This window comes from Mucilaginibacter gossypii (genome assembly GCF_900100945.1).
GTDB lineage: Bacteria > Bacteroidota > Bacteroidia > Sphingobacteriales > Sphingobacteriaceae > Mucilaginibacter > Mucilaginibacter gossypii.
In genome coordinates this window covers 57,672-115,342 of record NZ_FNCG01000004.1, presented here as the reverse complement: position 1 = coordinate 115,342, position 57,671 = coordinate 57,672, and the positions used below count along the sequence as shown (strand labels likewise).

Annotated in this window: 40 protein-coding genes and 1 tRNA gene (2 of these 41 cut by a window edge); 14 read left to right on the top strand and 27 right to left on the bottom strand. The window is 42.8% G+C overall.

Annotated elements, in window-relative coordinates; all coding sequences use genetic code 11:
• The 3 genes in view from BLS28_RS09375 to BLS28_RS09365 are tightly spaced (at most 15 nt apart) and all read right to left on the bottom strand, a layout consistent with a single transcriptional unit that may run on beyond the window.
• Window positions 1–472, bottom strand: partial view of a DUF5683 domain-containing protein gene (locus BLS28_RS09375; protein WP_091165243.1) — the 5' portion only. The gene continues 206 nt to the left of window position 1, outside the view; the window shows 472 of its 678 coding nt (coding positions 1–472); it begins with the start codon at window positions 470–472; its stop codon lies off the left edge, out of view.
• A 15-nt stretch (window positions 473–487) separates the two neighbouring features.
• Window positions 488–1,399, bottom strand: a complete 912-nt coding sequence (locus BLS28_RS09370) for a ParB/RepB/Spo0J family partition protein (RefSeq protein WP_091165240.1) — start codon at window positions 1,397–1,399, stop codon at window positions 488–490.
• Between the two features lie 3 nt (window positions 1,400–1,402).
• Window positions 1,403–2,206 (bottom strand): ParA family protein, encoded by an 804-nt coding sequence (locus tag BLS28_RS09365; protein ID WP_090529444.1) that lies wholly within the window; start codon window positions 2,204–2,206, stop codon window positions 1,403–1,405.
• A 298-nt stretch (window positions 2,207–2,504) separates the two neighbouring features.
• Here BLS28_RS09365 and BLS28_RS09360 point away from each other — a divergent pair, with 298 nt between their 5' ends.
• Complete coding sequence (locus BLS28_RS09360; RefSeq protein ID WP_091165234.1) at window positions 2,505–3,026, top strand: NADPH-dependent FMN reductase; 522 nt, start codon at window positions 2,505–2,507, stop codon at window positions 3,024–3,026.
• A gap of 170 nt (window positions 3,027–3,196) precedes the next feature.
• On the opposite strand, the gene BLS28_RS09355 is transcribed toward BLS28_RS09360, so the two are convergent.
• The 9 genes from BLS28_RS09355 to BLS28_RS09315 form a co-directional block, all read right to left on the bottom strand.
• Window positions 3,197–5,098, bottom strand: a complete 1,902-nt coding sequence (locus BLS28_RS09355; RefSeq protein WP_218134394.1) for a T9SS type B sorting domain-containing protein — start codon at window positions 5,096–5,098, stop codon at window positions 3,197–3,199.
• A gap of 382 nt (window positions 5,099–5,480) precedes the next feature.
• The gene (locus BLS28_RS09350; protein ID WP_091166919.1) at window positions 5,481–6,407 is read right to left on the bottom strand and encodes a hypothetical protein; all 927 of its coding nucleotides are present in this window, start codon (window positions 6,405–6,407) and stop codon (window positions 5,481–5,483) included.
• A gap of 109 nt (window positions 6,408–6,516) precedes the next feature.
• Window positions 6,517–7,707, bottom strand: a complete 1,191-nt coding sequence (locus tag BLS28_RS09345; RefSeq protein ID WP_090529452.1) for a M20 metallopeptidase family protein — start codon at window positions 7,705–7,707, stop codon at window positions 6,517–6,519.
• The gene (locus BLS28_RS09340; protein ID WP_091165225.1) at window positions 7,700–8,164 is read right to left on the bottom strand and encodes an SPOR domain-containing protein; all 465 of its coding nucleotides are present in this window, start codon (window positions 8,162–8,164) and stop codon (window positions 7,700–7,702) included. The genes BLS28_RS09345 and BLS28_RS09340 overlap by 8 nt, the downstream gene beginning before the upstream one ends.
• Window positions 8,165–8,427: 263 nt before the next feature.
• Window positions 8,428–11,739 carry a preprotein translocase subunit SecA gene (secA, locus tag BLS28_RS09335; protein ID WP_091165222.1) on the bottom strand — a complete coding sequence of 1,104 codons (3,312 nt, stop codon included), beginning with the start codon at window positions 11,737–11,739 and terminating at the stop codon, window positions 8,428–8,430.
• A 333-nt stretch (window positions 11,740–12,072) separates the two neighbouring features.
• A complete protein-coding gene (locus tag BLS28_RS09330) occupies window positions 12,073–14,466 on the bottom strand; it encodes an ABC transporter permease (protein ID WP_091165220.1) in 2,394 nt (797 codons plus the stop codon).
• Between the two features lie 90 nt (window positions 14,467–14,556).
• Window positions 14,557–16,917 carry an ABC transporter permease gene (locus BLS28_RS09325; RefSeq protein ID WP_091165218.1) on the bottom strand — a complete coding sequence of 787 codons (2,361 nt, stop codon included), beginning with the start codon at window positions 16,915–16,917 and terminating at the stop codon, window positions 14,557–14,559.
• Window positions 16,918–17,170: 253 nt separating this feature from the next.
• Window positions 17,171–19,564 (bottom strand): ABC transporter permease, encoded by a 2,394-nt coding sequence (locus BLS28_RS09320; protein ID WP_218134393.1) that lies wholly within the window; start codon window positions 19,562–19,564, stop codon window positions 17,171–17,173.
• Window positions 19,565–19,768: 204 nt separating this feature from the next.
• Complete coding sequence (locus BLS28_RS09315) at window positions 19,769–22,543, bottom strand: ABC transporter permease (protein ID WP_256337382.1); 2,775 nt, start codon at window positions 22,541–22,543, stop codon at window positions 19,769–19,771.
• 544 nt (window positions 22,544–23,087) lie between these two features.
• Between BLS28_RS09315 and BLS28_RS09310 the strand changes: the two genes are divergently transcribed.
• Entirely contained in the window at window positions 23,088–25,556 is a 2,469-nt protein-coding gene (locus tag BLS28_RS09310; protein ID WP_091166912.1) for a M1 family metallopeptidase, read from the top strand.
• Between the two features lie 175 nt (window positions 25,557–25,731).
• Here the strand turns inward: BLS28_RS09310 and pyrH are convergent, their stop codons facing one another.
• The 7 genes from pyrH to BLS28_RS09275 all read right to left on the bottom strand — a co-directional run bounded on the left by pyrH (window position 25,732) and on the right by BLS28_RS09275 (window position 32,378).
• Entirely contained in the window at window positions 25,732–26,436 is a 705-nt protein-coding gene (gene pyrH, locus BLS28_RS09305; RefSeq protein ID WP_090529473.1) for a UMP kinase, read from the bottom strand.
• A 125-nt stretch (window positions 26,437–26,561) separates the two neighbouring features.
• Window positions 26,562–27,686: an N-acetylglucosamine-6-phosphate deacetylase gene (nagA, locus tag BLS28_RS09300; protein ID WP_091165210.1), complete on the bottom strand. Its 1,125-nt coding sequence runs from the start codon at window positions 27,684–27,686 to the stop codon at window positions 26,562–26,564.
• A gap of 224 nt (window positions 27,687–27,910) precedes the next feature.
• Window positions 27,911–28,762 carry a translation elongation factor Ts gene (gene tsf / locus BLS28_RS09295; protein ID WP_091165207.1) on the bottom strand — a complete coding sequence of 284 codons (852 nt, stop codon included), beginning with the start codon at window positions 28,760–28,762 and terminating at the stop codon, window positions 27,911–27,913.
• 166 nt (window positions 28,763–28,928) lie between these two features.
• On the bottom strand, window positions 28,929–29,771 hold the full coding sequence (rpsB, locus tag BLS28_RS09290; RefSeq protein WP_091165203.1) for a 30S ribosomal protein S2: 843 nt from the start codon (window positions 29,769–29,771) through the stop codon (window positions 28,929–28,931).
• An 18-nt stretch (window positions 29,772–29,789) separates the two neighbouring features.
• Entirely contained in the window at window positions 29,790–30,176 is a 387-nt protein-coding gene (gene rpsI / locus BLS28_RS09285) for a 30S ribosomal protein S9 (protein WP_090529485.1), read from the bottom strand.
• Between the two features lie 25 nt (window positions 30,177–30,201).
• Window positions 30,202–30,639 (bottom strand): 50S ribosomal protein L13, encoded by a 438-nt coding sequence (gene rplM / locus BLS28_RS09280; RefSeq protein ID WP_090529488.1) that lies wholly within the window; start codon window positions 30,637–30,639, stop codon window positions 30,202–30,204.
• 323 nt (window positions 30,640–30,962) lie between these two features.
• Window positions 30,963–32,378, bottom strand: coding sequence for a S41 family peptidase (locus tag BLS28_RS09275; RefSeq protein WP_176844419.1), 1,416 nt, complete (start codon window positions 32,376–32,378; stop codon window positions 30,963–30,965).
• A 203-nt stretch (window positions 32,379–32,581) separates the two neighbouring features.
• On the opposite strand from BLS28_RS09275, the gene BLS28_RS09270 reads away from it, so the two are divergent.
• Together BLS28_RS09270 and BLS28_RS09265 are read left to right on the top strand one after the other, a co-directional pair.
• Window positions 32,582–33,838, top strand: a complete 1,257-nt coding sequence (locus BLS28_RS09270) for a BamA/TamA family outer membrane protein (RefSeq protein WP_143020722.1) — start codon at window positions 32,582–32,584, stop codon at window positions 33,836–33,838.
• A gap of 88 nt (window positions 33,839–33,926) precedes the next feature.
• Entirely contained in the window at window positions 33,927–34,613 is a 687-nt protein-coding gene (locus BLS28_RS09265) for a PAS domain-containing protein (RefSeq protein ID WP_091165192.1), read from the top strand.
• Between the two features lie 59 nt (window positions 34,614–34,672).
• Here BLS28_RS09265 and BLS28_RS09260 read toward each other — a convergent pair whose 3' ends face one another.
• Complete coding sequence (locus tag BLS28_RS09260; RefSeq protein ID WP_091165187.1) at window positions 34,673–35,074, bottom strand: SPW repeat domain-containing protein; 402 nt, start codon at window positions 35,072–35,074, stop codon at window positions 34,673–34,675.
• A 118-nt stretch (window positions 35,075–35,192) separates the two neighbouring features.
• Entirely contained in the window at window positions 35,193–35,678 is a 486-nt protein-coding gene (locus BLS28_RS09255; RefSeq protein WP_091165184.1) for an ABC transporter ATPase, read from the bottom strand.
• A gap of 45 nt (window positions 35,679–35,723) precedes the next feature.
• Between BLS28_RS09255 and BLS28_RS09250 the strand changes: the two genes are divergently transcribed.
• A complete protein-coding gene (locus tag BLS28_RS09250; RefSeq protein WP_091165180.1) occupies window positions 35,724–36,206 on the top strand; it encodes a hypothetical protein in 483 nt (160 codons plus the stop codon).
• On the opposite strand, the gene BLS28_RS09245 is transcribed toward BLS28_RS09250, so the two are convergent.
• Complete coding sequence (locus BLS28_RS09245; RefSeq protein ID WP_091165177.1) at window positions 36,201–36,998, bottom strand: (Fe-S)-binding protein; 798 nt, start codon at window positions 36,996–36,998, stop codon at window positions 36,201–36,203. The two genes, BLS28_RS09250 and BLS28_RS09245, sit on opposite strands and share 6 nt — an antisense overlap.
• 104 nt (window positions 36,999–37,102) lie before the next feature.
• Entirely contained in the window at window positions 37,103–38,401 is a 1,299-nt protein-coding gene (locus tag BLS28_RS09240) for a 4Fe-4S dicluster domain-containing protein (RefSeq protein ID WP_091165174.1), read from the bottom strand.
• Between the two features lie 206 nt (window positions 38,402–38,607).
• On the opposite strand from BLS28_RS09240, the gene BLS28_RS09235 reads away from it, so the two are divergent.
• A tRNA-Phe gene (locus BLS28_RS09235) sits at window positions 38,608–38,680 on the top strand.
• Between the two features lie 143 nt (window positions 38,681–38,823).
• Here the strand turns inward: BLS28_RS09235 and BLS28_RS09230 are convergent.
• Both BLS28_RS09230 and BLS28_RS30505 read right to left on the bottom strand, forming a co-directional pair.
• Window positions 38,824–39,942 carry a WYL domain-containing protein gene (locus BLS28_RS09230; protein ID WP_091165171.1) on the bottom strand — a complete coding sequence of 373 codons (1,119 nt, stop codon included), beginning with the start codon at window positions 39,940–39,942 and terminating at the stop codon, window positions 38,824–38,826.
• A gap of 65 nt (window positions 39,943–40,007) precedes the next feature.
• Window positions 40,008–40,229, bottom strand: coding sequence for a hypothetical protein (locus BLS28_RS30505; protein ID WP_143020721.1), 222 nt, complete (start codon window positions 40,227–40,229; stop codon window positions 40,008–40,010).
• Between the two features lie 134 nt (window positions 40,230–40,363).
• On the opposite strand from BLS28_RS30505, the gene BLS28_RS09225 reads away from it, so the two are divergent.
• The 4 genes from BLS28_RS09225 to BLS28_RS09210 all read left to right on the top strand — a co-directional run bounded on the left by BLS28_RS09225 (window position 40,364) and on the right by BLS28_RS09210 (window position 45,071).
• Window positions 40,364–41,929: a reverse transcriptase domain-containing protein gene (locus tag BLS28_RS09225; protein ID WP_091165167.1), complete on the top strand. Its 1,566-nt coding sequence runs from the start codon at window positions 40,364–40,366 to the stop codon at window positions 41,927–41,929.
• A 493-nt stretch (window positions 41,930–42,422) separates the two neighbouring features.
• Window positions 42,423–43,208, top strand: coding sequence for a hypothetical protein (locus BLS28_RS09220; protein ID WP_091165163.1), 786 nt, complete (start codon window positions 42,423–42,425; stop codon window positions 43,206–43,208).
• A 168-nt stretch (window positions 43,209–43,376) separates the two neighbouring features.
• Window positions 43,377–44,129 (top strand): DoxX family protein, encoded by a 753-nt coding sequence (locus BLS28_RS09215; RefSeq protein WP_091165160.1) that lies wholly within the window; start codon window positions 43,377–43,379, stop codon window positions 44,127–44,129.
• 165 nt (window positions 44,130–44,294) lie between these two features.
• Window positions 44,295–45,071 carry a CHAD domain-containing protein gene (locus BLS28_RS09210; RefSeq protein ID WP_176844418.1) on the top strand — a complete coding sequence of 259 codons (777 nt, stop codon included), beginning with the start codon at window positions 44,295–44,297 and terminating at the stop codon, window positions 45,069–45,071.
• Between the two features lie 179 nt (window positions 45,072–45,250).
• On the opposite strand, the gene BLS28_RS09205 is transcribed toward BLS28_RS09210, so the two are convergent.
• Window positions 45,251–47,260, bottom strand: coding sequence for a PAS domain S-box protein (locus tag BLS28_RS09205; RefSeq protein ID WP_091165154.1), 2,010 nt, complete (start codon window positions 47,258–47,260; stop codon window positions 45,251–45,253).
• A gap of 213 nt (window positions 47,261–47,473) precedes the next feature.
• Window positions 47,474–50,260 (bottom strand): hybrid sensor histidine kinase/response regulator transcription factor, encoded by a 2,787-nt coding sequence (locus BLS28_RS09200; protein WP_256337380.1) that lies wholly within the window; start codon window positions 50,258–50,260, stop codon window positions 47,474–47,476.
• A 356-nt stretch (window positions 50,261–50,616) separates the two neighbouring features.
• Between BLS28_RS09200 and BLS28_RS09195 the strand changes: the two genes are divergently transcribed.
• The 4 genes in view from BLS28_RS09195 to BLS28_RS09180 are tightly spaced (at most 28 nt apart) and all read left to right on the top strand, a layout consistent with a single transcriptional unit that may run on beyond the window.
• Complete coding sequence (locus BLS28_RS09195; protein ID WP_091165151.1) at window positions 50,617–51,942, top strand: sugar porter family MFS transporter; 1,326 nt, start codon at window positions 50,617–50,619, stop codon at window positions 51,940–51,942.
• Window positions 51,943–51,954: 12 nt separating this feature from the next.
• Window positions 51,955–52,866 (top strand): carbohydrate kinase family protein, encoded by a 912-nt coding sequence (locus tag BLS28_RS09190; protein ID WP_091165145.1) that lies wholly within the window; start codon window positions 51,955–51,957, stop codon window positions 52,864–52,866.
• 28 nt (window positions 52,867–52,894) lie between these two features.
• The gene (locus BLS28_RS09185; RefSeq protein ID WP_091165142.1) at window positions 52,895–56,035 is read left to right on the top strand and encodes a SusC/RagA family TonB-linked outer membrane protein; all 3,141 of its coding nucleotides are present in this window, start codon (window positions 52,895–52,897) and stop codon (window positions 56,033–56,035) included.
• An 18-nt stretch (window positions 56,036–56,053) separates the two neighbouring features.
• Window positions 56,054–57,671, top strand: partial view of a RagB/SusD family nutrient uptake outer membrane protein gene (locus BLS28_RS09180; RefSeq protein ID WP_091165138.1) — the 5' portion only. 89 nt of this gene lie beyond the right edge of the window; 1,618 of the gene's 1,707 nt are visible here — the first part of the coding sequence; it begins with the start codon at window positions 56,054–56,056; its stop codon lies beyond the right edge, outside the window.

Here is a 57,671-nt window from a genome sequence, read left to right as displayed (position 1 = left end):
TACGCCTTGAATTTTCACGGGCATCGCTCAGGTTGGCATCTGGCACGTCTTTATAAAGGTTATATTCTGTATAATAAGGATCGCCGGGATTAGGAGGAGTACCCTGGCGATATCTTGATAATGTTAAATATTCTTTGTAATAATGCTGGTTATATATAATGGCCGAGGTTAGCAAACCTAAACCTCCGTAAATTAACGGCACTTTCCACCATCTGCGGTTGTACACCTGGCCCCAACCAGGTATCATCAATGAATGCATTACTGCTTTATGCGGGATATGGGTACTATCGGGATGATAGATCTTTTCTTTGGCAGGATCAATTTTGGGAGCAAATGAGCCTGACGGGGTTTTAACAGGATGCTTTACTTTCAGCGTATCACTTTTTTTACTCCCCGTACTATCAACTACCTGCGCCTGTGCGGCAGAAATAAAAAAAGCGGATACAGCTAAAAAAAACAGGAATTTATACATTTTTTAAATTAACAATTACCAATCAAGCATTTCAAGGATGCGGCCAAGATCATCTTCCGAAAGGAAAGGGATCTCGATAACACCGCTTCCGCGGCTGCCAACTTTTAGTTTTACCCTTGTACTAAATTTTGAAGCCAGGTCATCCTGGATCTTCTGCAACTGATATGATACCGGCTCGGGCTGTTTGCCTTCCTTTTTTACCGGCGACTTTTGCATCTCTCTTACCAGTTCTTCAACCTTACGAACGGATAAACCTTCCTTTATAATATGCTGATGTATAAATAATTGTTTGGCAGGATCGGTTAGCGTTAAAATAGCTTTTGCATGCCCCATTGAAAGCTCGCCATCACGAATGGAGGCCTGGATAACCGGCGGCAACCTTAACAAACGAAGGTAGTTGGTCACCGTCGAGCGGTTTTTGCTTACTCTATCGCCCAGTTCTTCCTGCTTCAGGTTACATTCCTCAATCATGCGCTGAAAACTAAGGGCAACCTCTATAGCATTCAGGTTTTCGCGCTGAATGTTTTCGATAAGTGCCATCTCCAGCATTTGCTGATCATTGGCGGTGCGCACATAAGCCGGAATTTGGGTTAGGCCGGCCAGCTTTGATGCCCGAAAACGACGCTCGCCAGATATCAGCTGATATTTATGCGCCCCAATTTTCCTGAGCGTTATCGGCTGAATTAAACCCTGCAGTTTGATCGACTCTGAAAGCTCGGCCAGTGCCTGCTCATCAAAATCGGTACGGGGCTGAAACGGGTTAACCTCAATTTCGGCCAGTTTTATTTCATTAACCGAGCCAAGGTCATTTACCTCGGCAGGGCTTGCTGTTTCTCTACTTCTGTTTTGGTATGGTTGTACGTTAGGCGTGTCGTTCAATAGCGCACTCAGTCCCTTTCCCAGGGCATTTCTCTTTTCACCACTCATTTACTATACTGTTGCTGTAGCTGTTGCCTGTTCACCCTTAACCAACCCGTTTTTCTCCAGAATTTCGCGGGCAAGGTTTAAATAATTTATTGCACCCTTACAGGTAGCATCATGCATAATTACCGATACGCCAAAGCTCGGGGCCTCGCTTAACCGGGTATTACGCTGTATAATGGTATCAAAAACCATGTCTTCAAAATGGGTCCTAACTTCATCAACCACCTGATTGCTCAAACGCAAACGCACATCGTACATGGTTAACAAAATCCCCTCAATTTCAAGTTGGGGGTTAAGGCGCGACTGAACAATTTTGATGGTATTTAACAATTTGCCCAAACCCTCTAATGCGAAATACTCGCACTGTACCGGTACAATTACCGAATCGGCAGCGGTTAAAGCGTTAATGGTGATCAAACCTAATGACGGCGAACAATCGATAATAATAAAATCATATTCATCCCTCACTTTTTCAAATACCTGTTTCATTTTAAACTCGCGGCCCGTTAAATTGATCATTTCAATTTCGGCACCTACCAGATCAATATGTGCGGGTAATAAATCAAGATTAGGAGTTTCAGTTTTCTGAATGGCCTCATGAGGATCAACCTCATTGATGATACATTCATAGATACTGTTTTTTATATTGCGGGGATCGAAACCAATACCCGAAGTTGAATTAGCCTGCGGGTCGGCGTCAACCAACAAGGTTTTATAATCTAATACAGCTAAACTTGCAGCCAGATTTATAGATGATGTAGTTTTCCCTACGCCGCCTTTCTGGTTGGCTAAAGCAATAATTTTACTCATTCTATAGTTTAAAAAAATTTATAGTTCTGTGATTTATAACAACGTTAAATAGAAACAGAAATTTCTACTTTCGTAAAGTTTTTATCCGGTGATAAAGATACGGAATTAAATAATGCAGAATTCCACAGCTTTTGCCTATTTACAAACAAAATTGATCAATTAGTCAATTATCAGCGCGGCAACTAATAAATATTATTACTTAATCATATTTATTATTAAAACATTCATTAACAAAATATTACAAATTAATCAACAACAATATTACTAATCAGATCAGTCAGCAATTTACCAATAATAAATGATAACCATAATATCGTCAACCAACAGACCGGGAAGCTCAACGCTCAAACTTGCTAAGGTTTATCAGCAAAAACTGCAGGAAAAGGGTGTTGAAGCAGGTATCTTATCACTTGCTCAGCTGCCTCCAAACGTTATTGAAACCGACCTCTACAACAAACGCAGCGCAGCATTTGAGCCTATCCAGCAAACAGTTACCAATACAGATAAATTCATATTCCTTATCCCCGAATATAACGGCAGCTTTCCGGGTGTACTTAAGGTTTTCATTGATGCCTGTAGTTTCCCCGAAAGTTTTTATGATAAAAAAGCGGCATTGGTAGGCTTATCATCGGGCAAATATGGTAATATCCGCGGGGTTGACCATTTTACCGGCGTTTGCCATTACCTGCACCTCAACATTATGGCGCTTAAATTACACATAGCGGCCATACACAAAGAGTTTGATGAAGAAGGGAACCTGTTTAAGCCCGATACCATAAAGTTTGTAAACGAGCAGATAGAAAAGATCATTAAGTTTTGATTTTTGCTTGAGCTACCTGTTGGATTAATTCCGGGCACAAGCACCGCAGTTAATGATAACATAAAAAGAAGCAATTATATGAAGCCTAAAAATTAGCTTCAGTAATAACTTAAACCTATGTAATCAATTTTGTTTTAGGCTTTGCACAATCTGCTTTTGGCTTTATATAATCAGCGCACTATAAGCACCCAGCCCGATAATAGCGGCGCCCCACTTTTAAGATCAATCACATAGTAGTAAGTCCCGGGTGGTAAAGCATATCCTTTATAACCGCCGCTCCACGGTTTATCATAACCTGTAGAGGCATATACTTTTTGCCCGTTTCGGTTAAAAACATTCAGTGAACATTGCGGATAGGTTGATAAAGCCTCAATATCCCAGTTATCATTTAAACCATCTCCATTGGGCGAAAACGTTGATGGAATAACGATCTTTTTATAAACCCGTACAAAAATTGAGGCATTAACATATCCGCAACCAATACCTGATGAGGCTTTCAGGGTATAAGTAACATCATCGGAAGGGCTGGCAACAGGGTTCAATTTGGTAGGATCGTCGAGTCCATCCGCGGGGCTCCATAAATAAGTATCTGCATATTTTGCCTCGGCATCCAGTACTACCGATTGCCCTTCAAAGATTTTTTTCTGCGGACTTATACTTGCTTCGGGAGTGGGCATAACTGTTACAGTTACTGTTTGGGTTGCAGTACAATCCCCATTGCTTGTTACTGTTACTGTATAAGTGGTTGTTTCGGTCGGCATGGCAGTAGGGTTTGCCGCAGTTGGATCAGACAATCCTGTAACCGGCGACCAGCTATAGCTTTTGGCGTTGGGCGTAGTTTCATTGAGAATGATTAGGTCGCCCTTACAAATTGGAGCTGGGGTGAGAACAGGTATAACGGGTTTTAAGTTAACAGTTACCGTAACTTTATCTGATAAAGTAGGACAATCACCAGCCGAGAACACAGTAACCTGATAATCGCCATTAACAGCAACAGTGGCATTGTCAATTACCAGAGGATTTTGAGCTTTATTATTAGCGGTAACGCCCGGCCCGGTCCATTCATACCTGATTGCTCCCGGCGCATTTGCAGTAAGTGTAAGCACATCCCCTTCGCATACAGCCGGTGCGGTAATAGAAGGTTTGGCCGGGTAAGCATTAACCGTTATGGTGCGCACGTCTGAGTAAACGCGGCAAGTTGGCGAATTGATATTATCTCCTTCAGCTGCAGCCATCCTGTATTGGTAGGTACCTACCGGTTTATCCGCAGCAAATTGAAAAGCATAGCTAAGATCAGTAGCACCCGGAATGTTAGTCCAGCTACCGCCACCATCAGTACTGCTTTGCCATTGTACTTTAGGGTTGCTATAGCCGTTATTCAGATCTGCAATAAGTTTATAGTTTTGCACCTGCTCCTTGCAGACATTTTGCGGTTCGGTGTTGTCAACATTTGTAAATCCAACTTTAATGTTAGGTCCGCAAGCCCTGAATTCAATATCATCAAGCAGCAAATCGTTTCCATTACCTCCCGGCCCACTATTGCTGATTTCCAATACAATTTGCGTAACGCCCGCCCCTGTTGAAAATGGCACACTATATTTATTCCACTGAGGATCTGCGGTGGGCTGTATGGTATTGGTATCGTACTGGGTTAAGATTGTGCCATCGGGCTTTTTTATGGTAAATAATAAATCAGGCTGTTTAGTACTGGCATCACTTGATGAAAGTTTCATGAGATTGAGTACATAAGCTGAAAACTCGTAGGTTGTGTTTTCGCAAAGATTAAGCTCCTTCATTTCGGTAAAAAAAACACTTGGTTCGTACGATGCATTCACGAGCATCATATAACCACCAGAATTTCCTGTATGATCATGAAGTACAGTATGCCAGGTATCATGACACGAAGTTTGACTGCTTACAATTGAATAATACCTATCATCCGGGCAATCAGGAGCATAGAACATGGTTGTAATACCTGTAGCCAGTGGAGGACCGGTATGACTAACTCCCGATCCAAAATCAAGTTTTACTACCGGGTCGCCGTAACTGCCATTACAAACAGCCGTTTTCACTTTAACCTTTGGAAAAGTAAAAGCAAACAAGATCAACAGAAATAATTTAATGAAATTAAAAGGCATTAACCGGTTGAAGGATATAAACATCGAACCATCAAAAATATATTTTTTTGGTTATCCCAGCGTATAAAAGCAATTAAACCACGAATATATTACTCACTGCAAAACAACCACTTATCGTGAACAGGCGTTATCTCCCAAAAGTTAACTATTAGTATACAAAAGCCTGCTAATATGAAAAACAAGCTAATCATATTTCTGTGTGTTGCAGATGTCATGCTTAGGGTCTGCAAGCACAAAAAAGGCTGCTACGCCCGGCTCCGGTTGAGCGCTGGCTAAGGGCTTTTTCTTAATGCCCCTTTCAGGTGGTTAAGAGTTTCTACTCTTTCTTATAATCCTTATGTACAATCAAGAAACTCGCACGCTCTTCCTTATGAAAAGGAATATTCCAATTACCCTGGTAGGTAATTTTTGCAGGTAGCGTTTCGCCCTGGAAATTATTAAGCTCGATGTTCATCTGCACATTAAAATCAAAGAACATGTTGCTGAATTTCATATCGATATACCGGCCAAGGATCTGAAAGGTACGCTCATCAAAAATGGTGGTCATTTCCTTAATCATGGTATCGCTGTCGGATGTGCTCGGCTTGCACCTCACCTTAAAGCGATAAACAGGGATGGTGTCGAGGTATTTACCACGGGCAAATTCGTAATAATAATATTGGCGCATATCATTAGAGAAAATTTCCGTTTTGCTGCTGATGAAAGGGATTCCGCTTACTTTGCGACCCGGCGTAAAGATCAGCGTTTTGAGTTTGCTTTTGTACGATTCATTTTTACCTCCCGATCCCGGCAGGGCATCACCTTTAGTAAAATCAGAGTTATACGCATTCATGAAAATAAAATCGAACATCTCAACCGTATACAACTGGTACTTGCCGTTCTTTTTGTAAACGTCACCGCTGTCCCTTTTAGCAACGTATTCTATTTTATGTTTACCGGCTGCGTTGCTGTGGAGTATTTTACGGTAGATGCGCCCGTTTACCCGGTTCTTGCTGTCGTAAGTAAAAATTCGGTTTTCGGCAGTAAAGCCAAAGCCTTTCATATTCTGGAAGGCCTTATAAAAGCCTGTATCGGCCAATACGGCATCTATGAAATCCTGCGCGTTGAGTTTATGTGAGCGGATATCAACCAGTGAATCGATAACGATGGTACGGATAGTATCCGGATTAAAGCGATTGATTTGCTGAGCTTTTGTTAGCAGGCTGGCAGTAGTAAGGATAAGGATCAGGAGTAGTTTTTTCATTGATTGCTTTTTACAGCATGTCATTGCGAGCGTAGCGCGGCAATCGCATGCAATACAGAGCGGATCTGCAGAGTTCGCGATTGCTTCGTACCTCGCAATGACATGGTTTTTAGTTGCCGAGTTGTTTAACCGCCAAATAAGCCATCAAACCGGTACTTATTTTAAATGCATCTTCTTCCACGTCAAAAGTAGGTGTGTGCACAGATGAAGTTATTCCGCGGGCTTCGTTACGGGTGCCAAGGCGGTAAAAACAGCTGCTGGCAGCCTGCGAGTAATAAGCAAAATCTTCGGCAGCCATCCAGATGTCCAGGTCGAGCACGTTTTCTTTCCCCAGGTAAGCTTCGGCATGGCCACGGGTGGCATGGGTTAATTTTTCTTCGTTAATCAGGAATGGATAACCGCGCATGATATTGAAATCGCAGCTTCCGCCCATGCTTTCGGCAATACCTTCGGCCATTTTTTTCATGCGTTTGTGAGCTTCCTCGCGCCATTTCTCATCCATGGTGCGGAAAGTACCTTCCAGGTAAACCTCGTTAGGGATCACGTTGGTAGCCCCATTGGCTATTACCTTACCAAATGATAATACCGAAGGGCTTTTAGGATCGGCAAAGCGGCTCACCACCTGCTGTAGCGCGGTTAATATATGTGCGGTAATGATAACCGGATCGATATTCTGCTGCGGCTGAGCACCGTGACCGCCTTTACCTTTAACAGTAACATAAAGTTCATCAGTTGAGGCCATATATTTACCTGCACGGAAACCAACTTTACCGGCATCAATCAAAGGCATTACATGCTGGCCCAATACGGCAGCCGGTTTTGGGTTTTCCAAAACGCCCTCTTTAATCATGAGGCTGGCACCGCCGGGCAGTTTCTCTTCGGCCGGTTGAAAGATCAGTTTAACGGTGCCTGCAAACTGACTTTTCAATTCGGTTAATATTTTAGCTGTACCTAATAATGATGATGTGTGCGCATCGTGGCCACAGGCATGCATTACACCCGGGTTTTGCGATTTATACGGAACATCATTGGCTTCCAATATCGGAAGCGCATCCATATCGGCACGCAATGCAACAACATTGCCGGCGTCAGATGGTTTTTCGCCTTTAATGAGGGCTACCAAACCTGTATCGGCCATCTTATGGTATTCCAGGCCAAGCTCTTCAAGCTTGTTGGCTACAAAAACCGAGGTTTGCAATTCATGAAATGAAAGCTCCGGGTTGGCATGCAGGTGACGGCGGTTAGCCACTACCTCATTGAATATTTTTGCGGATAATTCCTGTATTTGCTCTTTAATCATTATTAGGATCCGTTTTAGGAAGATTTATTTTTTCGGAAATGATGAATATGCTCGAAAACGACGAGCGCAGTTCCTGTACCAGTTTTTCAGCTTCAAGCCGGGTACGGAAATCGCCTGCCTTTACCTTAAAGTTGGGCTCGCGGTAACTGATGTACGTACGCAGTTCGGGGTATTGCTGCTGCAACCGGTTTTGCGCGTTGTAGGCATCCTTGCGGTTTGAGCCACTGAAGAACTGTACGCGGTAGCCGTAGGATGAATAACCGGCGGCATCAGTACCCGCTGTACTGTTCAGCGTAAATCTTTTAGCTATCAGGCTGTCAACCAGCGGGTCCTTGATCACTTCAACCTTGCCGCGTGTTTGGGCAAAGGTTTGGGTTGATGCAAGCAGTAATAAAACAAAAAAGCAGTATCTGATAATGGCTGATTTAGCTTGATGATCAAATACTGCTTTTTTCATATGATAAATTATTATTTGGCATTAATAGCGGATGAAACTTGCATAAAGGCCTGTCACCCTGAGCCTGTCGAAGGGTCGCGAGTAAAGGCACTCCCACCATGCTTCGACAGGCTACCCATGACACCTTTTTTTAACCGTCATTGCGAGGTACGAAGCAATCCCCGATTTGCAGAGCATCCATTAAAGTTTGCCCTGTATAGTTTGGGATTGCTTCGTACCTCGCAATGACATGATTATCATAGCCCGTTTTCACGAGCTTTATATTAATTCTGCCCTACACCGTGGCAGTTTTTGTATTTTTTACCGCTACCGCAAGGGCAAGGGTCATTACGGCCAATTTTGTTTTCAACCCTTACCGGGGTGATCTTTTGCTGCTCCTGCGGAAAATCATCCATAGGCACGCCGTTGCTTTCGCTCACCACTTCGGCCTTGGTTGTTTTCATCTTGCGCAGGTCAAGCTTCGGCTCGGGCCTCGCTTCCCTTACCTCTTCGGCCTGTTGCTGAACCGGGATGCCACCGCGGAACAGGAAGCTTACAATTTCCTTGTTCACATTGGCCAGCATGCCGCGGAATAATTCAAAGGCCTCAAACTTGTAAACCAACAGTGGGTCCTTTTGTTCGTAAACCGCGTTTTGTACCGATTGTTTTAACTCGTCCATTTCGCGCAGGTGCTCTTTCCACGCATCGTCGATCAGGTACAGGGTAACGTTTTTCTCGAAAGATTTAAATACCTCGTGACCATGGTTTTCAACCGCTTTTTTAAGCGGAACAGCTACCTGGATGCCGTGAATACCATCGCTGAACGGAACAACAATGTTTTCAACATACTGGCCGCGGGTTTCATAAACGTCTTTAATAACCGGGTAAGCCTGTTGTGCAACTGCTTCCTGTTTACGTTTATAAAAATCCATTACCGTTTGGAAGGTCAGATCAGTTAACGCCGGAATTGTTTTTGCAGTAAATTCGTCAGCGCTAAGCTCAATATCAACCGAGAACAAACGGATCACTTCTAAGGTAAAGCCTTCGTAGTTGGCACTTTCTTTATATTCGGTAACAATGTCCTCAACCACATCAAAAATGGTGTTGCTCAGGTCAACATCCAAACGCTCACCAAACAGGGCGTTTTTACGTTTGGTGTAGATCACTGTACGCTGTGAGTTCATCACGTCGTCATATTCCAGCAAACGTTTACGAATGCCGAAGTTGTTTTCTTCCACTTTTTTCTGTGCACGCTCAATTGATTTGGAGATCATGGAGTGTTGGATCACTTCTCCTTCTTCAATACCCATACGTACCATCAGGCTTGAAATCCGCTCTGATCCGAATAAACGCATCAGGTTATCCTCTAACGATACAAAGAACTGTGATGAGCCCGGGTCACCCTGACGCCCAGAACGACCGCGCAACTGCCTGTCAACACGGCGCGATTCGTGACGCTCGGTACCCACAATGGCTAAACCACCGGCTTCTTTAACGCCAGGGCCCAATTTAATATCCGTACCACGACCAGCCATGTTGGTAGCAATAGTCACAGTGCCGGCCTTACCAGCTTCGGCCACAATATCGGCCTCTTTCTGGTGCATTTTGGCATTCAGTACGTTATGTTTGATACCGCGCAGTTTAAGCATACGGCTCAATAACTCCGAGATCTCAACCGACGTTGTACCAACCAGTACCGGGCGACCAGCCTGAGTAAGACTAACAATTTCCTCGGCCACCGCATTGTATTTTTCACGTACAGTACGGTAAACAAGGTCTTGCTTGTCATCACGGGTAATTGGGGTGTTGGTTGGTATTTCAACCACATCCAGTTTGTAGATCTCCCAAAACTCGCCTGCTTCGGTAACAGCGGTACCAGTCATGCCGCAAAGCTTATGGTACATCCTGAAGTAGTTTTGCAGGGTAATGGTTGCAAAAGTTTGGGTAGCATCCTCAACTTTTACGTTTTCTTTAGCCTCAATAGCCTGGTGTAAGCCATCAGAGTAACGGCGGCCGTCCAATACACGACCGGTTTGCTCGTCAACTATCTTTACCTTGCCTTCGTCAAGAATGTATTCGGTATCTTTTTCAAAAAGGGTATAAGCTTTCAGTAACTGGTTAACCGAATGGATACGTTCAGATTTGATCGAGAAATCGCGCATCAACTCGTCTTTACGGGCAATCTTTTCTTCGGTGCTTAAGGCTGATTTTTCAATTTCAGCTATTTCGGTACCTACGTCAGGCATTACAAAGAAATGTGGATCTTCGCCGGATGCGGTGATCAGCTCGATGCCTTTTTCAGAAAGTTCAACCTGGTTGTTCTTTTCATCAATAACGAAGAATAATTCAGAGTCAACCTTTGGCATTTCTTTTCCCTGATCCTGCATGTAGTGATTTTCTACTTTTTGCAGGATGGTGCGGTTACCACCTTCGCTCAAAAATTTGATTAATGCTTTGCTTTTTGGCAAACCACGGAAAGCACGTAACAAAGCTAAGCCACCACCATCAACATCGGTATTACCGTCGTTAATAGCTTTCTTAGCTTCGTTCAATACGCCGTTAACGTAGTTTTTTTGCGCATTAACCAAACGCTCGATGCGTGGTTTCAGCTCATAAAACTCATGCTCATCGCCACGTGGGATAGGGCCTGATATAATTAAAGGTGTACGGGCATCATCAATTAAAACGGAGTCAACCTCATCCACCATGGCATAATGCAATTTGCGTTGTACCAGCTCTTCCGGGCTGCGTGTCATATTGTCACGCAGGTAATCGAAACCAAATTCGTTGTTGGTACCAAAAGTAATATCGGCCAAATAAGCGGCACGGCGCTGCTCAGAGTTTGGTTCATGCTTATCGATACAATCAACAGATAACCCATGGAACTCATACAATGGGCCCATCCACTCACTATCTCGTCGGGCCAGGTAATCGTTCACCGTTACGATGTGAACACCTTGTCCGGCCAAAGCGTTAAGATATGCAGGCAGCGTGGCTACCAGCGTTTTACCTTCACCTGTGGCCATTTCCGATATTTTACCCTGGTGCAGTACGGTACCGCCAATCAGCTGTACATCATAATGAACCATGTTCCAGGTAACCTCGTTGCCGGCTGCTATCCAGGTGCTGCTATGAAAAGCTTTATCGCCTTTAATAGTAACGTTTGGTTTGCGGGCAGCCAGCGTGCGGTCAAACTCGGTAGCGGTAACTTCTAATGAACTATTGGCAGCCAGGCGGCTTGCTGTTTCTTTAACTACAGCAAATGCCTCGGGCAATATATTCATCAATATATCTTCAAGCTCTTTATTACGGTCTTTTTCAAGCTTATCAAGCTGAGTATAAAGCTCAACTTTTTCGGCTACATCCATATCAAGCTCGTTTTCTGTACGATCTTTAATGGCTTGTATTTCACTGTCGATACCAGAAAGGCCTTCGGCAATGGTTTCTTTAAAATATATGGTCTTAGCCCTAAGCTCATCATTACTCAGGGAGCCAAGCTTAGCATATTCAGCCTTAATTTTCTCAACTATAGGCTGTATACTTTTTACATCCCGTTCTGATTTGCTTCCGAAAAGCTTACTGATAAAATTTAACATATTATTTTATTATGATACAACCCGGCTCAACAATTGCGCCATAGCAGCCGTTAGAGCCAAATTGACAGGCAAATGTAAGGTTTTGTGCCGAATGCCGAAAGGATAATGCTTTAAACCGTTATGCGTGGATGTAAGATTGACATTACGGTGTTTGTATTTGTTGTTGCTTGGCTCAGAATGTCTGAACTCGAATTAAACGAATTAAAGAATTTTCGGAATTTGCCTGGCATCCGGTTAATTCATTAAATTCTATAAATTTAGGTTCAGAAGCTCACACCCCGTTGTCGTGAGGGCACGACAACGGGGTAAAAACTGATCTCCAACAATACTACTCTATTCCGTTTTCAAACTTTTTACCGGGTTCATTGAAGCTGCTTTTATACTTTGATAACTTACGGTGAGCAGCGTTATGGCGATAGCTCCTATTGCGGTGAGGCCAAATATCCACCATGATAAATCGGCCCGGTATTTATAATCCTGCAGCCAGCCCTGCATAAAGTAATAAGCTGTTGGTATGGCTATCAATAATGATACCGATACCAGAAGCACAAATTCCTTCGACATTAATTGCCATAGGCTAAATATTGAAGCACCCAGCACTTTGCGTACACCAATCTCCTTAGTGCGTTGTTCGGCCATGAATGATGCCATACCAAACAAGCCCATGCAGCTGATAAAAATGGCCAGCAAGGTAAAGAACCCGGCGAGTTTGCCTATGCGCTCTTCGTTGGTGAATTTACGGGCATACTCTTCGTCGGTAAACTTATATTCGAACGGGCTGCCGGGCGCATATTGTTTAAAAACTGACTCAATTTTGGCAATAGCATCGTGGGCGCTCATTTTGGGGTTTAAACGGATATCCACAAGCCCGCCCGGATCATTATCCAGCACAAATATCGATGACTTAACCGGCTCATATGGCGACGACATCACCATATCCTTTACCACGCCTATGATCTTGAATTTTTTGCCCCAGTCGATTGTTTCACCTACAGCGTGCTTAAAATTCATGAAACGGGCGGCAGTTTCGTTTACAATCATGCTTGACGAATCGCCTGCATTATTGCGTTCAAAATCGCGGCCTTCAATTAACTTCCACTGGGCAACCTTGCCAAACTCCGGACTAAGGGTTATCGTGGCGAAGTCATCCTGTAAACCGGCAGGTTTTCCCCGCCAGTTTAGGCCGCTGTTATTGGAGTACACAGCAGTAAGCGGGCTACCAGACTCGGCAATTTCAATAATAGCCCCCGATTTAAGCAGATCGTTCCTTACGGCTTCAAAATGTTTATGAATTTCATCGGTACGCATATCTATCTGTACCAACCCCGTACGCTCATAACCGATAGGCCTGTTTTTGGTGAACTGCACCTGCCTGAACACGATGATGGTGCCGATGATTAGCGTAACCGACACAGCAAACTGCAGTACCACCAGTATTTTACGCGGCACTGCTGCATAGCGGCCGGCCTTGAATGTACCCTTCAAAACCTTAACCGGTTGAAAGGACGACAGATAAAATGCCGGGTAACTACCGGCAATTAGCCCTGTGATAATGCTGAAACTTAAACCCAGCAGCCAGAAAACCGCGTTGCCCCAAAGAATGTGCATGGTTTTATCGGCTACGCCATTGAACCACGATAGCGTAAGCTGCGCCAGTAAAACCGAAATTAAAAATGCGAACAACGCTAATATTACCGACTCGATAAAGAACTGGCTGATCAGCTGGCTCCTTAACGAGCCTACCGTTTTGCGGATCCCTACTTCCTTGGCCCTTTTCTCACTACGGGCGGTACTCAGGTTCATGAAATTGATACAGGCCAACATCAGCACAAATACGGCGATAATGCCAAACATCCATACAAATTTGATATCGCCGCCAACATTAAAGCCATCTTTAAAGCTCGAGTAAAGGTGCCATTTACTCATTGGATGCAGAAAAACTACCGGTTTAAAGCTGGCGCCAACGTCGTCTCCCTGCGCTTTAATCGCATGCAGTTTAAGATCTTTGATCTCGGCCGATACTTTTTTGGCGTCGATACCAGGCTTCAGCTGAGCAAAAATTTGCCAGGAGTTATTGCCCCAACGTGTTTCGGCCCGTTTTAACCATGCGGCGGTAGTTATATATAAATCCCATGGCGCTATGAAACCCAGCTCGCGAAACTCGGAATTATGCGGCATGTCTTCATAAACGCCGGTCACTTTAACATTCCATACATTATCAATTTTGATGGTTTTAAGCATCGGATCGGTACCACCAAACAAAGCCTTGGCCAATGTTGCCGAAAGTAAAACAGATGATGGATCTTTCAAACCGTCACGTGTGCCCTTCAGCATTTTTAAAGTAAGCAGATCAGGCGCTTCGGCCTGCATGTAGCTTCCCTCCTTAGTCAGCTTTTTTTCTCCATAGGCCATGATGTGCCCATAATTCCAGGACGAAAGCACCACGTATTTAAAATCGTGCTTATAGTCGTTCCGCAACTTATAACCCAGAGGTATAGGCATAGCCGTTTGCGAGCCCGTTACTCCATTGAATGTTTGATTTTGCCATACCTGAACTATCCGGTCGTAATTATCGAAGTTTTTATTGTACGATAACTCGTCCCAGATCCACAGGCCAATAAGCATCGCTACCGCCATACCTACCGACAGGCCTGTAATATTGATAAGCGTATGTGCCTTGTTCTTAACAAGGTTTCGCCACGCAACGGTTAAATAGTTTTTAAACATTTACCCCTCCTAACCTCCCCAAAGGGGAGGGATCTTTAATTTAATTAATAATTTATTAGCCCTCTCCTTTGGAGAGGGTTGGGTGAGGTTTTATTCACTCCTCAAATTCTTAACCGGGTTTGCCAGCGCCGCTTTTATGGCATGATAGCTTACCGTTAGCAAAGTGATTAAAACAGCGCCAACTCCTGATGCAGCAAAGATCCACCAGGTTATGGCTGATCTATACTCGTACCTGTGCAGCCAGTTGTTCATGTAATAATAAGCAGCAGGTATCGCTATAAACAGCGAAATAGTAACCAATACTACAAATTCTGTCGAAAGCAATCGCCACAGGTTGACTACCGACGCTCCGAGCACCTTGCGTACGCCAATTTCCTTGATACGTTGTTCGGCAACAAATGAAGCCAGGCCGAATAAGCCAAGGCACGATATAAATATAGCCAGCACCGCAAATATGGTAGCGAGGTTGCCGATCCGCTGTTCGTCCGAAAACTTGCTCGCGTATTCGTCATCATTAAATTTAAAATCAAACGGGCTGCCGGGGTTATATTTTTTGAACACCGGTTCTATCTTTTTTAAGGCTTCCTGCATGGGCATGGTTGGTTTAACCCTCAGCGTTATGAAATTAACCCAGCCCGGTAACATCATAAATACCGTAGCTACAGTTTTTTTGTAAGGCGATTCCATCACCATATCCTTCACCACGCCCGTAACAACATGATCCTGTTTGTTCCACCTGATCACTTTGCCCACCGGGTTTTTAATACCACTCATTTTCACTGCCGATTCGTTGAGGATAAAGGCACCGGTATCCGTTGGGAAGTTTCTTGAAAAATCGCGGCCCTGGATAATTTTCCAGCCTACGGTATGCCCAAAATCATAGGTTGTAGCAACGGTACCAAAAGTTGGATCGAAGCCTGCGGGCTTGCCCTCCCAATCGAAGCCTCCGTTATTTGCCCAAATCTCTGTGGTGGTACTGTTTGATTCGGCCATATCCTCAACCGCGCCGGTTTGGATCAGGTCGTTACGCATGGTTTCATAATGTCCGTAAATTTCAGGAGTCTTCATCTCGAAAGAAAGTAAGCCCGCACGCGAATAACCGACCGGCCTGTCTTTAGCATACTGGATTTGCCTGAATATGACAATGGTACCTATAATCAGCGCTATGGATACCGTAAACTGCACAACAACCAAAACCTTACGCGGCAGAGACGCAAAACGGCCGACCTTGAAAGTGCCCTTTAAAACCTTCACCGGCTCAAATGATGAAAGGTAAAATGCCGGATAACTGCCTGCTATGACGCCTGTAAATAAAGTAAAACCCAAAGCCAGGAGCCAAAACCAAACATTGCCAAATGGCATACCTATTTGTTTATCAGCAATATGATTAAATGATGGCAGCGCAATCAAAACTATACCAAGTGTAACTATCAGCGCCAAACAGGCAAATATTACCGATTCGCTCAAAAACTGGTTGATGAGCTGTGAGCGCATGGAGCCGATAGACTTTCTGATCCCCACTTCCTTAGCACGTTTCTCACTTCGGGCGGTACTCAGGTTCATGAAATTGATACAGGCCAGCAACAACACAAATACCCCAATAATACCAAACAGCCAAACCATTTCAATAAGTCCACCAACAGGTTTGCTGTTTTTAAAATCGCTGTACAGGTGCCATTTGCTCATGGGGTGCACCTGTATACTTTCATCATTCATCTTGAAATGTGGCTTGGTAATGTTCCTGATCTTAGCCGATACTTTATCAAAATCCACGTTATCGGCCAGCTGAACAAACAATGAGCAGCCATGATTATCCCATGCTCCCGTTTGCGTGCCCCACCAGTTGTTTTTATTAAAAAAAGGCATCAGGAACTTTGTTTCATAAAATGAAGTATTGCGTGGCAGGTCTTCATATACGCCGATAACTTTTAAGTTTGTTTTATTATCAGCTTTGATAGTTTTATTGACCGGATCGGCATTGCCAAACAGCGCTTTGGCAATTGATTGAGATATAACTATTGATGAAGGATCCCTAAACTCGGTATAACTGCCTCTTACCATATTCAATGCAAGCATGGCCGGCAAATCACCCTCGGCCCAGGCCCCAATTTGTGATATCTTTTTATCACCTACTGTAAGAATATGCGCCCCACCCCAAAAAAGCGAGGTGTGTTTAAAATCGCTGGCATACTTAGTACGCAATTCGGCACTCAGCGGCACCACGGTAGATCGAAAAGTAGGCGTTTCGCCATTTGCCGTTTGTGTAACCATAATCTGCCCCATGCGGTTGTAGGTGCTATGGTACTTATCAAACGATAGCTCGTCCCAGATCCAAAGACCGATAAGCATGGCCACTGCCATCCCCACCGATAAACCCGCAATGTTAATAAAGGCATGCACCTTGTTTTTAACAATATTACGGAACGCGATTTTGATGTAATTCTTTAACATGATTATAGTTCATTGGTTCATTGGTATTTGCAATCATGTCATTGCAGCGCAGTGCAGCGTAGCAACCTCGTCGTGCTTAACTCGACCGCGTTGCATGGCGTTTATGCATTAGTTACGAGATTGCCGCGTCGCGCCTATTCGTTACTCAGCCTGCTCCTCGCAATGACATAGATTATATTATTTCTTTAATTCCGAAATCGAACATCCGAATTCCGAAATCTTCCTAACCTCTAATCTCCAACCTCTAACCACTCTATTCCGCCTTCAAGCTCTTCACCGGGTTCATCCTCGCGGCTTTTATGGCTTGTGTGCTTACCGTTAACAGAGCTATTACCATAGCCAGCACACCGGCCAGGGCAAACATCCACCAGCTTATAGTTACCCGATATTCAAATGCCTGCAGCCATTTGCTCATGCCCCACCAGGCTATTGGTATAGCTATCACGAGGGCTACCAGCACCAGTTGTACAAAATCTTTCGACAGTAATTGTACAATACCCGTTACACTGGCACCAAGCACCTTACGTACGCCAATTTCCTTGCTGCGCTGTTCGGCGCTGAAAGCTGCCAAACCAAACAAACCAAGGCAGGAGATCACTATCGCCATCAATGTAAATGAATTGATGATTTGCGACAGCGTAACCTCGGTTTCATATTGCTTTTGAACCTCAGTATCTAAAAACGAATATTCAAACGGTGCATCAGCAATGTCCTTGCGCCATAGCGCTTCCATTTTGCTCAGTAACGATTTATAGTTTTTGCTATCTGTTGATACCACCATCACATTAAATTGCCGCGGATCATTACGGTAAACCAGCATAAACGGTTTTACTTCCATATGCAGGGAGTTGTAGTTAAAATCCTTCATTACACCGGCCACTTCAACAAAGCTTACCGGATCGGGCGCATATTGCGTATAAAGCCTGGTACCGGGAGCAGCCTGCGGACTAATTCCCAATCTTTTACATAAGGTTTCATTGATAAGTACACGGGTAGTATCGCCAATACGGAAATCTCTGCCTGCAATTATTTTGATGCCGTTGGCTTTGGCAAAAAACTCATCAGTATTAATATTTTGTGCATCCGTTGCGGTGGTCATGTTGCCGCCTGCGGTATAAACACCATGATCATGTGGTACAAACTGGCTCAGGTAATTATCGGCATTACTTACTGTTTTAACCTCGGCCATCTGCCTTAAATCATTTGCAAAATTTTTCATTTTGCCTTGAGTAGTACCGGTATAAAAATTAAAGATGAGCTTTTGATTTTGGTCGAAGCCAAGGTCTTTATTCTTTACGAAATTGAGCTGACTGTAAATCACGATAATACCTGTTATAAGTACTATAGACAGCACAAACTGAAACACTACCAATGATTTACGGATCCCTGCTGCCGAAATATGACTGGTAAAATTCCCTTTGATTACCTTAATAGCCCTGAACGCCGATAAATAAAAAGCCGGATAGCTCCCTGCCACAAAACCGGTAACCACAACTATACACACCAGCATTAGCCAAAGCTTATAATTGCTAAAAAACGATAAATGAATATCTGTATGCGTTACCTGGTTTAAATAAGGCAGCAGAATTATAAGCATTGGTAAGGCTATTGCCACACCAATGAGCGTTAGCATAAATGATTCGCCTAAAAACTGTTTCATCAAATCACCCTGGCCGGCGCCTATTACTTTGCGTACACCAACCTCTTTGGCGCGTTTTGATGCACGCGCTGTTGAAAGGTTCATGAAGTTGATACAGGCCACTACCTGTATCAGTACAGCCACCAATATCATGATGTACAGGAATGCAGGATCAAGCGTTTTGGTTAGCTCATGCTCATGCCCCGGCGTTGTATGAATGGTAGTTACCGGCTGCAGGTGCAGCGACTTTTTCATGCCGATAGCCTTCAATTGGTCGGCGCCATATTTATTCAAAAAGTCCGGAAGCTTTTTCTCAAGAGCAGCAGCACTGGCATTGGGGCGTAACTTTACATAAGCGTATAAAAAGTTATTACCGGCCCATGCAGTATTTTGCCGTACGTACTGCCCAAGGCCACCACTGTTCATGGCCATAAACATGCTTACTTTAATGTGCGACTGTCCGGCGCTTTCGTCTATCACCCCCATAACCTTAAAATCATGTTTGCCGAATGAATTATCGATAGAGATCATTTTCCCTATGGGATTCTCGCTGCCGAAAAGCTTATCAGCTACCGGCTTCATTAATACAAGGCTGTAAGGCTCAGCCAGCACTTTATTAACGTTGCCGCTAACAAAATGAAAGTTAAACACATCAAAAAAGGTAGAATCCACATAAGCAGCATCCTGCTGATAAAATGATTTTTCTTTGTAGCGTAACAGGTGCTGCTTGGCGCCAAAACCCTCAGTAGTAACTAACCGGGTAAACTGCAAAACTTCACCGAAATCGTTTTTCATAGCCGGCGCAATAGGCGGCGAACTTGCAGCGCCGTCATGTTTATCGCCGGTTAGCTCGAGCGTAGTGATGATACGATAAATATCCTTAACATCTTTATGTTGTTTATCGTAACTGTACTGATCCTGCACATACAGCAAAATGTAAAGGCAGCAAAGTGTACCCGTAGCCAGCCCTACTATATTAATTAAACTAAAGGTTTTGTTTTTCAACAAAAACCGCCATGCCGTTTTTAAATAACTTTTTAACATTTTAGTTGATTCAATGGTTCATTCAAATATGTCATTGCGAGCGATAGCGTGGCAATCGCACGGAAGCAGAGCAGCTCTGTATAGCATGCGATTGCTTCGTGCCTCGCAATGACATGAATTATTATTTTCTTAATTCCGAAATCGAACATCCGAAATCCGAAATCAAAACTACTCCGCTTTCAAACTCTTTACCGGGTTCATCAACGCGGCTTTAATGCTTTGATAGCTTACTGTAACCAGTGCTATCATAATTGCTACCACACCTGCAAGGGCAAACATCCACCAGCTAAGCTGTACGCGATAGGTAAAATCCTGCAGCCATTGGGTCATTGCATAATAGGCTATCGGTGTTGCAACCACGATGGCAACAAACACCAGCTTTACAAAATTCACAGATAGCATAGTGGTGATATTACCAACGGTTGCGCCCAGTACCTTGCGAATCCCTATTTCCTTGCTGCGCTGCTCGGCCATAAAGGCGGCTAAAGCAAACAGGCCAAGACAGGCTATAATAATGGCCAATACCGCGAAACTTGTGAAAATACGCCCCATCCGTTGCACATCGGCATACATACTGGCAAAGCGTTCGTCCATAAAAGTATAGCGGATGGGCTGGTTGGGTGCAAACTGTTTCCAGGTCGCAGTGATTTGGTCGAGCGCTTTTTTTACATCACCGGCTTTTATTTTTACCGATACTATCGATTCGCTTGAGCTTAAGTGCATCACCAATGGCTCAATACCATCGCGCATCGAGTTAAAATTAAAATCCTGCACCACGCCGATAATTGTTTTACCCGGGCCATAGTTAACTATCTTTTTCCCTATCGGATTTTTAAGTCCGAGTTTGTTGGCCATCATTTGGTTAATGATCACCGCCTGCGAGTCGGCTTTCATATCGGGAATAAAGTCGCGGCCAGCCACCAGTTTAATGCCCAGTGTTTTGAGATAATCATGATCCACATCCCAAAACTGGCCACCTACAGTAGGATCAATCTTTTCTCTTCCCTCAATAAAAAATTGGTTGCCATTACGCTTAGTGCCCGAAACCGGTAAAAAATCGCTGATAGATGCACTTTTAACTGTGGATAGCTTCAACAATTCGCTTTTAAATGGCTTCACCTGGTTATCAAGCGTGTTGGTACCCTGTATCATCACCACCTGGTCTTTCTCAAAACCTACTTTTTTGTTAAGCAGGTATTGCATCTGGTTATAAATAACTACCGTACTGATGATGAGAATAATAGATGTGGCAAACTGGAAAACCACCAGCACATTACGCAATACCGAACTTTTACTTCCGGCACTTAAATTACCTTTAAGCACTTCGGCTGGTTTAAAGCCCGAGAGGTAAAAGGCCGGGTAAATGCCCGCCACAATGCCAATTAAGAATGCCGCTGCCAACACTACCGGCACTAACCACCAAACCGCCCATGGCATAACAAGCGATTTAGATGCCAGCGTATTAAAATACGGCAGTAATGCCCAGGCTAATATCAGCCCTAATACAAACGAGAAAAAGCTATACAATAATGATTCGGACAAAAACTGCCTGATCAAACCACTTCGCTGCGAGCCAACTACTTTACGTAACCCAACCTCTTTGGCCCTGTTAGCCGATTTGGCTGTGGATAGATTAACAAAATTAATACAGGCAATAACCAGGATGAAACCTGCTACCGCACCAAATAACCACACAAAGCGGATATCCCCGTGCGACATACCATCGTGAACATCATACGAACGCAGATTGATATCCTTTACATTCTGTACCATCAAGTTAAACAAACTCATTACCCTGCTGGCCCGTTTATCGCCGTTACGTGTCATGCTGGGGATGTAATAATTTTTCAGGATCCCATCATTCACCTTTTTATTAAACTGTGCTATGTTGGTGCCGGGTTTCAGCGCCATATATATATGATAATTATTTGCATCCCAGGTTGCCTGCTCGCCATTCCAGAATTCGACACCGGCAAGGGTGATGAAAAACTTAAAATCGTGCAAATGCGAATTATTGGGGATATCCTGCATTACCGCGGCTATTTTAAAAGGTTTGGTTTTGTTATTGTTTAGGTACATTACCTTACCTACCGGGTTTTGACCGGGGAAGTATTTATCGGCCTTGCTTTTTGAGATCACCATACTCAACGGCTCGCTTAAGGCATGTTTTGGGTCGCCGTAAACCATGGGCAGGTTTAAAATATCTATTAGCCCCTGGTCGGCATAGGCAAACCCTTCTTCGTGGGTATTATCAGCCTGGTCGGCACGCTTTAACTCATTTGCGCCGGCTCCCCAAAACAGCGAGTTTGGCATTAAACGCCCTGATTTCTCTACTTCCGGATAGTCCTGTTTGATCACCTTAGCCATCACCGAAGGCCAATCAACACCTTTTTCATCTACCGAACCATCGTGGTAGTGCCCAAGCAAGCGATAAATATTGGCGGCATTAGGGTAACTTTTATCAAAACTCAACTCATCGCGAATGTAGAGGGCAATTAGCAAACAGGCCGCAATACTAAACGCAAAGCCACCAATTTTAATAGCAGTATACATTTTTTGCTTGCGCAACTGTCTTAAGGCAACCTTCAGGTAATTTTTGATCATGGCTATGCTGTTTAAAAATGGCGTATGCTGTTGTAGCTTTTCAGTCTTATAATTACGCTGTAGTACTTTCACTTGCTTAACCGGGCGCACCGCTGCAAGTTCCGGTGCCTTTACACCTTCAATATCTTTAATTTTTGCCTGGATTTTACTGAACAAAGCCGAACCATTGTCTGCCGGCTTTTCTTCTCCATCATCCCACCATTTCGACATGAGCTTTAGCTGACTATGCAATTGAGGATTTTCGGCCAGCAAAGCGTTTAGCTCAGCCAACTCCCTTTCCGAAGCTTCATTGGCCAACTTCTTTGAAGCCAGGTTCCAAACGTCGTCATCTAAGTTCATATCTCACAGGTTGTCAGTTTATTGATAGGCAGTACACTACTGTTTGGATAGATAAAAGCCATGCCATTTATATAAATATCTTAAAATCAATAATTTAGATAAAAATCGTCGTTATTACTGTACGATAGCGTACATCTGGTGTTCGGTTTTAAGCAGAGTCATTTCCTTCCTGAACAAGTATGATAACACCAGCTGCAAACAGAACGTCTTTAACCAATCATTGGCGTAACCCCTGTTTTTTTTAACAACTTGAAATACAGTAATTTATTTAACAAAATTCCAATTTATGTTAACCCTATTAACCCCTTCCGCCCTCAGCTGTAGTAAGTGTTGTGCGGAGACCAGGGCCGGGCTTACTTGTGCCTTCCTTTCAAAAATCAGTCACTCCCCGTAACATAATCCCGTCCGGCGCGTCATAGGTGATTTACGCACAAAACATTTTGGCTGGCGGGGTGTATATTTGAAAATTTACTATCCTTAACAGCTTGTAAAAAGCAAACTTTTTGTACCATATATGACTGATCGCAAATTAATTACAAAACTCATGCTGTCGTGTGTGCTTACCACAGCTATGGCAACTGCTTACGGGCAGCAAACTCCTCCACCGGAAAACCCGGCACTAAAAATTTACCGGGCCGTACCAACTAAAATCAACGATCTCATCCACACCAAACTTGATGTTCGTTTCGATTACAAAAAACGTTACCTGTATGGCAAAGAATGGGTTACTTTGAAACCTCACTTTTATCCAACCGACAGCTTAAGGCTCGACGCTAAAGGCATGGACCTTAAAAACATCTCGGTGGTAAAAAATGGCAAAAACGTCCCGCTTAAATTTACTTACCAGGATAGCCTTTCGGTAGCCATTAAACTGGACAAGGTTTACCGCAACAACGAAAGCTATACCATTTACATTGATTATACTGCCAAGCCCAATGAGCTGAAAGCTAAAGGCAGCGCAGCTATTAACGATGCCAAAGGCTTATATTTCATCAATCCCGACGGCACGGAAAAAGATAAGCCAACCCAGATCTGGACCCAGGGTGAAACCGAAAGTTCATCGGCCTGGTTCCCTACCATTGATAAGCCAAGCCAAAAAACTACCGAAGAGATCACGATGACTGTGCCTGCAAAGTACGTAACCCTATCAAACGGTAAACTGACTGCTCAAAAAACAAATGCCGACGGTACCCGTACCGATACCTGGAAACAGGAGCTTCCACACTCACCATATTTGTTTATGATGGCCGTTGGCGATTTCAAGATCTATAAAGACAAGTGGAAAGATAAAGAGGTAAGCTATTACCTTGAGCCTAAATACGCCCCTTACGCCAAAGAGATCTTCGGCTTTACCCCGGAAGCTATCGACTTTTATTCAAAAACCCTGGGTGTTGATTTTCCATGGGTTAAATACTCCCAAATCGTAGTTCGTGATTACGTGAGCGGCGCCATGGAAAATACTTCGGCTACCCTTCACGGCGAATATGTACAGGCTACCCCCCGTGAGCTGATAGATGCCAACTTTAGCAATGGCCGCAGCACTATTGTGCACGAGCTGTTTCATCAATGGTTTGGCGATTATGTTACCGCCGAAAGCTGGAGCAACCTTACCGTAAACGAATCGTTTGCCAACTTCAGCGAAACCATTTGGGCCGAGCATAAATACGGCAAGGATGAAGCCGATGCCCATAACTATGCAGATATGCAAAGCTATCTCCGTTCGCAGGGGGCCAGCACCAAAAACCTGGTGCGTTTTTACTATGCCGATAAAGAGGACGTTTTTGACGCTGTAACCTACCAAAAAGGTGGCCGCATCCTGAACATGCTCCGCAATTATTTAGGCGATGCCGCCTTTTATAAAGGCCTTAATATCTACCTTAAAACTAACGCCTTCAAAAACGGTGAAGCCCAGCAATTACGTTTAGCATTTGAGGAAGCCAGCGGCCAGGACCTTAACTGGTATTTTAACCAATGGTATTATGGCGCCGGTCACCCGATACTGAACATCAGCTACAAATGGGACGAGGCAACTAAAACCGAAACCGCTTACCTGAAACAAACCCAGGATGGCCAAACCTTTAAACTGCCAATGGCTATTGATATTTACCAGGGCGGTAAAAAAGTGCGCCACAAAGAGTGGATGAATGACAAGGTAGATTCTATCAGCTACCAACTGACCGGCAAACCTGATTTGGTGAATGTTGATGCCGATAAAATCCTGTTAACCAAGAAAACTGACAATAAAACAATTGACGAGTTTTCATTCCAGTATTTCAACGCCCCTAATTACCTCGACCGTTACGAGGCTATAGAAGCTGCTGCATCAGATCAAACCCGTCCGCAAGCACAAAAAATCCTAATCGCGGCTTTAAAGGATAAGTATTATGGCCTCCGCATTAAAACCATCAGGGCATTAAATCTCACCAAAGATGACGTGCGTAATGCAGCCCAGCCAATATTAATCTCATTAGCTCAAACCGATAATAACACGCTTGTAAAAGCAGCTGCTATAACTGCATTAGGCAAATTGAAAGCGAGCGGTAACATGGCTTTGTTTACCCAATCCATATCGAGCGAATCATACGCTGTACAGGGCGCTGCCTTAAACGCCATAGCACAACTTGACCCGGCCAAGGCATTAAGCTTAGCCAAAGGCCTTGAAAAAGACAACAAAGGCGCGTTAACTGCCGCTATCATGACTTTATATACAACTAATGGTAATGATGCTGAATGGCCATTTGTTTACCATGCGTTTACCGAGGCAGGGATTCAGGAAAAGTTCAATTCCCTTAAAAACTTTGCTGACATGACGGCCAAAGTGAATAAGCCTGAGTACGCTCAACAAGGTATTGAAGAGCTTAAAAACGCCGGCATTAAATTTAAGGTTTACGGAGCAGCACCATTTATAGTAACCCAACTGGAAGGTATCAAAACCTCGCGTACTACTATGAAAGACGATGCATCGGCAAAAGCTGCTGACGATGCTATCAAGGCTGTGAATGATGCTAAATAATATATAAGCATCTAAAAATAAAAGGACGCCTTTTATCGGGCGTCCTTTTATTTTTAGTTTAAAGCGATGTGATTGAGCTTAAGGCCTAAAGCCAAAAGCTTTTTGACTGTTGGCATTATTTAGCTTTCAGCTTTTGCGTTCGGCCTTAAGCTTTGAGCCTTCGGCTTTTCGCTCTTTATTTTACCAGTGTACCAATATCTTCGCCTTTGGCAATTTTCATAAAGTTACCTTCCTTGTTCATATCAAATACAATGATAGGCAGCTTATTTTCCTGGCAAAGGGTTATGGCGGTCATATCCATTACATTCAGGCCTTTATCATATACTTCCTGGAAGGTGATCTCGTCGTAACGGGTTGCACTTGGGTCTTTTTCCGGGTCGGCAGTGTAGATGCCGTCAACGCGGGTACCTTTCAATACCACATCAGCTTTAATTTCAATAGCGCGTAATGAAGCGGCAGTATCAGTAGTAAAGTAAGGATTACCTGTACCGGCTCCGAAGATCACGATCTTGCCCATTTCCAGGTGGTGCATAGCACGACGACGGATGTACGGCTCACAGATCTGTTCCATTTTAATGGCCGATTGCAGGCGGGTTTCCACACCAATGCTTTCTAAAGCATTTTGCAGCGCCATACAGTTAATCACCGTTGCAAGCATACCCATATAATCGGCCTGCGCACGTTCCATACCCGATTTTTCAGCACTTAATCCCCTGAAAATATTACCGCCTCCAACAACTACCGCAATCTCGATACCGGCATCATAAACGTTTTTAATGTCATGAGCATACTGCAAAACCTGGTTGTTATCAATACCATATTGCCTTGCGCCCATCAGCGATTCGCCCGAAAGTTTCAGTAATATTCTTTTGTATTTCATTTGGTGTGATTTGCTAATAATAGAAAAAGATGAAACCTGCTTTTGTTTATATCAAGAATTGATAAAGCTCTGTTCATACGAGAGTAGTTCGCCAAAAATAGCGAATAAATTTCAGTGTTAAAATTTTATGTTGTCTTTGTTAAAAAATCACCCTTTAGTATAGTCCCAAGCACTTCAAAATCAGCATTAAAAATAACGAGATCAGCATCAAAGCCCTTCTCTATTTTACCCTTTTTTGTTTGCGATGCTAGCTCGGCGGGATATAATGAAGCCATATTTACGGCCTCAGCCAGGTCAATACCGGCCAATTTAACGCAATTTTCAACTGCTTTAAGCATGGTAAGGTTTGAACCTGATAAAGTACCATCGGGCATGGTATACCTGTCACCCCTTAGTTCATGTTGATAAGCTCCTTCTTTGGTTGAAGTAACAGCATCAGTGATCAGGAAAAGCTTGTCGCCAAGCTCACGTTTGGCGAGGCGGATCATAGCAAAATCAACGTGGATACCATCTGCTACAATACTGGTATATGGCCTTTCCTCAAAAATTGCAGGGATATAACCGGGCTCACGATGGTGCATGGATGGCATAGCATTAAACAGGTGGGTTACTGCCTGCACCGGTTTCTTTAAAAATGATTTGCCTTCGGCATAAGTAGCATTACTATGGCCGGATGATATGATGACACCCTGCTCATATAAATAATTAATTACCTCCTGATCCTGCAGTTCGGGCGCAATGGTGATCATCTTGATAACACCATCGGCCTTTTCGAGCCAGGTTTTAACCTCAGCAAGGGTGGCTTTCTTGATAAACTTTTCAGGGTGAGCGCCCTTTTTTGCAGGGTTTAAATAAGGCCCTTCCAAGTGCAATCCCCAGAAAGCCCCCCTGCTTTTTTGGCTATAGATCTTAGCCGCTTCAATACCAGTTTCCACAATATCATTGGTGTTGGTGCCGATAGTGGCAAACACGCCTATAGTTCCCTGGTTCAGCAGGTCATTCTCCAATTGTTCAAGCGCCTCAACGGTAGGTGTACCGGCAAAAAGCTTACCGCCGCTCCCGTAGATCTGCAGATCGATAAATCCCGGGGCAAGGTATGCGCCGTTCAGGTTTTTCTTTACCGCATCCGCTGGGATAGCGCTTTCATCAATTACATCGGTAATGGTACCGTTTGAAATTAAAACGGCTTTGCCCTCGGCAATAGTGCCGGTGGAGATGAGTTTGAGGTTGTGGAGGGCGAGGATAGACATGATTGATCAATATAACTTTTAAACCAATACATTTTAAAGCGAGGGGGTGTGCAATTCCCCTCTTGAGAGGGGTGGAGGGGTGTGTCTGTCCGCTTGTACAAACGCACCCCTGCAAACGCGCTTTCCCGTCGCGCCCCCTCTCAAGAGGGGAAGCAAACAGTTGTTTCGATAACGAAACAATATCGCAAAAAAAATCCCCCGATTTTCATCGGGGGATAATATGATTAAGCTCCTAAAGCTACTCGCTTGAAGGCGGTTACTGTAAGGCCTTTTTCAACTGAGTCAAGGAATTGTGAAATGCTCTTAGACGAATCTTTCACAAACTCCTGGTTTAACAGGGTTGAGTCTTTGTAGAATTTATTCAACTTACCTGCAGCAATTTTTTCAACCATTGCTTCTGGTTTACCTTCTGCACGGATCTGCTCTTTAGCAATTTCAAGCTCACGCTCAATTACTGAAGCGTCAACACCATCTTTATCCAAAGCGATAGGGTTCATAGCAGCAATTTGCATGGCTACGTCTTTACCGGCTTCTTCGGCACCTGCACCATCAGCACTTAATGCTACCAATACACCTAAACGGAAGTTACCGTGGATGTAAGCAACAACTTTTTCACCGTTAACAACTTCATATTTAGATACGCCGATTTTCTCACCGATTTTACCTGTTTTTTCGATGATTGCATCACCTATTTTAACGCGGGCAGTTTCAACGTCGATTTCAAGGGCGTAAAGCTCTTCAATTGAAGCTGGTTTTGCTTCAACAGCTTTGTTAGCAATTTCATTTGCAAAAGCGATAAACTCAGCATTTTTAGCTACGAAGTCAGTTTCGCAGTTAAGCTCGATGATAACACCGGTTTTAAAATCTTCAGACGTACGTGCAATAACAACACCTTCGTTTGATTCCCTGTCCTGACGGCTTGCTGCAACTTTAGCACCTTTTTTCCTTAAAAAATCGATAGCTGCTTCAAAATCACCGTTAGTTTCGGTTAATGCTTTTTTGCAATCCATCATACCGGCACCGGTTTGCTGGCGCAGTTTGTTTACGTCGGCTGCAGAAATTTGTACTGTAGACATGTTTTTTTGAGTTTTAAGATTTTTTATATCGGGTTACAAGTTACCGCTATGGTGTTATAATACTGTAACCTGCAACTATTTTTAATATTAAAAATCTCCCACCCCTTGCTGAGGTGAGAGAATTAATATATTTTTTGTTGTTCCCTTAAAGGGTTAACAAGGAAGATTATTCTTCTGTTTCAGCAGCCGGAGCTTCAGCTTCGCCTTCAGTAGCTACTTCAGCAACTTTACGGGTTCTTTTACCGCCTTCGTTAACTTCAGGAGCATCAGCTTTAGCTTTTGCAGCTACTGCTTCTTTTTCAGCTTCGTCTTCTTTCTCACGTTTGCGCTCATCTAAACCTTCTTCTATAGCTTTGATGATGATGCTGGTGATCAAAGAGATTGATTTTGTAGCGTCGTCATTCGCAGGGATCGGGAAGTCGATGTTTGAAGGATCAGAGTTGGTATCAACCATAGCAAATGTAGGGATGTTCAACTTCAATGCTTCTGAAACCGCGATGTGCTCTTTCTTAACGTCGATCAGGAATAAAGCAGCCGGTAAACGGTTCAAGTCAGAGATACCACCTAAAAGGGTTTCTAATTTGATACGCTCACGCTGAATCATCAGACGCTCTTTTTTAGAAAGGTTGCTGTAAGTACCGTCTTTAGTCAATTTATCGATGTTTGACATCTTTTTGATCGACTTACGTACAGTAGCAAAGTTAGTTAACATACCACCTAACCAACGCTCGGTGATGTATGGCATGTTTACGCTTTTCGCATAATCAGCAACGATATCTTTCGCTTGTTTCTTTGTAGCTACGAATAATACCTTACGGCCTGATTTTACAATTTGTTTTATAGCTGCAGCAGCTTCTTCAACCTTAGTTAAGGTTTTATTTAAATCGATAATGTGGATACCGTTACGCTCCATGAAAATGTACTGTGACATTTTCGGATCCCATTTGCGGGTAAGGTGACCAAAGTGTACACCAGCGTCCAGTAAATCCTGATAAGTTGTTCTTGCCATTTTGTTGTCCTCCTTTGATTAACGTTTACTGAATTGGAATCTCTTACGTGCTTTCCTGCGACCTGGTTTTTTACGCTCAACCATACGGTCATCGCGGGTCATTAAGCCTTTAGCACGTAATGCCGGTTTCTTTTCAGCATCAAGTTCAACAATAGCTTTAGCGATAGCTAAACGAACAGCTTCTGCCTGTCCTTTTACACCACCACCTGCAACGTTTGCTTTAACATCATATTTTCCGGTGCTACCAGAAACCTCAGTGCTCTGAGTTACGATATATTGCAATGGCAAAGTAGGGAAATACTCTTTGTAATCTTTACCGTTAACGATGATCGCACCATTTCCTTCTGTAAGGTAGATGCGGGCAACGGCTGTTTTTCTTCTGCCTGAAGTGTTAGTTGTTGGCATTTTTTTTCTCCTTAAAAATTAAAAATTAAATGGCTGTTGGGTTTTGCGCTGCATGAGGATGCTCAGCACCTGCATATACATGCAAATTGCCGAATAATGCTTTACCCAAACGATTTTTAGGTAACATACCACGTACCGCTTTCTCGATGATGCGGGTTGGATGTTTCGCCAATAACTCCTTAGGAGAAATAAAACGCTGACCACCTGGATATCCAGTGTAACGAACATAAACTTTGTCGCTTAGTTTGTTGCCGGTCAGTTTTACCTTGTCTGCGTTGATAACGATCACATTATCACCACAGTCTACGTTTGGGGTGAAATCAGGCTTGGTTTTACCACGGATGATCATTGCGATCTTCGTAGACAAGCGCCCCAAAATCTCGCCTTCGGCGTCAACAACAACCCATTGTTTGTTAACGGTTTTTTTGTTGGCTGAGACAGTTTTGTAACTTAACGTATTCACTTGCTTTAAATTAAATTGTTTAAACGTTTATTATACCCCGTATTTTCGGGACTGCAAAGATAGGGTTAATTATCTTATTAGCAAATAGATTTTAAGGAAAATATTGTAGCATGATTAAAGGATTGTCTGAACCGGGATTTGGGGAGATTCAGGGATTGCCAGGGTTTTATTTTGTTTGAACAGGCAGAAACATCCCGACAATCCTTAAATCCTAAAAATCACGGTTCATAATGGTATTGCCTCCGGCCCTGGCCATCCGTTCATACGCCTGCAGGCCTTACCGCATTGGCCGGTATACGCTACCTTCCCCAACTCGAAAATTTTCACTTGGCCAAAGCAAAATCCAATACCTCATCAGCAGGTGTTAGCGGGTTATCCTTTACCATAAAATCTGGCATTACCGGGTGTTGATCATTAGTATTACCATTGGCCCTGATAAATTGCTTGGTTGAAGTAGTAAAAGTAAACCCGGTGTTAGGCAGTTTTAAAAAAATCAGTTCACCATAATCATTGGCCGGTTCGCCTGATGGTTCACCGACCAATGTAGCCAGCTTATAATCCTGAATGGTATTGGCCAGCATGTTGGCACTTGAAAAAGTATGCGGGCCAATCAGCACCAAAACGTTCCCTTTGAATAACAAATCATTAAATATTGGCCGGGCAGGTTTATCACCGCTATTTGATATAGTAGTACCATTAATGGCATTAAAATAATAAGCCATCGTTTGTGGCCCTTCTCCCTTTAACTTTTCATTAAGCTGATCTTTGTACTCCTGGCTTACTTTCCACTTCACACCTCCTGTCATCCGGAAAGGCCTATCGGTAATATAGCCTAATAGCATTTCGGCTAATGCCGAATTACCTCCTCCATTTTTTCGCAAATCGATGATCAGCACCTTGGCTTGTTTGTTTTTAATGGAAGTAAAGCACGAATCTAAAAACCGTTTAAATACAGCCGGTTCAGCTGTAAGTGTATTCAATGCTAAATAGGCTTTATCCGTATTCAAAAAATCAAATTGATGATCTGCAATTGGTTTAATCTTAGGCAGGTCTTTCGCTCTTGCAGCAATATTGCTTCTGAAATCTGCCCATGAAACCGGGTTTACTACTGCACTATCTACCTGATTGTTGCGTAGGTAACGGATATGCCATGGCCCGTTTACTCCATACAAATGCAAATACACGATGAGGTTACGACAGATATCAAGAGCCTTATATTGCGGCAGACCGCCCGCATAACCACCCAGCTTACCCATCAATTTCTCTGTAGTAATTCCATTGATGCTGATGATGGCATCGCCCGGCTTTAGTTTATCTCCCGCGGAAGCATCAAGCCTCACAATAAACTCTGAGCCGTTAAACTCTCTTATCAGTACAGGAAATAAAAGATTTCCCCCAGCCTTCAATTCGCCAACTAACGATTCGGGATAGTTAAACACACTATGCCCTTCATTCAATGCGCCTATCAGCCTTGCCATAATTGGCCACGCCTCTTTTGCTGTCATACCATCGTGCAGGCCGGCAAGCACACTATCAATGAGCCGCGAATAGGAAGCCTTACTTATGCTGTGATACATATCAGGATGTACGTCGGCAACCGTGGCAACCAGGTATTTTACATCTTCGGCTAACTGATGTTTTGAGTAGTGTTTTTCTGTAGCAAGAGTGTCCCGTTTTTTTGCAGACAAGCCAACAACAGGCAACACCATCATTAGTAATAAGAGTAAAGGCAGCTTCATATCAAACATGATGCGCAAAATAGCAAATTGGTTGCAAGCAGCTTCTTAATTACTTGTAATCAGTCATTCGGCAGACAGCCGGCACTTATGGAATTTTTATTTTGTAATAAGTTTTTTACATTCAGATGATATAAATATATTAGCAGGAACACTAATTAATTCCTGAATAATTGGCTCCCGCTGCTTACCGGCTCACCTTAACCTTGATTGTACTTTTAAGTACCTGCAAGTTGTTTGCCCAAACACTGGCCGATCCGGTTGATTCGCTGCAATCGCAGGTAGACGCCAATGGAATCTTAGCTTCCATATTCAGCGGCAAAAGCAGCAAACCTGCCGCAGCTACCGAACAGCTACGAAATCGTACCTATTGGTCGGTATTGCCATCGGCCGCTTATAACCCAAGTGTAGGTTTTGCGGGAGGGGTGATCTCATCAGGAGGAAAATACTTTGGCGATCCTTCAACTACAACCCTTTCGGTAATTAATGCGGGCTTTTACCTGTCAACAAGCGGGCTCTCTACTTTTGAGTTTAAACAAAACGCTTTCTCGGCCGAAAACAAGTGGAACCTGCAGGGCACTGTACAAATTGGGAAAACCGTTGCCATGGACAACGGCCTCGGCACCGGCAGGCGCAGTTTTGGTGAAGGCAACTTTTTCATGAACAACACCCATTTTGAAAATAATCCTGATGCATTCCCTATCCGTTATGTATATATCAAAGCCAATGAGCGCATCTACCGTAAACTGGCACATCATATATATGTAGGTGCCGGGCTAAGCTTTAATTATTACAGCCATATAGATGATGACCGCAAAGACATTCCGCTATCAAAAACTCATAATTATCGCTATAGTATCCGTAACGGTTTTCCTGTTAACTCGTACCAGGCTAATGGACTGCTGTTCAATTTCCAGTTTAATAACCGCGACCAGCCCAACCGGCCGTTCAGGGGTATTTATGCCGATATTGTTTTGCGGAGCAACCAAACCTGGCTGGGCAGCAACCGCAATGCCATGCAGGTAAAGTTTGAATTCAGGAAGTATTGGAGCCTGTCATCAACCCACCCCGAACATGTTTTTGCGTTGTGGCACTGGTCAAACTATTTGTTGAGCGGGGCGCTGCCCTACCTTGAATTGCCCGGCACCGGCAGCGATGCTTATGGCCGCATTGGCAGAGCATTTATTATAGGTAGGTTTAAAGGCATGTCATTTGTATATAACGAGGCCGAATACCGTTTTCCGCTAACAAGCAACAAATTACTTAGTGGCGTTGCCTTTATCAATGCAGAAACAGCAAACAATCAGCAACGCATAAAACTATTCAGGTATTGGGAACCCGGCGGCGGCGCAGGGCTGCGACTGTTGTTTAATAAATACACGCGCTCCAATCTATGTATTGATTATGCCAGGGGAACTTATGGTTCAAGTGGGTTCTTTTTGGGACTTAACGAGGTATTTTAGCTGTAAACAGGCTGCGATGATAAGTACACCGTTATAACTGGTGTCATTTTTGTACTGGAATCTTCTGAACAAGCAATCTACCTTAAAAATGCGCACTCCGTTAACCTCACAACTACTTGGCGACCTGATTGAAAAAGGCTACGAATATGTATTGGTAAAGATCAACCTGAACCCACAACAAGATGAGGCTGTCGACATAACACTTGTACCAATAAAAGAAAAACCGGAATTAAATAAATTACCAGCGGGCTTTGAAACTTTTTACCGCATCACCCGCGAGCCCATGCAACTGGTTTGCGGTGTCGACAATACCAGTATTTTCATCGAATATCAAACCTTTGATGACACTATAACCAGCCAGGACCTTTTCGATGACACTTATTTTAGGATGAGCGAGGACTTTTTCAGGCAGGTGTTGGACAGCCTAGAAGATTACGCGGTGATCACTACAGATAAAAATGGTGATATTAACAGCTGGAATACCGGCGCCCAAAAAGTGCTTGGCTACACCGAACAGGAAGTATTAGGCCTAAGCGCCCGGATTTTTTTTACTCCCGAAGATATTGCTGAAGGTAAACCCGAAGCCGAATTAAAAAAAGCGCTGAGCCGGGGCAGGGCTATTGATGAGCGTTATCATGTACGCAAGGACGGCACACGTTTCTGGGGCAGCGGGTTGGTTTTTCCGCTGTTTGATGAACAGCACAATCATCGTGGTTTCACTAAAATCATGCGTAATCAACGGGAAGAGCAGCGATCAAAAGAGCTTGGCATATAAAACAAAAGAGGTGCTCAAATGAGCACCTCTTTTGTTTTATATCTTTTCGGGAAAAAGGATTAAGCATTATAGCTTACGCCGTGATCTTCTTCAACCTGTGGGTTAATGAATGGTGAACCTTTGGTAAAGCAACCTACAATTAAAAGGTAAGCACCAAAAACTAATTGAGGTAAAACCATTTTATCAGAAAAAGCATAAACCCAAGGCGAGCAAAACAGGAACGAGCCCATAATTACGTCACCTACATTGTGCATAACCATCGGGAATTGTTTGATAAAACCCATTTCGTTTTTAGCGAAGATAGCCATGATCAACTGCAGCCAGCCAATTATCAGAGGCAGGAATAAAGCAGCGCCACCAACATGCAGGGTACCACCAAAAGTCCACAAAGTTGAGATCATTAACAGGGCTACAACGTAGTTTAAAAATCCGTAAGTTTTGGTTGAGATGAAGCCTTTCATTTTTATAGCTTATTTATAAAGTATCAGTATAAATGATTTATATCTAAATTTTGTGCCAAAGGTAAACATTTGCATGGCTTAAGCACAGTAAATTTAAAAAATTTGGATAGCCGGTTAATTAACTGGCTACCAGGTCGCGAAATAACTGAATATGCCAGCTATCTTTAAACGGCACCTCCCATTTAGTTTCAAGCTCGGTTAAATTTTGAACCAGGTTATTGTAAACAACCGTTTCCTTATTGATGCTACCATCTTTCAGCTTAGCCTCAAAATCACGGCGTGGCAGTGAGAGCACTTCCTCACCTTCGCGATAAGCCAAATTAAACCTGTCGAAAAGATTGATGCCTAAATGCTGCTGCACCTGCTGCATAAAATGAACCGATTTATCAATAGAACAGCCGCTGGCACCTGCCTGGCTTTCATCAACTATCAAAATAAAAAAACGGTTGTACCTAACCTCACCTTTGGCTTTCAGCTGGTTATTGTGAGCTGTCCACCCGGTAGCAAACTTGTCCAGCTCAGGCTGAATCTGTTGTACTTCCTGGTCGGTTAATTTCCTGTCCGACTGATAGATCCAAACTCTTGACTGTGGAGAAAATTTCATTTCCAAAAATATCAATTTATTAACTTCGGGTTACATTTTGTTGTCATGAAAATATCAATTCTGCCATCAATTGAAAAAACCGCGCTCATTACATCAATTTTAGCCCTTGTTGCGCTAAATTACGGTTTTAAAGCCGAAATGAGCGAACAGGAATGGTTAAACTGGAGCAATAAATGCCTCAACAGCTCATTTAATCCCGCGCCTGGTATCAACCTCAAAAAGTGGGAGATAACCCTTACTAACGACTATTTTTTACGTGTGAGGAAAACTTATCAACAGGGTAAACAGGAATATTTTTCTTTTAACCTGCACCGCCTAACCAATGTTGATTATCTGGCCAGCGATACTACAGGCATATTAAAATTCAATACGCAAACTGATGATATTATTGTACAAACCTACGAAGACCCTAATGGCAATATCGACTCAATGGCCACTACATTTGATTTACCGGTTCATAACATGAGCGCCACCAAATTTGACAGCCTGAAGAATGCGTTGCATTATTTCAGGACAAAAGGTTTATAACCCGTTAGCCCTAACCGTGATCTCGGCAATATCCAAAACTTTTATCTCCTGCTCCTTATCCTGGTTTTTTACGCCATCAGTTAGCATGGTCATACAAAAAGGACAAGCGGCGGCTACCACCTGGGCCTTAGTCTCGATAACATCAGCAATACGTTCTATATTGATATCCCTTATACCGGGCTCAGGCTCCTTAAACATCTGGGCACCACCGGCACCACAGCACAAACCATTTGATTTACAGCGTTTCATTTCCACCAACTCAGTATCCAATATCTCCAGCGCTGCCCGCGGAGCCTCGTAGACGCCGTTTCCCCGGCCCAAATAGCAAGGATCATGATAGGTGATCTTTTTACCCTTAAAACTTTCACCGTTTTCGGCTTTCAGCTTACCGGCATCAATTAACTGTTGAATAAGTTGTGTATGATGAATCACCTCATAATTACCCCCCAAGCCAGGGTATTCGTTTTTTATGGTATTGAAACAATGCGGACAACCGGTAACTATTTTTTTGATGTTATAGCCATCCAACACCTGGATGTTCATCATGGCCTGCATCTGAAACAAAAATTCATTACCAGCCCGCTTAGCCGGGTCGCCAGTGCAGTTTTCTTCTGTACCTAACACTGCGTAGCTAATACCCACATGCTGTAATATCTTGCAAATATCGCGGGTAATTTTACGGGCACGTTCATCAAAGCTGCCGGCACACCCTACCCAAAACAATATTTCAGGCTCCCTTCCCTGTGCAGCCATTTCGGCCATGGTTGGGATGGCCAATGGTTCATTGTTCATAGCTCATGGTTTTATTTATGGTCGATAGTCCATGGACCATTGTTAATTATTTTTATTTCCCTTCACAGCCATGATCTATAAACCATTAACTATGATCTGTAAAACTATTCCTCCGCCCAGTTAAACCTGTCGGCCTGGCTGTATTTCCATGGGGCGCCGTTGTTTTCTACGTTGCCAAACATATTATTGAGGCTTGCCGGGGCCTGCGATTCTTCCATTACAATATAACGGCGCATTTCTGTTATGATCTCCAGCGGATTGATGTTCACCGGGCAAGCTTCCACACAGGCATTGCAACTGGTACAAGCCCAGAGCTCTTCGCGGGTAATGTAATTGTCAAGCAATGATTTATCATCCTGGTGGTCTTTACCGTGCTTATCAATGTTATTACCAATCTCGGTGATGCGGTCGCGGGTATCCATCATGATCTTGCGCGGCGACAGCAGTTTGCCGGTAATGTTAGCCGGGCAAACCGAGGTGCACCTGCCGCATTCGGTGCAGGTATATGCCTCCATCAGGTTTTTCCAGGTAAGGTCAGTTACATCCTTTGCACCAAAACGGGCGGGCTCGCCATTATTTTCAGGGACGAATGATGGATCAAGCATGGCCTTAACCTCATTAGTAACCGATGCCATATTGGTAAATTTCCCTTTAGGGTTCAAGTTTGAATAGTATGTATTGGGGAAAGCCAGCAGGATATGAAAATGCTTTGAATATGGTAGGTAATTTAAGAAACACAAGATTCCTACAATATGAAACCACCAGCAAACCCGTTCGGTAATTACCAATGCCGAAGCGCTACCAGGCAGTAACGGCGCCAGCAATGAACTCACCGGAAAGCTTCCGGCTGTAATATAGTGGCCAAAATGCAGCAGTTGTAATTTATAATCGGCCGCATTCATGGTCAGGAAAGCGGTCATGAGCAATATTTCGGTAATGAGGATGTAATTCGCATCGGATTTTGGCCATTGAGTCATTTCTGTACCCGTAAAGCGTTTTAGATGCACAACATTGCGCCTGCACAGGAAAACGATACATGCCGTAAGTACCAATACTGCAAGCACCTCGAAACCGCCTATTAAAAAACCATACAAGCCACCAAGCGGGTGCGCAAAAATGCGGTGCGAGCCAAAGACCCCATCAATCATGATCTCCAGCACTTCAAGATTGATGATAATAAAACCAATATAAATAAAAAAGTGCATTACCGCCGCTACGGGGCGTTTAACCATTTTGGTTTGGCCAAGGGCAATTTTGGCCATCACTTTCCAGCGCAGGGCTGGCTGGTCGTTACGATCCGTGTCTTTACCCAGCAAAATATTGCGCCTTATTTTAGACACGTTATTGCCGAAGAAGTAAACGGCAGCCGCCAGGATGATAATAAATATAAGCTGAGCAATCATTATGCGTGCATAGTATTTTTCTCAAAGTTAAATGAATTGTTTAAAGCGCAAAATGTTTTGGGATTGAAAAAATATTTGAAAATTAATTAGCTGATTACCTGCACAATTATTTAAAACCAGGGGGCGAACAGAAACTTTTTTCAAAAAAAAGTTTTCAAACATAAAAAAAAGGCTACATTTGCACTCCCCAAACACGGGAACGGTTTGGTACCATAGCTCAGATGGTAGAGCAAAGGACTGAAAATCCTTGTGTCACTGGTTCGATCCCAGTTGGTACCACTTAAAAGACCATATGGTCAAATTATTAAAAAAAATTTATTAAGCCTTCAGAGATTTTCTGAGGGCTTTTTTTATTAAATATATATCTCGTGCCCGTCTGCCGCGACGCGGCAGACGGGCGTTGCTGTCGCAAGCTATAGCGTTTAAAATGCTAACCTCAATTCACTAATTTCGATAATCGATTTTACCCGAAAATTTCTATCCGATCCTCTAAGATGGCAGAATGCTCTTAAGTATTTCACAAGATCTTTTGTTGGTGACAAATCATCCTCTCCCTCAATCACCTCATAATTACTTAAAGTCCGTGTTGTTATCTGCCCAAATCGATCTTGATATTTTATAAATAAGTAGTTTTTACTTTTTCTTTTAAGGGCGTTATTTAAAAGAGTCTCAACTTCGGTAGTAAGCTTTAGGATGCTTTTTCCGCCTTTCTTACGTTTCTTAAATATTGGAGCGTGGGTTTTAAAGGGATTAGATATTACAATCGGATCAATTATCTCTGAAACTTCTTTATTAACGTTTCTATTTAATACATAATCGAAATAGGTTATATAATAAATTCCGCTCCGATTTGACAATTGTAAAGGTTTCAAAATCGTATTTAAACAATTTATACAGGTTTCTTCCTTTATTGCCTTATCCAAAATCGATAATAATTCATTGTCAGGTTCCATGATGATCATTAGCGAGGCTAACGGCAACAGTTCTTCAGAGAATTTTTCACCAACTGCATTGAACCACTTGCACTTTGCAACATAGTCGGGATAGATTTTTTTGCGCTTAATATCGGGGCTTACCTTGCTTCCTTTCTCCAAATCGTGTTCTTTAATTTCGCAAAGCGTCATTATTGGGCTTACAAATGAAAGTAAACCACTTAGAGTATTAGTTTTCTTGCTGGAGTTAGACGAAAGCTCGGAATGCATAAAACTTCTCTCTTTACCCAATTCAACTGGTAAAGTTTTTAATGCTACTAACGAACCAGGTAGGAAATTATCATAATCCGTGCCTTCAATTTCAAGCCTTCTTAAATCAGTTTCCAGTAAATTACTTTCCTGAAATTGATTTTTTTTACTTGAAAACCATACGCATTTGTACTTATTCAAAATTGGAGGATCAACATCTTCATCATGATTGATAACCTCTGTAACAACCATTATTGGCGGCGTCATCAGATATTCACCGCTAATAACGATGGAATGGATTGTTTCTTGAAATGGGTGCGTTTTTAAAATCACTGCATCCCCAATAGTGAATTTAGGCATAGGGAAAAAAATAAACTCAAATATAATATCTTTGGGAGGGACTTCGGAGGAAGAAATGGCCTTATCTATTGCATTTGGAATTGACCATAAGATACTTCATGCGAAATAGTGCATGATGGATGTACATTGTCATTACCGGCCTTGTAGGAAGCAGAGGTGATAATCATCTCCCGCTGATTATAGGTTACTGGCGAACCTTTAGTGAGGTAACTCATCATCGGCAACGCTATGGTTAGACTATGAACAAATATAGCAATTATCTTCAATATGTTAGGTAGTGCTTTCATTACTTTAACTGTTGTTTGGTTATTTACTGTATAATTCGAGACAGTGGCGTGACTCAAGAAATTGGGTAACGGTCAGCCTAAGGGTGTATGCGGGTCTGATATCAACTACGCCGTAATCCGAAGTCCCTTTTTTTATGAAACCGAAACGTAAATCAACATGGCTTCGCAATCGCGGTTATCTGCATTTCACAAACCAAATTAATGTAAGTGAAAAGCGAGGAGAGATTTTGGGTTTTGTGAAAAATAAAGAAGCAGTTGCAAAACATGCTTTTTTTCCTTTGATACACACTAATATCAAAGTGAGGCGATATAAATTCGATAAGCCAGGTACGGCAAGAGCCCATTCACATAACGGTGAGCAAACTTATAAACTACGGCCACTCCATTACGCTACACATATAGATGCCATGATTTTTGGCTATTATGGCGAAAGGCTACAGTTAAAATATTTGGATGAGTTGAAAAAAACCGAGGGGTTAACAGACTGTGTTACTGCTTACATCCAGATTGCGCATCCAGTACGTAAAGGTAAAAACAAAGGCACTATAGATTTTGCTCACGAGGTATTTAAAGAAATTGAAAGCCGCTCTGAGCAAGGGTGCTGGGCACTAAAATATGATATAGAAAAATTTTTTAGCAACATGAACCATCGCGTTTTAAAAAATGCTTGGGCAAAGTTGCTTGACAACACAACATTACCTACTGATCATTATAGTGTATTTAAAGCTGCAACTAAATTTTCATTCATTTATCGCGATGACCTCCGTCTAAAATCACATGACTTTAATAGGCGTGCTGGTTTTGATGAACGTTACCTTGCGGAAATAAGAAAAACGAACGTATCGGCATTTTTTTACGATCCAGTCGATTTTCGGAACACTTTGAAAGAAGGTAAACTAAAGGTTCACAAAAACAATTTTAGAAACAAACAGGGTGAGATGGTAGGCATTCCCCAGGGATTACCGATAAGTGCGACATTGGCAAACCTATACCTTTTAAGCTTCGATAAAATTATGCTTGACGAGGTTGTTGTAAAAAGGCAGGGGTTCTATCGACGTTATTCCGACGATATCATTATAGTGTGTAGCGAGGAACATAAAAAAGCGATCATGGAATTGGTCGACAATACTTTGGAGGACATTGAATTGAACGTAAGCCCTGGTAAAAACGAGGAATATTTCTTTTCGAATAAAGATGTTCGGGGCGTTTCAAAATTAACCTCACAACTGTGGCAAAATGGGCGATTTTTTGACAACCGTCCCTTGACGTATTTAGGGTTTGAATTTTATGGAAATAAAACTTTAATAAAATCTGCTAACTTATCGAAGTTCTATCGGCGGATGATTTTGGCTGTGAAAAGTCGAACAAAGCGCGCATATGCATCAGCTTATGGCAATCAAACGATCAATACTGCTCTTTTCAATCGAAGGCTCTATAGATTATACACCAATATTGATCTTGACAAAAAATCAATTACGCGCAATTTTAAATCTCTTGTTCCAAATCAATTTGGAGATTATGTTTATAGGGTTCAAAAGAATGAAGGTGAATTTAGAAGTAATTATTTTAAATACGGAGAGCGAGCAAGCGAAATCATGGGTACTAATTCTATTGTAAAACAGACAAGGAGGCATAGAACCATTTTTAAACAAGCGGTTCAGAAGTACGCTAAGATTTATTCACAACGCTATAAATTTTAAATGTTTATTGATTTTCTCTGTTCAAAAAAAGGCATTACTATATAGCATTTTGCCTAATTTGAACCAATTTCATTTTAGGTCCAAATTAGCCAATCTCTTTAAATCATAAAAGAAATGTTGTGTTATAACTAAAGTCTGCACCACAGCAAAAAAAGAAGGTCATTTTTCGATAAGAAAATGGCCTTCTTTCTGTTTAAAGGCATCTTTTTCTCTCCAACTAAATATTGATTGACTTTCTCTTTGCACTGTATTTAATTAAACAGCCTTACTTCCATTTAAATACCTCATTAACAATATATTAATAATTCACTAACAAATTGTTTATGATATATATTATTTGTAAGTTTATGTAACCAATTGCATTATTTATGGTGATAAAATTTTAGGCATTATTTTGTCTTTACCTGGCTCTTTTACCAAGAAGTTGTCGCCCGCCAAATAAAACCGCTACCAGACGAAGTAAAGCCTTATATCATATTAAACCTTAAGCATTATGAATAAGATTTTAGTTTTCGCAGCTTTATTTAGCTTCCTGATTTTTGGATGTAAGAAAAAAGATAAGCCGTCCGAGGCAGGCCTCTCGGGTGTATATGAACTTGAAAAACAAGTGCTTGATCGAGGAGGCAAAGACTCTGTTATTAAACGAACGCAAATTAAAATCTACACAGATCATAATTATTTATACGCCAGTATAGTTCCTGATTCATCTGTTGGATTTGGTGTGGGCACTTATACACTTGACTCGGCTAACCGACTTAAAGAACATAGTATTTACACCAGCAGAGCGCTCGACTCATCCCTAACGTATAATCTTGAGGTTACAAAAAAACCTGATGGTTATAGCCAAGTGATTCCCGACTTTGCCACGGTAAAAGGTATAAAATATGCATTGAAGGAAGATTATAAAAAACTCCCACCGGCGGATAGCTCAGTACTTGACGGCTTGTGGAAAATGGAAAAAACCTACACGATAAAAGGCAAAGACACAATCCCAACTGATGTAACGCAGTATAAAATATTTTGGGGAGGGCATTTTATTTTCGTCCACAGGCTCGCTCAAAACAAGGAAAAAACCATCTTTAAAAATGGGTTTGGCACCGGGGTATTTACTTTTAGTAATGATACGCTTAGGGAAGAAGAGCAAATATCAAATTACCGGCTTCTTCAGGGTAACAAATTTACTGTTAAAGTTACGATGAATGGTCATGACCAATATACCCAGGTGATTAATAGTGCTACAAATGGCCAATCTGTAGAAATCTACAAGCGAGTCAAATAAAAATTCTTTATTTAATCTTGTGTCACTGGTTCGATCGCTGTTGGTACCACAGAAAAAGAAATCCTCTAAGTTAACGCTAAGAGGATTTTTTGCTTCTTGCAAATATCAATCTATTTTCAGTAACTTTGTATTTCAAAGTACTTTTATAAACATAAATTACAGGTAATCATGCGCGTTTCTACCATACTCGATCAATTGCACTCTTTGGCAAAAGGAAATAAATGGGTGCAGCTTTTTGCTACTTTTAACAGGATAATGCTGGCGGCCGGTTTCTTTATTGCCGGTAGTGTTAAAATTATGGGTGAGCGGTTCGCCAGTGGTTTATCGGCCAACCAACCAATGGGCCATTATTTAGAAGCGTTGCACCATACAGGTTATTATTACACTTTTATTGGCATTTTGCAGGTTGCAGCCGCTATCCTGTTATTGATTCCCCGTACTCGGCTCCTCGGGGCGTTAATTTATTTTCCTATTATACTGAACATCTGCATACTGGCATACGCCGTCAGGTTTGAAGGCACCCGCATCACCACCTTAATGGTACTTGCCAACTTATATTTGCTGGGTTGGGATTATGACCGTTTAAAATTCATTTTGCCATTCAAGCAAAAAAGCAGCGATACAACGCAACCCGAAATGCAGAGTAATAAGTTTCCGTTCATGTTTTTTGGAGGCGTTTTTGCAACAATAGCCGCGGTAATAGTAATTAACCAGTTCATATATGATATCCGTCCGGGCAATTCATTAATGGAATGCAATAATGGATGTACCGGAAATGCCAAACCGGAGGCTTGTAAGGTTTTTTGCGACTGTGTGCACAACCTGGGTAAACCACTGGACAGTTGCCTGGCCCAATATGATAAAGTTCCGGTTAAAACTATCCAGACATCGGGCACAGGCAATCCAAAACATAGCAGGTGAGCAATGATTGTTATTTCTATCATTGCCTCACCAAGCATCCCATGCTGTTGTACGGCCGGTGATTTGTATGTAATAATATTGGATTAATTAGATCGATTTTTAGCACCAAATTTGTCGTTTTAGCCGTATTTTTGAATATGTGGCATCCTTTTTATGCCGCCGGCTATGAAAAAGAAGACGGAAAAGAAGTATATAATTAAGACATGGCGAACCATGAAACGCCATCTCCGCTCTTTTGTCGAAAACGGCGAACAGGAAGATTTGCATCGTTTTCGCACCGGGGTAAAAAAACTACGGGCGCTTTTGATCTTGGGAGACAGCGCGGCAAAGGATGTTGCGCTGGAGAAACGCTTCAAACCTGTTCGTAAGATATTTAAGCAGGCCGGCGAAATCAGGAATGCCTATATAAACCAGGAATTGGGCAAAGCAGTTGGTGAAAACACCGATTTTATCCGGGAGCAAGAGCAAATCATGAAAATCACCACCCGGGCATTTAACACCGATAAGGATCAGCACCGGGCTTGGCTCCGAAAAACACGCCGCAAACTGCTGAAGCAGATCAGGCCGATCAGTAAACATCACCTCTCCCTATATTACAGGCAACGACTGGAAATTATTGCTGCAGCCTTAAGCCGCCCCCGTTTTAATGAGGAATTGCATACCTGCCGTAAACAACTGAAGGTACTTCTTTATAATTACCCCCTCGCTGGCCCAGAACTGGACCTCACTTTTAATGAACCTTATCTTGACCTGGTGCAGGCAGCCATCGGCGACTGGCATGACAATGAACTGGCCATCGCACTTCTTTCAACCACGGCGGATACCCGGAACAGCAAAGAGACACTCAAAGGACTAAAGAAGCAGGCCACCGTGCTTGAAAGACAACTCACCACACTCACCAGGAATTTCCGCGAACAGGCAAGTCCACCGGCCGCAATTTAACTATAGCGTAAAGATGTAAAAAAGTACAAATTCGAATTACCCTATTATAGGACACCTATAAAAATCGGGCTGTTGACATATACAAATGGCTTAAGAAATCGGTGTTGTATGTTAACATTTGCCTGCTGGCATATATTGAGTGCAAAGCCTGATGCCTTAATTGATGGAAAAGCACAACTTCAGACCCTCTCTTCTTCTTTTTTTCGGAGGTGGCTATTAACGCTGTTTCGTTTTTTTAGCGGTAACACGAAGAAAAAAGTCGATCCCATCCGGGCCTCACTTTCTACCCAAATGCGGCCCCCATGCCGTTCAATAATCTCTTTGGTAATATATAACCCCAAGCCCAGGCCAGTAATGCTACTGTTTACATCTTTTGCACGATAAAACTGGCTGAATATGTGGCTGATATTTTCCTCATTGATGCCCATACCGTAATCTTTAACAGATACCTGAATTTCCGTTTCTGACCTTTTTGCTGATACTTCAATTCTATCAGATTCCGGCGAATATTTGATCGCGTTGGTGACCAAATTGGTTAGTACCTGATCCAGCCTCATTTTATCCCCTTCTAAAATCATTTCTCCACTTTCTTCGAAATAAATTTCATGTGATGTGTATGCTTCCAGGATAGCTTCAAGGTTTTCTTTGATAAGCTCCGCAAAATCAAATTCTTCAAAATAAAACTGCAATTTTCCGGATTGTATTTTTGAGATATCAAACAAGTCATTGATCAGGGCATTCAGCTTTTTTAACTGGGTTATTGCTTTTGCAACAAAAGGCTGGTGTACATCAATTACCTTTCGTTCCAGCAGTTGTAAAAAACCGCTCATAGAAGTGAGAGGGGTTCGCAATTCATGGGAAGCCAAAGCGATAAACTCATCTTTTTTCTGACTCAGCTCTTTTACTTCTGTAAACAGCCTGGAATTATCGAGTGCCACTGCCGCCTGGGAAGCCAGGCTAACCACGATGTCTTCATGCTCCTGCAGGAAAACCCCAGCTTCCGGGTGACCAAAGAATAAGCCACCAACAACATTGCCTGAACTGCTTATAACCGGCACGGCCAGGTAGCTTACTACCGGCAGATGCCCCTCGGGCATTCCAAAATACGGCGCATTTTGTCCATACCTGGGGTCTTTCGTTATATCATCTACCCTTAGTACGCCTTCAACGCTAAATGTGTGATGGAAAACTGCCGTATTCCGGGGCATTCCGAAATTTTCAAATGCCTCTTTTGGTGCGCCCGACAAAGAGTACAACATATAGGCTTCGCCGTCCTGATTGATGGTATTATAAAAAAATACGCCAAAAGTGGCACCGGTAATTTGTGTAGTGGCATCCGTTACTTTTTGCAGAATAGATTCGGTATCAAGTTTCTCCGAAATGGCTTTCCCTATAGTATTCAGGATCTTCAATTTTTCCGCCTGGTGTCGGATAGCCGTTTCGGCTTTTTTTGCGGCTGTAATATCCCTGGCGATCTTTGATGCACCAATAATGGTTCCATGCCGGTCCTTTACCGGTGAAACTGTAAGAGATATATCAATGGCGCTTCCATTTTTGTGCAGCCTAACTGTTTGAAAATGATCAACTTTATTACCGTTCCTGATGTTTTTAATGATGATATCCTCTTCGGACAGCCTGTCACGAGGAATGAGAATAGATATATGTTTACCGATAGTCTCTCTTTCCTGGTAACCAAAAATCTTTTCGGCACCACCGTTCCAGGTAGTGATGATCCCGTTAAGGGTTTTGCTAATAATGGCATCATCAGAATTTTCAACAATTGCAGCCAGCATGCCCCGTTTCTCTTCTGTCTCTCTTTCGTCAGTCACATCACGCATAATGTGTGATGCTCCAATAACCTCCCCCTCTTCATTTTTTATTGGGGAAATGGTAAGTGATACCGGAAAATCGACATGTAGTTTGTCGTTGCGGACAGTATATAAGTGGTTTACTCTTTCACCTGACCATACACGTTCAAGAATAGCCAGTTGTTCCTGACGGACGCTTTCGGGGATCAGGCCAAGGATGTTCTGCCCTAACAACACCGGGGCCGGGCATCTAAACATTTTTTCAGCAGCCGTATTGCAATTTAAAATAATATAGTCAAGATCATGGCTCAATACCGCATCTTCCATTCCTTCAAAAATGGCGGTTAGTGTGAAGAGGTCAGGTAATAAGTTATTCTTCATGAAAAGCTATCTTCTTTTTGCGCTGTCTGTAAATATCCGTCTTATGTAGATGTGTGGTTATCCATCTTATCTAATCATTGAAAACTCAACAGGCCGTTTCGATGCAGGAGTAACAGGGATTGGCAAAAAAGGTTTTAATAACTGTGTATGCGGCGTTATCTTGTTATACAATAGCTAACGTTTATTCCTTCGTTAATGATCAGAAAATAAAACCTATGAATGCTGTTGCTTGCGTTTATATTCACTTGGCGTACAGCCATATTTTGCTTTAAAAACCGTGGAGAAATAGTTTGGCGTAGAGAAACCCACCATATAGGTTATTTCGGATATCGGATACCCTTCATTCATTAACAAATATTTCGCTTTTTTTAGCCGGCGGTTTAATATGTAATCAGAGATGCTGCAGCCAAGCAACGCTTTAACCTTTCGGTAAAGCTGGATTCTTGAAACACCTATCAGTTTACATATTTCATCAACGCTAAAGTTTTCATTCGCTAAATTCTGTTCTACAATACCCGCAAAATCATTCAGGAATTTTTTGTCAAGGGCTTTTGATACAGGTACAGTTGATTTACTTACATCGCTGGTAAAATGTTCTTTAAGTGTTGCCCGGCTTTTGATCAAATTCTTCACGGTCGCGAGTAAATAATCAAAATTAAATGGCTTAACAATGTAGGCATCGGCCATGCAAGTAATCCCATCTATCTGTTGTTCAACACTGCCTTGTGCCGTTAAAAGAATAATAGGGATGTGCGAGGTACGTACATCAGTTTTTAGTTTTACTGTTAACGTTTTGCCAGACATCCCCGGCAGCACCACATCAGATATGATCAGGTCCGGAACACGCTCAAAGGTTTCATTTAATCCGCTTGTGCCATTATCCGCTGTAAATATCTCATAAGTAGCTCCCAGTTTTTCACTCAGGTAGCTCAGCAGGTCTTTATTGTCTTCGATGATCAATATGGATTGCTCCCTGGGCGTGCCGAATATTTGCCCTTCATCGGCCACTGACACAGGTGTAGCCAGGTCTGTAACATAAATTTTTGCCCGCTCTTCAAGATCTGTTTGTTTTGCATTAACGTGCTCCTGGGCAGTTTGGTCAAAATGACCATTTCCCAATAGCAGGTTAATGGTAAAAGTAGTTCCTTCCCATTTTTTACTCTTAACTTCGATACTGCCATGATGCAGGGATACGATTTCTTTTGACAGTGCAAGCCCTAATCCGGATCCTCCCGAAGAGCTGTTTTCGGCCTGGTAGAACTGCTCAAATACATGGGTGGTGTCCTGCGGCTCCATACCTATCCCGTTATCCTGGATGGCGATATCAACAGAGTTATTATCTCTGTTTTTGAAACTCACCTGGATACGGCCATTGTCGCTGGTAAACTTCAGCGCATTAGCTATGATATTAAAAAACACCTTATCTAACAGGTTAACATCATACCAAACAATTATCTGTTGCTCATCGCTTACCAGGCTCAGGCTGATATTACGCTTCTGGGCATTTTCCTGAAAGCTGGTGATGATCTCCCGGGCAAATTCAACAATATTATTGGGTGATACATTGATCTGTTGTTTATCGTATTCTATTTTACGGTACTCAATCAATTGGTTAATCAGGCGCAGCAAACGGTATACATTTTTATGGATCAGTTTCAGGCTTTTCCCGGCAACCAGGTTTAGCTTTTCATTACTCATCATATCTTCTACCGGCGAGAGGATAAGTGTGAGCGGCGTACGGAATTCGTGAGAAATATTAGTGAAAAATTGCAATTTAGCCTCCGTAGCTACTTCAGCCTTTGCCGACATCTCGATCAGCTGGTTACGCTGTTGCAGAATTTCATTATTTTTTGCCTCCAGGCTTTTGTTGATCTTCCGGTTTTCCATGAGCCAGTAAAATGCAAGACCGCCAAAAACAATAGCTAACACCAGCGACATTACAATTACATTTAAAACCAATTGCTGGCTGTTGTACACCTCACGCTGCTCAGTCAATAATGATCGTTGCCGTTCAATATCTTTCTGCTGACTGCTGATCTTGCTCCATTGCATTTTCATTAACTGTACATTGGCAGAGTCAATAACAACCGACTGTAGCAGGTTTTCCCTTGCGAACGACTCTTTGTTCAGGATCCTGAAAGCGGTCATAATTGCTTCTTTACCCCCTGCAGGATATAGCATACTGGCATTGATAGTTTTTGAAGCAACCATTTGCAGGCCACCTCCATGTCCGGGCAAGGCATCAACTCCCAATACTTTGGTGCCATGAATTTTAAATTTGTCAAGCACCTCTCTGGTCCCGAGGGCCATTACGTCGTTATGTGCAAATATTACATCTGCATTTTTTATAACAGGCGCTATCCTGGTCAATTGTTTTTTAGCGCTATCCTTTAACCAATCACCATATATCCTGTCTGTTATATTAATATCAGTGTATTTCCTTAAACCGTCGGAAAAGCCGCGGTCCCTCTCAATAGCCGGAGACGAGCCGGGCAGCCCCATAACTTCTACAACGTTCCCCCTTCCCTTTAAAAGGGCACCTGCATATTCACCCGCCATTTTACCTATCTGGTAATTATCCGCACCAACATAAGCTGTATATAAAGCTGATGATGTTTTACGGTCGATCACAATTACCGGGATACCTTTATTGTACGTTTGCTCCACTATCCCGGTGAGGGGCTGCGCTTCGTTGGGTGATATGATCAACAGATCGACGCCATCGTCCAGCATTTTTTTCACCTGTTCAACCTGTTTGCTGCTGTTACCGTCCGCATCGGCATAAATAAACCGGGCGTCAGGGTGTAATGAAAGTTCCATCCTCATTTCATCAAGCATCGTGCGACGCCAGAGATCAGAACCAATACATTGCGAAAACCCTATCGTATACTGTGATGTTTTATCAGCCCGCTTACAACCGGCAGCAATAAGCATCATAAAACCGATCAGTAGGATACCGGTCCTTATGTTTTTTGCATGCCACTTATTAAGCAAGGTCATAAGCTCAGATTATTTGGAAGAAAAAGGTAATAAAACAGGGTTAATTATTGGTTTATTTTTTCCCTTTTAGGATTAAACAAAGTAAAGATATCTATAAACGTTCCTGAAAAACAAATTTATAGGGCCGGGCAACCTACCTCACAACCGGAGTGATGTAACCAAATTGAAAGTAACAGGTAACATAAACGAATATTTCAATTTCAAATTTCGCATTTTTTATTTTATCTAACTGTAAACCAATAAGATAAAACAAGATTGATTTTTATACTTTATTGATACAAAATCAATAACCCTCACATGGCCCATTACCCTACTTTGGCCTCAATAAATCCAATATAACACCTTTTATAATTATTATGAGAAAACACTCCGTCCTGGCCTGGTCCATGGTCGTGGCCCTTGGTGGCTTCCTTTTCGGGTTTGATACCGCTGTAATATCGGGCGCTGAAAAATCTATCCAGCAATTCTGGCACCTATCCGTAGTGGAGCATGGGTTCACGATTTCTATCGCACTAATAGGAACAGTCATCGGGTCATTGTTAGGAGCCCGGCCTTCAGATCTGTTTGGCCGTAAAAACACGCTTTATTTTGTAGCTGCGGCATATTTACTATCATCATTGGGCACTGCACTGGCCGATAGCTGGTATGCATTTCTGGTTTTCAGACTGCTGGGCGGTCTTGGTGTTGGTATCTCATCGGTTACCGCGCCTATCTATATTTCAGAAGTTTCACCTGCTGACCGCCGGGGCAGGCTGGTGGGCCTGTTTCAGTTTAATGTGGTGCTGGGCATTCTGATATCATATCTGTCCAACTACCTTATCAGCCAGGTTGGCGAAACTTCATGGCGATGGATGCTTGGCGTACAGGCTTTCCCTTCGGCTCTGTTTTTAATACTGATCTACTTTATACCTGAAAGCCCGCGCTGGCTTATTCTTAAAAAGGGCGAAATGGAAAAGGCCCTCGGGATCTTACGGATCATTAATCCGCTTAACTGTGAACAGGAGCTGGCATCTATCAAACACTCAACTTTAAATGATACTGCTTCCGGCGGCAACCTCTTCTCGGGTCAATATAAAACGCCTATAATATTAGCTGTGCTGTTCGCCTTTTTCAACCAGGTTTCGGGTATCAATGCTATTATTTATTATGCACCCCGCATATTTGAAATGGCAGGTTTAGGTGCTCATTCATCATTACTGTCAACAGTTGGCCTGGGGGCTATCAACTTTGTATTCACGCTCATCGCTATTAATGTGATAGATAAAGTTGGGCGCCGTATCCTGATGCTCATCGGCTCGGCTGGCTTAATCATTTCCCTGTTCCTGGTAGCCTATACCTTTTACTCAGGAAACATGAGCGGCTTTGCCGTTCCCGCTTATATGATGCTGTTCATTGCATTCTTTGCGTTTTCGCAGGGGGCAGTTATCTGGGTATTTATCTCGGAGATATTCCCAAACCAGGTACGTGCAAAAGGCCAGACACTGGGCAGCTCAACCCATTGGATCATGGCGGCATTGATCGCTTTCTCCTTTCCATATTTCGCCGAAAAGCTTGGCGGAACAATAACATTTTCCTTTTTCGGCACCATGATGATATGCCAGCTAATTTTTGTGTGGAGGTTGATGCCCGAAACAAAAGGCAGATCGCTGGAGCAAATTGAAACTAATATGGTAATGCATTAATCAGGATCTGCAATGATGAACTTACATACAAATACCTTAACACCGGCCATTTGCTACGGCGAAATACTTTGGGATGTTTTGCCGGATGGCCCGCAGCCCGGCGGGGCATTGCTGAATGTATCGTACCACCTTAATAAACTGGGTATGCCCGCCAGCCTGGTAAGTAAAATTGGTAATGATCCCGATGGCCAAAAGCTTGAAAACCTGCTCGATAACTGGGGCATAAAAAAGCACCTGCTGCAAACTGACACCGAACACCCAACCAGCCAGGTAATCGCCAAAATGAATAATGGCAACGAGGTATCCTACGAGATTATTTTTCCTGTAGCCTGGGACTTTATTAATGACAGCGAGCATATTAAAACACAGATCAGGCCGTCAACCTATTTCGTTTTCGGCAGCCTTGCGTCAAGGAACAACGTATCGCGTAATACCTTGTTTGAGCTGCTGGAAAGCGATGCTATCAAAGTATTCGACATTAATTTGAGGCCGCCCTTTATAAGCCGTGACCTGCTGGCCGATCTGCTGCACAAAGCCAACATCGTAAAATTTAACCAGGCCGAGCTTGAGATGGTGCAGGGCCTGTTCAGAGGTTCGTTCTGGAAAGAATCGGAACAGATCAAATTTATCCAGGATCATTTTAACATACCCGAAATCATAGTTACCAAAGGCGAGTTTGGCGCTTCCTATTACAAAGAAGAAAAAGCTTATCACATTGCCGGGCGCGAGGTAAAAGTAAGCGATACCATAGGCAGCGGCGATTCCTTTTTAGCGGCATTCATAGCCAACCATTACCGTGGCGAATCACCAGAAATTTTATTAAAAAATGCAATAGCGATGGGCGGCTTCATTGCAACGAAGAAAGGAGGTTGTCCGGATTATAAAATCAAAGAATACCAAGACTTTATAAACAAGATGTTTTAACCAACCAATTACACTTAAACAAAAATCAATGAGAAAATTATTACTTATTTGTTCCTTTCTTATACTGCTCATAAGTGAAGGATATGCACAATCCCGGACCATAAGCGGGACTGTGTTAGATAACTCCTCGAAACCTATAGACGGAGTTACCATTGTGGTTGTTGAAACCCAAAAATCAACGCTATCAGATGCCAGCGGAAAGTTTAGCATCAATGTAAAAAACGGCCAGTCGGTGCGGTTTTCGTACGTAGGCGCCAAACCAATAGTAATAACTATTACTGCCGACACCAAAACGCTTGATGTAATATTTAAAGATGCCGAAAACAAGCTGAATGAAGTAGTTGTTACCGGTTACACTTCTGAAAGAAAGAAGGATTTAACAGGCGCAGTTGCGGTTGTTGATTTGGCACCGGTAAAAAACAATAGTTCGGGAAATACCATGCAGGCCTTACAGGGGCGTGTTGCCGGTTTATATATTGAAAAAGATGGCTCGGCAAATGGAGCAACCAGCAGGATCCTGATCAGGGGCGCCAATACTTTGGGCAACAATAACCCGCTGTATATTATTGATGGAATCCCAACCACCAGGCCGGAAGTATTTCAAAACCTGTCGCCTTCAAATATTGCATCAGTTCAGGTATTAAAAGATGCCTCATCCGAATCAATTTATGGTTCACGCGCATCTAACGGCGTTGTCATCGTTACAACAAAAAACGGCGGCAACACCGAGGGCAAGGTACAGTTTCAGTTCAATAACAGTACTTCAATCCAGTCCGAAAAATCGTTACGGTTTAAAATGCTGAACTCGGTAGACAGAGGCAGGGCCTTGTGGCAAGCTTCAGTTAACGACGGACAGGACCCCGCCGCGGGTTATGGAGAGATCTATAACTTTGATTGGAATAATAATTTCAGTAACCCTGTTTTAAACAGCGTTACGCCTAAACCGTTTGTAGGAGGCGACCCCAACACTCCCGCCGGCGATACCGACTGGCAAAGCGTATTATATAAAACAGCCTTTGTCTACAATAATGATTTCACGGCTTCGGTAGGCAACAAAAACTCTTCTATCCAAATAAATTTTGGAAACATCAAAAACACCGGCCTTGTGCGTTTTACCAAATACGGCCGTACCACCGGTAGCATTAATGCCATAACGCGGCCTTTTGATGGCAAAGTTACCTTCGGCGTCAATATAAAAATCACCAACTCAAACGAAACTCTTACCACAACGGACCTGGGTGGTGCTACTACTCCATTCCTGGCGGTTACGCTGGCACCAACCATCCCGGTATATCAAAAAGATGGAGTAACCTACGCCGGCGAATCAGGGGCTGGTTACTCTGACAGGAACAACCCACTGCACATGCAGGACCTTGCCAAATGGAATAACGCCAACAGGTTAAACACATTCGGCAACGTATTTTTAGAAGTACAGCCCATTAAGAATTTATACTTCCGGTCAAATTATGGTGCCGATAATGCAGACTACCTGAGCAAGGTAATTACACCAACTTTTTCGGAGGGTGCATTAAACCGCACTACCAACAGCTTATTTTTTGATCAGAACCATTATCTAAGCACCACGCTTTCTAACACTTTGAGGTACAGCTATGATTTGAATAGCAAGCATCATTTTAAAATATTAGTTGGTACAGAGTATATTAAAACCTTTACTGATTTTCAAACAACCTTAAAACAGGGATATACAATCCAAACAGAAGATTATTTTACGTTGGACGCCGGCACGGGAAATACCATAGTTACCGGCAGATCAATAGGTAATAGCCTATTTTCGCAATTCGGTCGTTTTGATTACAATTACGCCGGCAAATATTTAGTGTCGGCTACCGTTCGGCGCGACGGTTCATCAAGGTTCGGTACCAACAACCAATATGGTATTTTCCCTTCCGCCTCAATCGGCTGGAAAATAGACCAGGAAAACTTCTTGAAAAACAGCAGTATATTCTCTGAACTTAAGTTAAGGGCCGGCGTAGGCCGGGTAGGTAACCAGGAAATTGGCGACCTGTCGCGTTACTTGCTTTACAACACACGATACGGCACTACCCAAAACCAACTTACGCCAGGCTTTTGGGAACAATATATGAACGTTGGTACCGCATATTCATTATCCGGCGCCAATACAGGAGCGCTGCCATCAGGCTTCGTTCAGACCCAGGCAGCAAACCCTGCCCTTAAATGGGAAACAACCGACGAACTAAACACGGGGTTGGACTTTGCTATATTAAACGGCAAAATCTCGGGTTCATTCGATTATTTTACCCGGAAAACCACCGGCATCCTGATTACTCCTCCGGTTGCGTCCGCACTGGGTGAAGGACAATCTAAAACCGTTAACGGTGCATCAAAAACCAATAGAGGCTGGGAGTTTTTATTAACCTACCACGGTCAACGGTCAGGAGATTTTAATTACAATGTGACTTTAAACTTCTCTCATTTCAGGGATAAGATCACCGATTTACCGGAGAACGTTAGACCAGCTTACCCGGGCAATATAGACAATACCATCATAGGGCATTCACAGTTTGATATATTTGGTTATAAAACCAATGGACTTTTCCAATCACAGGCCGAAGTTGATGCTGCCCCAACGCAAATCGGCGCAGGTCCTGGCAGGATCCGCTATGTAGACATCAATCACGATGGAAAAATTGATGCCAACGATCAAACCTGGATAGGGACTACTTTACCGACTTTAGAGTACGGCGCAAGAATTGATCTCACCTATAAAAAATTCGACCTCTCTATATTCGGATCAGGTGTTGCCGGCCGAAAGGGGTTTGACGTATATACTCTGTTTAACAATTTGATGCACAGCCGCGAAAACGTTGGCCCCGGCGTATTTGATGGCTGGACGCCGCAGCATACCAACACCAATGTACCGGCATTAACGTTAAAAGACAATAACAACGAAGGCCGTACTTCCGATTACTTCATTGTAAACACCTCTTATTTCAAATTAAGGAACCTTCAACTTGGATACACCATTTTACCTAAAGCTGTATTTACCAGGTTAAGGGTGTTTGCCATGGCCGAAAACATCTTTACTGTAAAAAGCAGCAAGTACCTGAGCCCAGATCCTGAGCGGATTGACCTCAACCCTATCCCAATTCCACGGATCTTCAGCTTTGGCGTCAATGCATCATTTTAACGAAAAAAATCATTCAATATGAAATCGAAAATATTAGTAACAACTATTTTATCGGGGCTAATAATTTTTAGTTCCTGTAAAAAAGCATTAGATTATACTCCAAAGGGTGTATTATCTCCTTCAGATTTAAAATCACCGGCTGCCGTTGAAGGTTTGGTAACCGCAGCTTATGCAGCTATCGGGAATGGCGATATGATAGGGCCAATATATAGTGACTGGGCTTATGGCAGCGTCCGTTCAGATGATGCTTATAAAGGTGGCGGCGGCACAGGAGATGTTGGCGAAGTTGATGCTTTGGAACATTACAACCTGGTAACGCCCTCGATGGATTCGTTTATGTCACGCACCTGGAAAAATTTGTTTAAATCTATTTCAAGGGCAAATGTGGCGATTAGGGCAGTTAACTCCCTTTCGGATGCTGAATTCCCAAACAAAAAGATCCGTTTGGCCGAATTGAGGTTTTTGCGGGCACATAGCTATTTTACTATGAAATTGCTATATAAAAACATCCCTATTTTTGATGAAACCGCGACTCCTGCCGACATCCTGAAAGTTTCAAATACTTTATCAAATGACGATTCATGGAATAAAATTGCCGCTGATTTTCAATATGCAGTTGATAATTTGCCGACGACTCAACCCGATCTGGCCAGGGCCAATAAATTAAACGCTCAGGCTTATTTAGCCAAATTAAGATTGTACCAGGCCTATGAGCAGGATGATAAACACCATGTGATCAATATCAATAAAACAAGGTTACAGGAGGTTGTTACACTTACGCAAGCAGTTATCGCATCCGGTAAATATTCCTTAAGTGCAGATATTGCTGATAATTTTTTACCCGAAACAGAGAACGGACCGGAATCGGTATTTGCCATACAATTTACAATCAATGATGGTACTACCGCCGGGCGTTTAAATTTTGAAGATGGCTTAAACTATCCGCACGGGGCACCTCAATACGGCTGCTGCGGGTTCCATGCTGCAAGTCAGAATTTAGTAAATGCCTATACAACTGATGCCAATGGTTTACCTAACTTTGATACATTCAATAACAGCATAGCCGATCTGTCAAAAGTTACTGTAGATACCAGGTTAGACCATACTGTTGGTATAGACGGGCATCCGTATAAATATGATAACACCAAACCTTTTAGTAACAGTTGGGTGCGTGACCCGGGAGTTTATGGCAACTTTCATACCATGCGTAACCAGCAGTTAGCTACAAGCGCATCTTATTTTAAACTGGGACCGTTTATGGGCTCGGCAAAAAACTATGATATCATCAGGTATGATGACGTTTTATTAATGCAGGCCGAAGCTTATATTGAGTTAGGGCAACAGGCAAGTGCGCTGCCATTAATTAATCAAATCAGAAACAGGGCGGCAGCCAGTACGGGGCGGCTTAAAAAGCTGGATGGAACTTTCCCTTCATCCTACAATGTAAAACCATACAGCCCGGTAAACTGGACACAGGAATATGCCCGTAAAGCTTTGCAATGGGAAAGGCGATTGGAATTTGCTACCGAAGGGGCACGTTTCTTTGACTTAGTTAGATGGGGAATTGCAGAAACAACTTTAAACGACTACATTAACGTGGAAAAAGTTAGGAGACCATTTTTAGCAACGGCTAAAT

Excerpts from the sequence above, each read along its gene's own strand:
- BLS28_RS09210 (WP_176844418.1), top strand. The coding sequence starts at position 44,295 with ATGAAAAAGAAGACGGAAAAGAAGTATATAATTAAGACATGGCGAACC.
- BLS28_RS09220 (WP_091165163.1), top strand. The coding sequence starts at position 42,423 with ATGAATAAGATTTTAGTTTTCGCAGCTTTATTTAGCTTCCTGATTTTT.
- BLS28_RS09330 (WP_091165220.1), bottom strand. The coding sequence starts at position 14,466 with ATGTTTAAAAACTATTTAACCGTTGCGTGGCGAAACCTTGTTAAGAAC.
- BLS28_RS09275 (WP_176844419.1), bottom strand. The coding sequence starts at position 32,378 with ATGAAGCTGCCTTTACTCTTATTACTAATGATGGTGTTGCCTGTTGTT.
- BLS28_RS09265 (WP_091165192.1), top strand. The coding sequence starts at position 33,927 with ATGCGCACTCCGTTAACCTCACAACTACTTGGCGACCTGATTGAAAAA.
- BLS28_RS09370 (WP_091165240.1), bottom strand. The coding sequence starts at position 1,399 with ATGAGTGGTGAAAAGAGAAATGCCCTGGGAAAGGGACTGAGTGCGCTA.
- BLS28_RS09245 (WP_091165177.1), bottom strand. The coding sequence starts at position 36,998 with ATGAACAATGAACCATTGGCCATCCCAACCATGGCCGAAATGGCTGCA.
- BLS28_RS09310 (WP_091166912.1), top strand. The coding sequence starts at position 23,088 with ATGCTGTCGTGTGTGCTTACCACAGCTATGGCAACTGCTTACGGGCAG.
- BLS28_RS09325 (WP_091165218.1), bottom strand. The coding sequence starts at position 16,917 with ATGTTAAAGAATTACATCAAAATCGCGTTCCGTAATATTGTTAAAAAC.
- pyrH (WP_090529473.1), bottom strand. The coding sequence starts at position 26,436 with ATGAAATACAAAAGAATATTACTGAAACTTTCGGGCGAATCGCTGATG.
- BLS28_RS09315 (WP_256337382.1), bottom strand. The coding sequence starts at position 22,543 with ATGAACTTAGATGACGACGTTTGGAACCTGGCTTCAAAGAAGTTGGCC.
- BLS28_RS09225 (WP_091165167.1), top strand. The coding sequence starts at position 40,364 with ATGAAACCGAAACGTAAATCAACATGGCTTCGCAATCGCGGTTATCTG.
- BLS28_RS09185 (WP_091165142.1), top strand. The coding sequence starts at position 52,895 with ATGAGAAAATTATTACTTATTTGTTCCTTTCTTATACTGCTCATAAGT.
- BLS28_RS09190 (WP_091165145.1), top strand. The coding sequence starts at position 51,955 with ATGATGAACTTACATACAAATACCTTAACACCGGCCATTTGCTACGGC.
- BLS28_RS09340 (WP_091165225.1), bottom strand. The coding sequence starts at position 8,164 with ATGAAAAAAGCAGTATTTGATCATCAAGCTAAATCAGCCATTATCAGA.
- BLS28_RS09215 (WP_091165160.1), top strand. The coding sequence starts at position 43,377 with ATGCGCGTTTCTACCATACTCGATCAATTGCACTCTTTGGCAAAAGGA.
- rpsI (WP_090529485.1), bottom strand. The coding sequence starts at position 30,176 with ATGCCAACAACTAACACTTCAGGCAGAAGAAAAACAGCCGTTGCCCGC.
- BLS28_RS09200 (WP_256337380.1), bottom strand. The coding sequence starts at position 50,260 with ATGACCTTGCTTAATAAGTGGCATGCAAAAAACATAAGGACCGGTATC.
- BLS28_RS09365 (WP_090529444.1), bottom strand. The coding sequence starts at position 2,206 with ATGAGTAAAATTATTGCTTTAGCCAACCAGAAAGGCGGCGTAGGGAAA.
- BLS28_RS30505 (WP_143020721.1), bottom strand. The coding sequence starts at position 40,229 with ATGAAAGCACTACCTAACATATTGAAGATAATTGCTATATTTGTTCAT.
- nagA (WP_091165210.1), bottom strand. The coding sequence starts at position 27,686 with ATGTCTATCCTCGCCCTCCACAACCTCAAACTCATCTCCACCGGCACT.
- rpsB (WP_091165203.1), bottom strand. The coding sequence starts at position 29,771 with ATGGCAAGAACAACTTATCAGGATTTACTGGACGCTGGTGTACACTTT.
- BLS28_RS09205 (WP_091165154.1), bottom strand. The coding sequence starts at position 47,260 with ATGAAGAATAACTTATTACCTGACCTCTTCACACTAACCGCCATTTTT.
- BLS28_RS09240 (WP_091165174.1), bottom strand. The coding sequence starts at position 38,401 with ATGATTGCTCAGCTTATATTTATTATCATCCTGGCGGCTGCCGTTTAC.
- tsf (WP_091165207.1), bottom strand. The coding sequence starts at position 28,762 with ATGTCTACAGTACAAATTTCTGCAGCCGACGTAAACAAACTGCGCCAG.
- BLS28_RS09230 (WP_091165171.1), bottom strand. The coding sequence starts at position 39,942 with ATGCCTAAATTCACTATTGGGGATGCAGTGATTTTAAAAACGCACCCA.
- BLS28_RS09255 (WP_091165184.1), bottom strand. The coding sequence starts at position 35,678 with ATGAAATTTTCTCCACAGTCAAGAGTTTGGATCTATCAGTCGGACAGG.
- BLS28_RS09250 (WP_091165180.1), top strand. The coding sequence starts at position 35,724 with ATGAAAATATCAATTCTGCCATCAATTGAAAAAACCGCGCTCATTACA.
- BLS28_RS09195 (WP_091165151.1), top strand. The coding sequence starts at position 50,617 with ATGAGAAAACACTCCGTCCTGGCCTGGTCCATGGTCGTGGCCCTTGGT.
- BLS28_RS09260 (WP_091165187.1), bottom strand. The coding sequence starts at position 35,074 with ATGAAAGGCTTCATCTCAACCAAAACTTACGGATTTTTAAACTACGTT.
- BLS28_RS09350 (WP_091166919.1), bottom strand. The coding sequence starts at position 6,407 with ATGAAAAAACTACTCCTGATCCTTATCCTTACTACTGCCAGCCTGCTA.
- secA (WP_091165222.1), bottom strand. The coding sequence starts at position 11,739 with ATGTTAAATTTTATCAGTAAGCTTTTCGGAAGCAAATCAGAACGGGAT.
- BLS28_RS09360 (WP_091165234.1), top strand. The coding sequence starts at position 2,505 with ATGATAACCATAATATCGTCAACCAACAGACCGGGAAGCTCAACGCTC.
- BLS28_RS09345 (WP_090529452.1), bottom strand. The coding sequence starts at position 7,707 with ATGATTAAAGAGCAAATACAGGAATTATCCGCAAAAATATTCAATGAG.